At 67.6% G+C, this 57,303-nt stretch carries 44 protein-coding genes and 3 pseudogenes (1 of these 47 only partly in view); 28 read left to right on the forward strand and 19 right to left on the reverse strand.

Translation table 11 applies throughout. From position 1 onward, the window contains the following. Both AC1Q6V_RS20105 and AC1Q6V_RS20110 read left to right on the forward strand, forming a co-directional pair. Positions 1–3,207, forward strand: the 3' portion of a protein-coding gene (locus AC1Q6V_RS20105; protein ID WP_492350769.1) for an FtsK/SpoIIIE family DNA translocase. The gene continues 75 nt to the left of window position 1, outside the view; the window shows 3,207 of its 3,282 coding nt (coding positions 76–3,282); its start codon lies off the left edge, out of view; the stop codon is at positions 3,205–3,207. 39 nt (positions 3,208–3,246) lie between these two features. Then, positions 3,247–3,582, forward strand: a complete 336-nt coding sequence (locus AC1Q6V_RS20110) for a cupin domain-containing protein (RefSeq protein WP_010811545.1) — start codon at positions 3,247–3,249, stop codon at positions 3,580–3,582. Between the two features lie 34 nt (positions 3,583–3,616). On the opposite strand, the gene AC1Q6V_RS20115 is transcribed toward AC1Q6V_RS20110, so the two are convergent. The 4 genes from AC1Q6V_RS20115 to AC1Q6V_RS20130 are packed head-to-tail and all read right to left on the reverse strand — an operon-like array spanning position 3,617 to position 7,256. Continuing rightward, the gene (locus AC1Q6V_RS20115; protein WP_010811546.1) at positions 3,617–4,213 is read right to left on the reverse strand and encodes a peroxidase-related enzyme; all 597 of its coding nucleotides are present in this window, start codon (positions 4,211–4,213) and stop codon (positions 3,617–3,619) included. Continuing rightward, positions 4,210–4,746 carry a CMD domain protein gene (locus AC1Q6V_RS20120; protein WP_010811547.1) on the reverse strand — a complete coding sequence of 179 codons (537 nt, stop codon included), beginning with the start codon at positions 4,744–4,746 and terminating at the stop codon, positions 4,210–4,212. The genes AC1Q6V_RS20115 and AC1Q6V_RS20120 overlap by 4 nt, the downstream gene beginning before the upstream one ends. A 31-nt stretch (positions 4,747–4,777) precedes the next feature. Next, positions 4,778–6,253: an FAD-dependent oxidoreductase gene (locus tag AC1Q6V_RS20125; protein ID WP_058697297.1), complete on the reverse strand. Its 1,476-nt coding sequence runs from the start codon at positions 6,251–6,253 to the stop codon at positions 4,778–4,780. Next, a complete protein-coding gene (locus AC1Q6V_RS20130) occupies positions 6,246–7,256 on the reverse strand; it encodes a LysR family transcriptional regulator (protein WP_011615164.1) in 1,011 nt (336 codons plus the stop codon). The genes AC1Q6V_RS20125 and AC1Q6V_RS20130 overlap by 8 nt, the downstream gene beginning before the upstream one ends. Positions 7,257–7,503: 247 nt before the next feature. On the opposite strand from AC1Q6V_RS20130, the pseudogene AC1Q6V_RS20135 reads away from it, so the two are divergent. Then, positions 7,504–8,872 (forward strand): annotated as a pseudogene (locus AC1Q6V_RS20135) (glycine betaine ABC transporter substrate-binding protein). On the opposite strand, the gene AC1Q6V_RS20140 reads toward AC1Q6V_RS20135, so the two are convergent. Next, entirely contained in the window at positions 8,869–10,287 is a 1,419-nt protein-coding gene (locus tag AC1Q6V_RS20140; RefSeq protein WP_010811551.1) for an aminotransferase-like domain-containing protein, read from the reverse strand. The pseudogene AC1Q6V_RS20135 and the gene AC1Q6V_RS20140 sit on opposite strands and share 4 nt — an antisense overlap. A gap of 147 nt (positions 10,288–10,434) precedes the next feature. Here AC1Q6V_RS20140 and AC1Q6V_RS20145 point away from each other — a divergent pair, with 147 nt between their 5' ends. From AC1Q6V_RS20145 to AC1Q6V_RS20155, 3 genes are read left to right on the forward strand one after another with little or no spacing between them, the layout of a single operon-like run. Continuing rightward, positions 10,435–10,620 carry a DUF2970 domain-containing protein gene (locus AC1Q6V_RS20145; protein WP_010811552.1) on the forward strand — a complete coding sequence of 62 codons (186 nt, stop codon included), beginning with the start codon at positions 10,435–10,437 and terminating at the stop codon, positions 10,618–10,620. Between the two features lie 15 nt (positions 10,621–10,635). Beyond that, positions 10,636–11,970 carry a cytochrome c gene (locus AC1Q6V_RS20150; protein ID WP_010811553.1) on the forward strand — a complete coding sequence of 445 codons (1,335 nt, stop codon included), beginning with the start codon at positions 10,636–10,638 and terminating at the stop codon, positions 11,968–11,970. A gap of 7 nt (positions 11,971–11,977) precedes the next feature. Then, complete coding sequence (locus tag AC1Q6V_RS20155; protein WP_454749620.1) at positions 11,978–13,822, forward strand: NAD(P)/FAD-dependent oxidoreductase; 1,845 nt, start codon at positions 11,978–11,980, stop codon at positions 13,820–13,822. Positions 13,823–13,829: 7 nt separating this feature from the next. On the opposite strand, the gene yihG is transcribed toward AC1Q6V_RS20155, so the two are convergent. After that, positions 13,830–14,732, reverse strand: coding sequence for a 1-acylglycerol-3-phosphate O-acyltransferase, YihG family (gene yihG / locus AC1Q6V_RS20160; protein ID WP_010811555.1), 903 nt, complete (start codon positions 14,730–14,732; stop codon positions 13,830–13,832). Positions 14,733–15,199: 467 nt separating this feature from the next. Continuing rightward, a complete protein-coding gene (locus AC1Q6V_RS20165) occupies positions 15,200–15,529 on the reverse strand; it encodes a hypothetical protein (RefSeq protein ID WP_454749621.1) in 330 nt (109 codons plus the stop codon). A gap of 80 nt (positions 15,530–15,609) precedes the next feature. Between AC1Q6V_RS20165 and AC1Q6V_RS20170 the strand changes: the two genes are divergently transcribed. Beyond that, entirely contained in the window at positions 15,610–16,443 is an 834-nt protein-coding gene (locus AC1Q6V_RS20170) for an autotransporter family protein (protein ID WP_454749622.1), read from the forward strand. A gap of 24 nt (positions 16,444–16,467) precedes the next feature. Here AC1Q6V_RS20170 and AC1Q6V_RS20175 read toward each other — a convergent pair whose 3' ends face one another. Continuing rightward, positions 16,468–17,424: a SphA family protein gene (locus AC1Q6V_RS20175; protein WP_041687301.1), complete on the reverse strand. Its 957-nt coding sequence runs from the start codon at positions 17,422–17,424 to the stop codon at positions 16,468–16,470. A 238-nt stretch (positions 17,425–17,662) separates the two neighbouring features. On the opposite strand from AC1Q6V_RS20175, the gene AC1Q6V_RS20180 reads away from it, so the two are divergent. After that, on the forward strand, positions 17,663–18,523 hold the full coding sequence (locus tag AC1Q6V_RS20180) for a hypothetical protein (RefSeq protein WP_454749623.1): 861 nt from the start codon (positions 17,663–17,665) through the stop codon (positions 18,521–18,523). 17 nt (positions 18,524–18,540) lie between these two features. On the opposite strand, the gene AC1Q6V_RS20185 is transcribed toward AC1Q6V_RS20180, so the two are convergent. Next, the gene (locus AC1Q6V_RS20185; protein WP_454749627.1) at positions 18,541–18,702 is read right to left on the reverse strand and encodes a hypothetical protein; all 162 of its coding nucleotides are present in this window, start codon (positions 18,700–18,702) and stop codon (positions 18,541–18,543) included. Here AC1Q6V_RS20185 and AC1Q6V_RS20190 point away from each other — a divergent pair. The 16 genes and pseudogenes from AC1Q6V_RS20190 to AC1Q6V_RS20265 all read left to right on the forward strand — a co-directional run. Further along, a pseudogene (locus AC1Q6V_RS20190) lies at positions 18,644–19,718 on the forward strand (BamA/TamA family outer membrane protein). The gene AC1Q6V_RS20185 and the pseudogene AC1Q6V_RS20190 overlap by 59 nt on opposite strands. Positions 19,719–19,787: 69 nt before the next feature. Next, positions 19,788–20,183, forward strand: coding sequence for a hypothetical protein (locus tag AC1Q6V_RS20195; protein ID WP_011615174.1), 396 nt, complete (start codon positions 19,788–19,790; stop codon positions 20,181–20,183). A 147-nt stretch (positions 20,184–20,330) separates the two neighbouring features. Continuing rightward, positions 20,331–21,575 carry a formylglycine-generating enzyme family protein gene (locus AC1Q6V_RS20200; protein WP_058697262.1) on the forward strand — a complete coding sequence of 415 codons (1,245 nt, stop codon included), beginning with the start codon at positions 20,331–20,333 and terminating at the stop codon, positions 21,573–21,575. 64 nt (positions 21,576–21,639) lie between these two features. After that, positions 21,640–22,716: an HAD family hydrolase gene (locus AC1Q6V_RS20205; protein ID WP_011615176.1), complete on the forward strand. Its 1,077-nt coding sequence runs from the start codon at positions 21,640–21,642 to the stop codon at positions 22,714–22,716. A gap of 70 nt (positions 22,717–22,786) precedes the next feature. After that, on the forward strand, positions 22,787–24,544 hold the full coding sequence (locus tag AC1Q6V_RS20210) for an arylsulfatase (RefSeq protein WP_454749624.1): 1,758 nt from the start codon (positions 22,787–22,789) through the stop codon (positions 24,542–24,544). 93 nt (positions 24,545–24,637) lie between these two features. Further along, the gene (locus AC1Q6V_RS20215; protein ID WP_011615178.1) at positions 24,638–27,283 is read left to right on the forward strand and encodes a fused MFS/spermidine synthase; all 2,646 of its coding nucleotides are present in this window, start codon (positions 24,638–24,640) and stop codon (positions 27,281–27,283) included. Next, on the forward strand, positions 27,280–28,254 hold the full coding sequence (locus AC1Q6V_RS20220; protein WP_010811566.1) for an AAA family ATPase: 975 nt from the start codon (positions 27,280–27,282) through the stop codon (positions 28,252–28,254). Before AC1Q6V_RS20215 ends, AC1Q6V_RS20220 begins: the two co-directional genes overlap by 4 nt. A 20-nt stretch (positions 28,255–28,274) precedes the next feature. Next, positions 28,275–29,297: a DUF58 domain-containing protein gene (locus tag AC1Q6V_RS20225; RefSeq protein ID WP_010811567.1), complete on the forward strand. Its 1,023-nt coding sequence runs from the start codon at positions 28,275–28,277 to the stop codon at positions 29,295–29,297. Next, positions 29,294–29,833, forward strand: a complete 540-nt coding sequence (locus AC1Q6V_RS20230; RefSeq protein WP_010811568.1) for a DUF4381 domain-containing protein — start codon at positions 29,294–29,296, stop codon at positions 29,831–29,833. The genes AC1Q6V_RS20225 and AC1Q6V_RS20230 overlap by 4 nt, the downstream gene beginning before the upstream one ends. Then, positions 29,820–30,857, forward strand: a complete 1,038-nt coding sequence (locus AC1Q6V_RS20235) for a vWA domain-containing protein (protein WP_439671639.1) — start codon at positions 29,820–29,822, stop codon at positions 30,855–30,857. Before AC1Q6V_RS20230 ends, AC1Q6V_RS20235 begins: the two co-directional genes overlap by 14 nt. After that, the gene (locus tag AC1Q6V_RS20240) at positions 30,857–32,500 is read left to right on the forward strand and encodes a vWA domain-containing protein (protein ID WP_454749625.1); all 1,644 of its coding nucleotides are present in this window, start codon (positions 30,857–30,859) and stop codon (positions 32,498–32,500) included. The genes AC1Q6V_RS20235 and AC1Q6V_RS20240 overlap by 1 nt, the downstream gene beginning before the upstream one ends. Continuing rightward, positions 32,497–33,885 carry a BatD family protein gene (locus AC1Q6V_RS20245; RefSeq protein ID WP_454749626.1) on the forward strand — a complete coding sequence of 463 codons (1,389 nt, stop codon included), beginning with the start codon at positions 32,497–32,499 and terminating at the stop codon, positions 33,883–33,885. The genes AC1Q6V_RS20240 and AC1Q6V_RS20245 overlap by 4 nt, the downstream gene beginning before the upstream one ends. A 30-nt stretch (positions 33,886–33,915) precedes the next feature. Next, a complete protein-coding gene (aspT, locus tag AC1Q6V_RS20250) occupies positions 33,916–35,613 on the forward strand; it encodes an aspartate-alanine antiporter (protein WP_439671642.1) in 1,698 nt (565 codons plus the stop codon). A 265-nt stretch (positions 35,614–35,878) separates the two neighbouring features. Next, positions 35,879–36,601, forward strand: a complete 723-nt coding sequence (locus AC1Q6V_RS20255; protein WP_011615186.1) for a hypothetical protein — start codon at positions 35,879–35,881, stop codon at positions 36,599–36,601. A 49-nt stretch (positions 36,602–36,650) separates the two neighbouring features. Next, positions 36,651–37,646: a DUF6708 domain-containing protein gene (locus tag AC1Q6V_RS20260; RefSeq protein ID WP_454750345.1), complete on the forward strand. Its 996-nt coding sequence runs from the start codon at positions 36,651–36,653 to the stop codon at positions 37,644–37,646. 381 nt (positions 37,647–38,027) lie between these two features. Beyond that, positions 38,028–38,129, forward strand: a pseudogene (locus AC1Q6V_RS20265) (PAAR domain-containing protein); the annotation flags it as partial. Positions 38,130–38,144: 15 nt separating this feature from the next. On the opposite strand, the gene AC1Q6V_RS20270 reads toward AC1Q6V_RS20265, so the two are convergent. Both AC1Q6V_RS20270 and AC1Q6V_RS20275 read right to left on the reverse strand, forming a co-directional pair. Then, positions 38,145–38,603, reverse strand: a complete 459-nt coding sequence (locus AC1Q6V_RS20270) for an Lrp/AsnC family transcriptional regulator (protein ID WP_010811575.1) — start codon at positions 38,601–38,603, stop codon at positions 38,145–38,147. 66 nt (positions 38,604–38,669) lie between these two features. Then, entirely contained in the window at positions 38,670–39,245 is a 576-nt protein-coding gene (locus AC1Q6V_RS20275) for a cysteine dioxygenase family protein (RefSeq protein ID WP_010811576.1), read from the reverse strand. A 300-nt stretch (positions 39,246–39,545) separates the two neighbouring features. Here AC1Q6V_RS20275 and AC1Q6V_RS20280 point away from each other — a divergent pair, with 300 nt between their 5' ends. Then, positions 39,546–42,275, forward strand: a complete 2,730-nt coding sequence (locus AC1Q6V_RS20280; RefSeq protein WP_454750344.1) for a UPF0182 family membrane protein — start codon at positions 39,546–39,548, stop codon at positions 42,273–42,275. A 35-nt stretch (positions 42,276–42,310) separates the two neighbouring features. Here the strand turns inward: AC1Q6V_RS20280 and acs are convergent, their stop codons facing one another. Beyond that, positions 42,311–44,368 carry an acetate--CoA ligase gene (gene acs, locus AC1Q6V_RS20285; protein ID WP_454750343.1) on the reverse strand — a complete coding sequence of 686 codons (2,058 nt, stop codon included), beginning with the start codon at positions 44,366–44,368 and terminating at the stop codon, positions 42,311–42,313. A gap of 204 nt (positions 44,369–44,572) precedes the next feature. Between acs and AC1Q6V_RS20290 the strand changes: the two genes are divergently transcribed. From AC1Q6V_RS20290 to AC1Q6V_RS20300, 3 genes are all read left to right on the forward strand, one after another. Further along, positions 44,573–45,001 carry an ACT domain-containing protein gene (locus tag AC1Q6V_RS20290; RefSeq protein ID WP_010811579.1) on the forward strand — a complete coding sequence of 143 codons (429 nt, stop codon included), beginning with the start codon at positions 44,573–44,575 and terminating at the stop codon, positions 44,999–45,001. Positions 45,002–45,211: 210 nt separating this feature from the next. Next, positions 45,212–45,664: a PA2169 family four-helix-bundle protein gene (locus AC1Q6V_RS20295; RefSeq protein ID WP_011615190.1), complete on the forward strand. Its 453-nt coding sequence runs from the start codon at positions 45,212–45,214 to the stop codon at positions 45,662–45,664. A 30-nt stretch (positions 45,665–45,694) separates the two neighbouring features. After that, entirely contained in the window at positions 45,695–45,997 is a 303-nt protein-coding gene (locus AC1Q6V_RS20300) for a hypothetical protein (RefSeq protein ID WP_058697255.1), read from the forward strand. Here AC1Q6V_RS20300 and AC1Q6V_RS20305 read toward each other — a convergent pair. The 7 genes from AC1Q6V_RS20305 to rpoD form a co-directional block, all read right to left on the reverse strand. Continuing rightward, positions 45,994–46,599: a J domain-containing protein gene (locus AC1Q6V_RS20305; RefSeq protein WP_454750342.1), complete on the reverse strand. Its 606-nt coding sequence runs from the start codon at positions 46,597–46,599 to the stop codon at positions 45,994–45,996. The genes AC1Q6V_RS20300 and AC1Q6V_RS20305 overlap by 4 nt on opposite strands. 92 nt (positions 46,600–46,691) lie before the next feature. Continuing rightward, the gene (locus AC1Q6V_RS20310; protein ID WP_454750341.1) at positions 46,692–49,142 is read right to left on the reverse strand and encodes a spermidine synthase; all 2,451 of its coding nucleotides are present in this window, start codon (positions 49,140–49,142) and stop codon (positions 46,692–46,694) included. A 32-nt stretch (positions 49,143–49,174) separates the two neighbouring features. Next, positions 49,175–49,954 (reverse strand): protein-L-isoaspartate(D-aspartate) O-methyltransferase, encoded by a 780-nt coding sequence (locus AC1Q6V_RS20315; protein WP_011615192.1) that lies wholly within the window; start codon positions 49,952–49,954, stop codon positions 49,175–49,177. Positions 49,955–50,026: 72 nt separating this feature from the next. After that, a complete protein-coding gene (locus AC1Q6V_RS20320; RefSeq protein ID WP_454750340.1) occupies positions 50,027–52,852 on the reverse strand; it encodes an Hsp70 family protein in 2,826 nt (941 codons plus the stop codon). Further along, the gene (locus tag AC1Q6V_RS20325) at positions 52,827–54,674 is read right to left on the reverse strand and encodes an Hsp70 family protein (protein ID WP_454750339.1); all 1,848 of its coding nucleotides are present in this window, start codon (positions 54,672–54,674) and stop codon (positions 52,827–52,829) included. The genes AC1Q6V_RS20320 and AC1Q6V_RS20325 overlap by 26 nt, the downstream gene beginning before the upstream one ends. Next, a complete protein-coding gene (locus tag AC1Q6V_RS20330) occupies positions 54,674–55,258 on the reverse strand; it encodes a DUF2760 domain-containing protein (protein ID WP_439668849.1) in 585 nt (194 codons plus the stop codon). The genes AC1Q6V_RS20325 and AC1Q6V_RS20330 overlap by 1 nt, the downstream gene beginning before the upstream one ends. Before the next feature lie 56 nt (positions 55,259–55,314). Next, positions 55,315–57,285, reverse strand: a complete 1,971-nt coding sequence (gene rpoD, locus AC1Q6V_RS20335; RefSeq protein WP_011615196.1) for an RNA polymerase sigma factor RpoD — start codon at positions 57,283–57,285, stop codon at positions 55,315–55,317. Positions 57,286–57,303 lie beyond the last annotated feature (18 nt).

Genomic DNA, 57,303 nt, shown 5'->3' on the forward strand with positions numbered 1-57,303 from the left:
GCCGGCGAGCGCCGGCTGGCAGGGCCCGGCTCATTGCGCGTCTGGCTCGGCACGCTCGCCGTGCTGTGCGCGAGCGCCTGCCTCGAAGCGCTGACCAGCGGCACCGATCCGGAATCGAGCGCTGGCGGTTCGGCCGGCCGCGCGCTGGCCGGCATGATGGGCAACCTGTTCGGCTGGACCGGTGCCTTGCTGTTGATGCTGGGCGTGCTGGCGCTGGCCGCGCCGATGGTGTTCGGTGAAACCTGGCGCAGCCTGTTCTCGCGCAAGCCGCGCCGCGCCGCCGCGCCTGACGCGGCGCCGGAAGAGCCGCCGGTTTCCTTTGCTGCCACCCAGCCGATGCGCGACGCAGAGCGCCGCGATGCGCCGGCGGCAGGCACCCCCGGCTGGACCGCGCCCGCCACGCGCCATCGCAGCTTTGAGGCAGTCTCGGCGCGCCGCCAGCCCGCCTGGCAACCGCCGCGCCGCACGCGTGAATCCCCGCCGCAGCCGGGCGAGATCTGGCTGCACCACGCCGAGTCGCCGGGCGCGGTCAAGCCGGCGCGCGCCGCGCCGCCCGCACCCGTGGCGGCGGCACCGGCGCCGCGTCCGGCCCAGCCGGCGGCGCGCAGGCCGGCCCCGACGGCAGCCCCTTCACCGGCTCCGGCGCCGCGGCCGGCGCAGTCCCTGCGCGGCACGGTCGTCAGCAGCCCGTTCCGCCAGCCGCAGCCGCTGGTGCGTTCGGCGATTACGACGCTGCCCGAGGCTTCCGGCAAGAGCATCGCCGCGGCCGCTGCTTCAGTCACCGTAGCTGCCGCCGTATCCGCGCCGGCCGAAGCCGAAGCCGAAGCCGCCGCCGCTGCGCCGGCGCCCACTGGCGCCACGCAAGCCGTGGCCGCTCCCGCGCAGCCGGTTACCAGCCCGGAACCTGAGGTAGTGGCAGTGCCCGAAGCGCCTGCCATGGAACCAGTGTCCGCAGACACCGATATCGTTGGCGATATTGCGCCGGAAGCCGTGCCGGCCGAAGCCGACGAAGCCACGCTTGCCGCGATCCGGCAGGAAGCCCTTGACCTGCTGGCCGAGTTGCAGGCGCTGGCCGGCAAGCCGGTAGTGCCGCAAGCGGCTGCGCCGCAACCGCAACAACTGGACGCGGCTGTGCCGGATTCGGCGCCGGACATTGCCGGCGACGCAGAACCGCAAGCACTGGCTACCGTCACCCTGCCAGCCGAAGCCGAAGCCGAAGCCGAAGCCGAAGCCGAAGCCGAAGCCGAAGCCGAAGCCGAAGCCGAAGCCGAAGCCGAAGCGAGGAGCGGAGATCACGCCGTTGTCATTGGGGAACCCGAAGCGCTGGCAGCAGCCGGGCCCGCACTGGATATCACCGGCGCCGAGGCAGTAGCCCAGGCCGTGGCAAGCTCCGCGATGGAAGAGGGCAGCGCTCTCGATGCCAGCACCCCGGCACCCGCGGAGGACAGCGAACCGGACGGATTGATGGACGGCAACGGCCTGATCGCCGAGGAGGCGGAACCCGATGCGGCCGAGCCTGCCGAGGCAGCAGCACTGCCTGAAGCGACCGAGGCCCCGGAAGTCCCTGAGCCCGCTGAGGCGCCTGCACTGAACCAGGCGCCGGTCCCGGCCGCCAAGCCGCGCATCGTGCTGCCCGCCGTGGTCGGCCGCACCGTGCCGCTGGCTACCGCCCAGCCTGCGCCCGTGCCGGTGCCGGTCGCGCCGCCGCCGCCGCGCCCCATCGTTGACTACCGCCTGCCACCGGCCGACCTGCTGGAGACCGGGGTGGACAGCGCCGAACAGGTATCGGAAGAACGCCTGCGCGAAACCGGCGAGCTGATCGCCCAGCGGCTGGCCGAGTTCAAGGTGCCAGTCGCCGTGGTCGGCGCCGGCGCCGGCCCGGTGATCACCCGCTTCGAGGTCGAGCCCGCCATGGGCGTGCGCGGCGCCCAGGTGGTCGGGCTGATGAAGGACCTGGCGCGCGCGCTGGGCGTGACCTCGATCCGCGTGGTCGAGACCATTCCCGGCAAGACCTGCATGGGGCTGGAGCTGCCCAATGCGCGCCGGCAGATGATCCGGCTGTCGGAGATCGTCAACGCGGCCTCGTTCCAGGCGCACCATTCGCGGCTGGTGCTGGCCATGGGCAAGGACATCACCGGCAATCCGGTGGTGACCGACCTGGCCCGCGCACCGCACCTGCTGGTGGCCGGCACCACCGGCTCGGGCAAGTCGGTGGCGGTCAACGCCATGATCCTGTCGATGCTGTACAAGGCCACGCCCGAAGACGTGCGCCTGATCATGATCGACCCCAAGATGCTGGAACTGTCGGTCTATGAGGGCATCCCCCACCTGCTGGCGCCGGTGGTCACCGACATGAAGCAGGCCGCGCACGCGCTCAACTGGTGCGTCGGCGAGATGGAAAAGCGCTACAAGCTGATGTCGGCTCTGGGCGTGCGCAACCTGGCCGGCTACAACCAGAAGATCCGCGCCGCGGAGGCCGCCGAGCGCAAAGTGCCGAACCCGTTCTCGCTGACGCCGGACGCGCCCGAGCCGCTGTCGCGCCTGCCGATGATCGTGGTGGTGATCGACGAACTGGCCGACCTGATGATGGTCGCCGGCAAGAAGATCGAGGAACTGATCGCGCGCCTGGCGCAGAAGGCGCGCGCCGCCGGCATCCACCTGATCCTGGCCACGCAGCGCCCCTCGGTGGACGTGATCACCGGCCTGATCAAGGCCAATATCCCGACGCGCGTGGCGTTCCAGGTCTCGTCCAAGATCGATTCGCGCACCATCCTTGACCAGATGGGCGCCGAGAGCCTGCTCGGCCAGGGCGACATGCTGTTCCTGCCGCCTGGCACCGGCTATCCGCAGCGCGTGCATGGCGCTTTTGTTGCCGACGACGAAGTGCACCGCGTGGTGGAACACTGGAAGCAGTTCGGCGAGCCGGACTACGATGAAACCATCCTTGCCGGCGACCCGGCCGAGGCCGGCAGCACCGACCTGTTCGGCGACAGCGGCGGCGACGGCGAGGCCGACCCGCTCTACGACGAAGCCGCCAGCTTTGTGCTGACCAGCCGCCGCGCCTCGATCTCCGCCGTGCAGCGCCAGCTGCGCATCGGCTACAACCGCGCGGCACGCCTGATCGAGCAGATGGAGGTGGCCGGATTGGTGTCGCCGATGGGCCGCAACGGCGCGCGCGACGTACTGGCGCCGGGGCCGGGTAACTGACCGGGGTCGGCAACCACGACTTCCCTTCCAGGAGGCAGCATGCAGCCTGAACACGGAAACCTGCTGGCGGACGTCCCGGCCGGCGCGGCGCAGGAACTTTTCCAGCCGCTGCTGGAACGGCCCGGGCTGCGGATCGAGCGCATCGTCTCCAACGGGCAGGCCAGTCCTGAGGGCTTCTGGTACGACAGCGCAGAGGCGGAATGGGTGCTGCTGGTCAGCGGCAGCGCCGCCATCGAGATCGAAGGCCAGTCCGGCTTGTATCCCATGAAGCCGGGGGATTGGCTGCATCTTCCGGCCCACTGCCGCCACCGGGTGGCGTGGACCGATGCCAGCCAGCCCAGTGTCTGGCTGGCGGTGCATCACAGCGCGGGCTGAGCGCCCGCGCGCATTGCGGCTGGCGCCTGACGGCTTACTCCCCGGATTGCTCCGGAAACACCGGCTCGCCCAGGTTCAGCATCAGCCGGTTCGCCCAGGCAAAGATGGCGATCGAGTGGATCAGGTCCAGGATTTCCGCATCCGTGACGCCCGCTTCCCGCAACGGCTTGAGCTGCTCGGCAGTGACTTCGGCGGGCCGCTCGGTCAGTTCGATCGAGAACTTCGCGATTGCCTGTTCGCGCGCAGTCGTGCCGGCGGTATGGGGATCGTCGAACACCTGGCGGATCACGTCGTTGCGCTTGGCCAGTTGTTCGAAGCGCTGCGCATGCACCGATGCGCAGTAGACGCAGCCATTGATGCGCGATACCACCGTGGTGGAGAGCTCGCGTTCGGCACGCGGCATGCCGCCGGGGGCGTACATGATGGCGTTGAAGGCGGTGGAGCGCTGGCGCAGGATTTCGGGCTGGTGCACCAGGAAGCGGTAGTAATCCTGGACCTTGGCCTTGGGGTGGCTCTCTTCGAGTACGGCGACCTGCTCGGGCGTGGCCTGGTCGAGTTCGACCACGTCCAGCCAGGCCTTCCAGTCGAGGACTTCATTGGTGAAGCCGTGGGATTTGATGATCTCGCTCATGCCTGGGCTCCTGCGGCGTTGTCGTTCAGTGCTTTCAGCGCATCCAAGCCGGCCACCAGCCGGACCTGGTACGACAGGAAGGCGATCAGTTGCGCCAGCGTGACCACTGCCGGGGTGCTCAGGCCGGCGGCGGGCAGGGCCTGCAGCGCGGCCTTGTCGCCCTCAACGGGCTTTTCGATCAGCTTGCGGGTGAACTCCAGCATGGCGTGCAGGCGCGTGTCGGCAATATCCTCCGGCTGGCCTTCGGCCGCGGCGCGGACCTGGCTGACATCTGCGCCGGCCTGCTCAAGGCGCGCGCGATAGTGTGCCGCCAGCGCCGTCGACGGCGTCAGGCGTGCCGCGTACAACGCAACCAGCAGGCGCTCTGCCAGCGACAGGCCAGGCAGGGCGGGGTCGAACAGGGCGTCGTAGCTGCCTTGCGTGGCGGCCACGACCTTGTTGCGCTGGTGGCGCAGCGCGTGTGTCGCGCTACCCGGCGCGAGGCCGGTGAGCTGGTCGATCAGGTCGACCGTGGAAGTCGGGGGCTGGGTCATCGGACTCTCCAGGTTCAGGTCGGGGTGGGATTCAGGCCTTGGCTGCGCGCAGCGCCGGCGGCGGGGCCGGCACCCATTCGTCGCCGAAGACTTCGGGTTCGGCATAGGCCTGCAGCGCGGCGTAGTGCAGCTCAACGTCTTCCCGGTACAGCAGCGCGGCAATGCCCTGGCCGAGCCGGCGTGCGCCGTCGCTGATCGCCGGGATGTCGCCGGACACGGTGCCGTGCGACAGCGCCGCCGGATAGCAGAAGCAGTGGATGCGCGTGACGCCGGGGCAGGCGCCGGGCGTTTTCTCCTGGAATTCGAAGGCTGCGCCGAGATCGGGAGAGTCGGACAGCTCGCGGTCTTCCTGGCCCGCGGGCGGCGCATGGCGGTCGCGCCAGAAGCGGATATGCGGGGCGAAGGCGGCGAACTCCGGCCGTGTTTCCAGCGCGATGCGGAAGCCCGTCGAGAAGATCAGGAAGTCCAGCTCGAACGTGCCCTGCGGTGTCTGCACGTGCAGGACATCGCCTTGCGCCTCGATCGCTTCCAGCGCTGCGCCCAGGTTGAAGTAGGCATTGGCATGGCGCGACACGCGCAGCGTGCTGCCGCGCGGCGGCGGCACCTGCTGGGTGTTGATGTAATGGCGCAGCCGCCATTTCCAGGCATCGGGCAGCCCGTAGTGGCCGAAGGTCAGGCCAGGGTTGCCGGCGCCCTTGCTCTTGTTGACGCGCGGAATGTCCGGGCGGCGGATCAGCATTTCGACGCTGGCGGCGCCCGCCTCCAGCGCGGTCGCGGCGCTGTCCATGCCCGAGGCGCCTGCGCCGACCACGCCCACGCGCTTGCCGCGCAGCTTGGCGTAGTCCATCTCGTCCGACGAGTGCGCCCACAGGTGGCGCGGCAGCGTGTCCGCGACCGGCGGCACGTAGGCACCGCCCAGGCCGTCACGGCCGGTGGCCAGCACCACGCGGCGCGCCAGCACGGTGTGCGGGCCGTCCGGGGTCTGCATCGACAGCGCCACCAGGCCGTCCGCGCGCGGCACGATGGCGTCGACCTGGTGCTGGTTGCGGATATCCAGCGCCAGCACCTGGCGGTACCAGCGCAGGTAGTCCATCCATTGCAGGCGCGGGATCTTGTCCAGCGTTTGCCAGGCGGCCTCGCCGAACTGCGCCTCGAACCAGGCGCGGAAGGTCAGGGCCGGCAGGCCCAGCGCGGGGCCGGTCAGCTGCTTGGGCGAGCGCAGCGTCTCCATGCGCGCGGTGGTGGCCCACGGGCCTTCGAAGCCCGCCGGGGCGCGGTCAAAGGCGCGCACGCGGATGCCCAGGTGCGTCAGCGTGGCGCAGGCTGCGAGTCCCGCCATGCCGCCGCCGATGACGGCGACGTCGAGCACGTCCTGGCCATCGTGGCTGCGCGGCATGGTCCAGGCCTTGGCGGGCAGGTCCAGCCAGGACAGGTCCTGGCGCAGGCGCGCTTCAAGCGCGGCCAGGCCGGCGGCGGGGGTAAGGGCGGGGGCGGATAGGTCAGTCATGGCTTGGAAGTCCGGCATCTTGCGTGAGCGTGTCAGCGTCGTCGCTGGCATCGCCATAGAGCGATTGCAGCAGCGCGCCGTGTTCGGCGGGATCGCGCCGCACAAGGTCGGGCAACAGCGCGGCGGCGGCGTCGGCCACGGCCTGCACCAGCCCCAGCACCGCCGTGCTGGCCGGGCGGGCCTGTGGCGTGATCACGCCGAAGTAGAAAGGGATATCGGCATCGATGGGCCGCACGGCGATATCGGCCAGCGGCAGGCCGCGGGCGGTCACCGGCTCCAGCACGGCGATGCCCAGCCCGGCGCGCACCAGGGTCAGCGCGCTGATCGAGGTGTTGGTGTCGATCACGCCCGCTTCGGGCACGCCGGCGCCAGCCAGGGCCCGGTCGACGCGGCGGCGCAGCCGGTACGGGTTCTGCATGGTCACGATGCGGCGCCCGCGGCAGTCCTGCAGCGCGATCGCAGGCTGTGCGGCCAGTGCGTCGTCGGCACGCACGGCTGCGACGCACGCGGACTGGCCGATCCAGTGCACGGTCACGCCGCGATGTTCCAGCGGCAGGCTGTTCAGACCGATGTCGGCGGCGCCGGTCAGCACCGCGTGCACCACCTGTTCGGGCGACACACTCTGCACCGCGACGCGTTCCGGCGCGCACAGCCCGCGCTCAAAGGCCAGCGCCAGCGCCGGCGGCAGCAGGCCGGCCGCCAGCGCCGGGGTCGCGGCAATGCGCAGGGGCCGGCCATCGCCGCGCGCCAGCGCCGCGGCGCGGGTGCGGATCTGCTGCATGCCGGCCAGCGTCTGCTCGACTTCGTCATAGAGCAGGAAGCCTTGCTCGGTCGGGCTGACGCGCGGGCCGCTGCGGGTGAACAGGGCAAAGCCCAGCTCGGCCTCCAGCTCCTGGATCAGCCGCGTGATGGCCGGCTGCGAGCGGCCGAGCAGGCGCCCGGCGGCGGTGACGCTGCCGGTCGTGACGACTGCGGCGAAGGCTTCCAGTTGCCGGATTTCCATGGCGGGCTGGGTCTCGGGATTAATGTATGTGTAATCCGGATTCTGATGCCTTCATCATGCAAATAGCAAATACTATTTCGGGATAAGGACATGCGGCAGCTATGATGTAGCGATGCCGGGCGCACACCGGCCCCATATCGGGACAGACGTTTTGGCTTGGATCCGCGGCAGTCGGGAGATCGGGAGAACAGGGCGCGCGTTGTGGCGGGCAGTGGCCTGGGTGCTGGCTGCCGCACTCGCGGGCGCGATGCCGGCGCGCGCGGCAGATCCGCTGCGTATCGGCTCCAAGCGCTTCACCGAGTCGTACATCCTTGGCGAACTGCTGACCCAGGCCGCGGGGCCGCCCGGCGCCGCGCAGCACCAGCCAGGGCTGGGCAATACCGCGATCGTCTTCGAGGCGCTGAAGGCCGGCGGCATCGACCTCTATCCCGACTACACCGGCACGCTCGCCGCCGAAATCCTCAAACTGCCCCCGGGGGCCGGCCTCGATGCCATCCAGCGGGCACTGGCGCCGATGGGGCTGGGCGCGGCAATTCCGCTTGGTTTCGAGAACACCTACGCGCTGGCCGTGTCCGATGCCCGCGCCGGCGCGCTGCGCCGGCTGAGCGACCTCGCCGCGCAGCCGCAGTTCAGGCTCGGCCTGTCCCACGAGTTCCTGGGGCGCGCCGACGGCTGGCCGGGGCTGGCCAGCCGCTATGGACTGCCGCAACGCCCGGTCGGGCTGGACCATGGCGTCGCCTACGAGGCCTTGGCCGCGGGGCAGGTCGATGCCATCGACATCTATTCCACCGACGCCAAGATCCGCAAGTACAAGCTGCGCGTGCTGGAAGACGACCGGCACTACTTCCCGCGCTACGACGCAGTAGTGGTCTACCGCCTTGACGTACCGCAGCGCTTCCCGCAGGCCTGGCAGGCATTGGAGCGGCTGGCCGGGCGCGTTAGCGCCGACGACATGATCGCCATGAATGCGGCGGCGGAGATCGATGGCCAGTCATTCGATGCAATCGCGCGCGCGTTCCTCGCCGGCACTGCGGGGCAAAAGGCAACGCATGACGGTGCCGAACCGCGCGGCAACGCTGGTCGGCGTGCCGCTGGGGATGCTGGCGGCGCGGCGGCGGCGCACCGGACAGGCTGTGCTGGGCGTGGTCAACGTGCTGCAGACGGTGCCGTCGCTGGCATTGCTGGCGATGCTGATCCCGCTGCTGGGCCGCATCGGCGTCTGGCCGGCCATGGTGGCGCTGTTTCTCTATGCCTTGCTGCCGATCGTGCGCAATACCGCGACCGGGCTGGAGCAGGTGCCGCAGGGCATGCGCGATGCGGGGCGGGCGCTCGGGCTGCGCGGCGGACAGGTGCTGCGCTATGTAGAACTGCCGCTGGCCTTGCCGGTGCTGCTGGCCGGGGTCAAGACCGCGGCCATCATCAGCGTCGGCACGGCCACAATCGCGGCCTTTGTCGGCGCCGGTGGTTTCGGCGAGCGCATTGCCACCGGGCTGGCGCTCAACGACACAGCGCTGCTGCTGGCCGGCGCAATCCCGGCGGCCGTGCTGGCACTGGTGGTACAGGCAGCGTTCGAGACCCTGGAGTGGGCGCTGCGCCGCCATCGCGATGCGCGCTAGCTGCCTTGCTGCTGCGCGATGAGCCGGCCGAGGGTGGCTACCGCGGCCTCGGCCTCATCGCTCCACAGGTGCCCGTAGTTGAGCCGGATGCAGTTGCGGTAACCCTGCCGCGCCGAGAAGATCGGACCCGGCGCCAGCCCGATGCCTGCCTCCAGTGCGGCATGGTGCAATGCCAATGCATCGAAGCCGGGCGCAAACTCGACCCACAGGAAATACCCGCCCTCCGGCCGGGACACGCGCACATCTTCCGGAAAGTGCTGGCCGATGGCATCGATCATGCGCCCCTGCTGCATCTCCAGCACATGGCGCAGCTTGCGCAGGTGCTTGTCGTAGCCGCCGTGCTGCAGGTATTCGGCCAGCGCCACCTGCGTGGGCACACCGGCAGACAGCGTGGTCATCAGCTTGAGCCGCTGGATGGCTTCGCCAAAGCGGCCCGGCGCCACCCAGCCGATGCGGAAGCCCGGCGCCAGCGTCTTCGAGAACGAACTGCAGTGCATCACCAGCCCCTGCGTATCGAAGGCCTTGGCCGGCAGCGGGCAGCGGTTGCCGAAGTAGAGCTCGCCATAGACATCGTCCTCGATCAGCGGCACCTGGTGGCGCGCCAGCAAGGCCACCAGCGCCTTCTTCTTGTCTTCCGACATGCTGGCGCCGAGCGGATTCTGGAACTGCGTCATGAACCAGCACGCCTTGACCGGGTGCCGTGACAGTGCGGTGTCGAGCGCGCCCAGGTCGATGCCTTCGGCGGGGTCGACCGGGATCTCAACGGCCTTGAGCCGCAGCCGCTCCAGTGCCTGCAGCGAGGCATAGAAGCCGGGCGATTCGATTGCCACCACGTCGCCCGGCTGCGTCACCGCCATCAGGCACAGGTTGAGCGCCTCGAGCGCGCCGTTGGTGACGATCAGGTCCTCGGCCGGCTGCGGCGCGCCCGCGCCCAGGTAGCGCAGCGCGATCTGGCGGCGCAGCGCGGTATTGCCCGGCGGCAGGTCGTTGACCGAGTACCACGGGTCGAGCGCGCGGCCGGCGCGCGCCAGCGACTTGCCCAGCCGCTCCCACGGGAACAGCTCGGGCGAGGGAAAGGCCGAGCCGAACTGCACCAGCTCGCGGTCACGCGCGCCTTCCAGCACGGCGAAGACCAGCTTGGAGATGTCGACCTGCGTCGACACCTGGCGCGACGGCCGCGCCTGCGGCTGGGGCAGCTCGCGCCGCGCAGGTCCCGCCACGTAGTAGCCGGAGCGCTCGCGCGCCCGCACCAGCCCGCGCTCTTCCAGCCGGTAATAGGCCTGGAAGGCGGTCGACGGGCTGACGCCATACTGGGCCACGGTCTTGCGGATCGACGGCAGGCGCGTGCCCGGCGGCAGGCTGCCGTTGCGGATATCGGCAGCCAGGGTCTCGGCAAGGGCTTCGTAGCGTTTCATGGCGGGCGGGGGCGGGGCGGGTGAGCGCATTATCTCCCGGACAGGCAAACTGATACGTAAAATTTCCTGTTATCTGATGCTGTTATGGATGGCACGGACGACCCATAATCGGCACTCGTACACAAAGGCGTTGTGCAAGGAGATGCCATGAACCCGTTGAGGCTGTTGCGGACCGTGCTGTGGGGCTTCTTTGGCCTGCGCCAGGGGCAGGAGCACCAGCGCGACCTGGACACCTTGCGCCCGGTACCGCTGATCCTGACTGGCGTGGCCGTGGCCGCCGGGCTGGTGGTGTGCCTGGTGCTTGCGGCAAACTGGGCGGTATCGGCTGCCTGACCTGAAACTGCTCCCATGCATTTCCTGCCCCAAGGACCTGGTATCGCCACAGCCCGTGCGCTGCGCAAGCTGGCCTGCCTGACGCTGGCGGTGCTGCTGCCCGTGGGCATGGCGCTGGCCGCCACCGACACGCAACAGATCGAACGCGGCCGCTACCTGGCGCGCATCGCCAACTGCGCCGCGTGCCATACCAGCGAAGGCGGCAAGCCGTTTGCCGGCGGGCTGCCGATCCGCACGGCGGTCGGCACGGTTCATTCGACCAATATCACGCCCGATGCCGGCAGCGGCATCGGCGCCTATACGCTGGCCGAGTTCGACCGCGCCTTGCGGCACGGCGTGGCGCGCGATGGCAAGCGGCTCTATCCGGCGATGCCGTATCCCTCGTACGCGCGCATGCGTGCCGAGGACGTGGCGGCGCTGTACGCCTACCTGCGTGCCGAGGTGGCGCCGGTCACGCAGCGCAACCCCGCGCCGCAGATGCGTTGGCCGTTCAGCATGCGCAGCCTGCTGGCCGCGTGGAACGTCCTGTTCGTCGATGACGACCCGGTCCGCACCGACCCCGCGCGCGGCGCAGCCTGGAACCGCGGTGCCTACCTGGTGCAGGCGGTGGCGCACTGTGGCGCCTGCCATACGCCGCGCGGCAACCTGTTCGCCGAGAAGGGGCTGGACGAGCGCAGCCGCCATTTCCTGTCCGGGGCGAGCGTGGAGGGCTGGTCCGCCACCAACCTGACCAGTGACCAGGTCACCGGCCTGGGCGCGTGGTCGCGCGCGGATATCGCCGAGTTCCTGCGCACCGGGCGCAACGGGCACGCGACCTCGTTCGGGCCGATGTCCACGGTGATCTCCACCGCCACCCAGTACATGAGCGCGCCCGACCTCGATGCCGTGGCCGCCTACCTGAAATCCCTGCCCGGCGCGCGCGGCGAGGACAAGCCGTTCCGGCATGATGCCGCCACCGCGCAGCAACTGCGGCAGGGCCGCTTCGATGTGCCCGGTGCGCGCCAGTACGCGGTGTTCTGCATGCCTTGCCACGGCGCCGACGGCAAGGGCTTTGCCCGCGTGTTCCCGCCGCTGGCCGGCAACCCCACCGTGGCCGATCCCGACCCGGCCTCGCTGGTGAACCTGCTGCTCGACGGCGCCGTGACCGCGCGCGTGGGCACCGCGCCGGCGGATTACCACATGCCCGGCTATGGCTGGACGCTGGACGACCAGGAACTGGCCAATGTGCTGACCTTTATCCGCGGCAGCTGGGGCAACCGCGCGGCGCCGGTGCCGGAAGCCGCCGTGGCGGCCCGGCGCAAAGAGCTGGCCGCGCAGCACCCGGCCGCGGCAGGCGACGCATCCCGATGAGCACCCGATGACGATTACGCGCAGAGACTTCCTCAACGGAACCGCCCTGACCATTGCCGCCGGCCTTGCGCCGGTGCAGTTGCTGCACGCGCAGCAGGGCGGGGCAGGCGTGGCGTATCCGCCCGCGCTGACCGGTCTGCGCGGCAACCATGCCGGCACCTACACGCTGGCGCACAGCCTGGCGCGCGAGGGCGCGAAATACCCGGTCGTGCTGGCGCGCGAGGCTTTCGACCTGGTGGTGGTCGGCGGCGGCCTGAGCGGCCTGGCGGCGGCGTGGTTCTACCGGCGCCGTTTCGGCGCCAACCGGCGCATCCTGATCCTGGACAACCACGACGACTTCGGCGGTCATGCCAAGCGCAACGAGTTCACGGTGCGCGGCAAGCGGCTGGTGACCTATGGCGGCAGTGCAGAAATGCCGGCAGGCGCTGCCAGCGACGCCGCGGTGCGCGAACTGCTGGCGGGGATCGGGCTCGATGCCACGCGCCCGCCTGGCACTGTGCCTGCGGATCCCTATGCCGCGCTCGGCATGGGCCGCGCCGTGTTCTTCGATGCCGAGCATTTCGGGCGCGACCAGTGGGTGGCTGGCGATCCGTTCGGCGAGCTGATCGATGTTCGCAGCGGGCAGCAGGCCGGTGCCCCGGACGCGGCTGCCCTGTCGCGCTTCCTGGACAACACGCCTTTGCCTGTGGCGGACCGCGCCGCGCTGGCGCGGCTGGCCGCCGGCACCACCGATTACCTGCCGGCGCTGTCCGGCACCGAGCGCGCGGCAGCGCTGCGCTCCATGCGTTACGCCAGCTTCCTGCGTGACAAGGCCGGCATCGGCCTGGCCGGGCAGCGCTTCCTGCGCAGCCGCAGCAACGATGCCTATGCGCTCGATGCCGATGGGATTTCGGTTGCCGACGCCATCGCCATCGGCCTGCCTGCAGGCGCCAACATGCCCGCGCCGGCGGGCAATGCGCGGCTTGGCAAGTCGCCGGCATCGCGCCTGTGGTTTCCGGATGGCAATGCCTCGCTGGCACGGCTGCTGGTGCAGAGCCTGATCCCGGGCGTGGCGTCGATCGCCCGGCCGGCCGATGTGGTGTCGGCCGCGTTCGACTACAGCCGGCTGGACCGCGACGGGCAGCCGGTGCGCCTGCGCCTGAACAGCACCGCGATCGCGGTCGAGCCCGACGGCAATATCACGCGCGTGACCTACGGGTTCAGCGGCAACCTGCATCGCGTCGAGGCGCGCCACGTGGTGCTGGCCGGCTACAACATGATGATCCCGTACCTGCTGCCGTCGCTGCCGGCCAAGCAGAAAGAGGTGCTGCACAACGAGGCCAAGGCGCCGCTGGTCTACACCAAGGTGGCGCTCGACCACTGGCAGGCGTTCGCCGCGCTGCGCACGCGCCGCATCCACGCGCCGGCCATGGCCTATACCGACCTGTGGCTGGAACCGCCGGCGGGCAGGCAGCCCTCCGATCCGGCCGTGCTGCACATGCTCTATGTGCCGACCGTGCCTGACAGCGGCATGCAGGCGCGCGACCGCTTCCGCGCGGGCCGCGCCTTGCTGCTGGGCACGCCGTTCGACACGCTGGAGCGCGACATCCGCGCGCAGCTTGACCGCATGCTCGGGCACAAGGGCTTTGCTTCGAAGGACGTGATCCGCGGCATCACCGTCAACCGCTGGGCGCATGGCTACAGCTATATGCCCGACAGCCTGGCCGCTGAGAACGTGGCGCCCGACGCGGTGTGGCCCGGGCTGGCCGGCGTCGGCAATATCAGCATCGCCAACAGCGACAATGCCGGCAGCCCTTCGCTGACCGCGGCGGTGGGACAGGGGAAGCGGGCAGTCGAGCGGCTGCCCGGGTAGCAGGGCTTCAGCCTTCGCGCGGCGGCGTCAGCGCATCGATCTCGGCGTCCTTGGCTTCCCACTGGCGTGCCAGCCAGTTGTGGAATTCCGTGCGGAAGGCCTTGTCGCTGCCGTAGTCGGCCTCGCAGAAGGCCGGCGGCACCGGCAACTGCCGCATGCGCACCAGCACCGGGCCGGCGCGTCCGCAGGCCAGGTCCCAGAAGCCTGGCGCGCCTTCCGGGTACACGATGGTGACGTCGAGCAGGGAGCGGAACTTGTTGCCCATCGCATTCAGTGCCACCGCCAGCCCGCCGGCCTTGGGCTTGAGCAGATGGCGGTACGGTGAGTCCTGGGCCGCGCGCTTGGCCTCGGTGAAGCGGGTACCTTCGGCAAACACCATCACGCTGGTCGGCACCAGCGAAAACTTCGCGCAGGCGCGCTTGGCCGTTTCCTGGTCCTGGCGCCGCAACGCCGGATTGCGCCGCAGCTGCGCCTTGCCGTGTCGCTTCATGAACGGAAAGTCCAGCGCCCACCACGCCAGCCCGATAACCGGCACATAGATCAGCTGCTGCTTCAGGAAAAACTTCAGCAGCGGGATACGCCGGTTCAGCGAGCGCTGCAGCACGAAGATATCGGCCCACGACTGGTGGTTGCAGTTGACCAGGTACCAGTCGGCATAGCGCAGTCCCTCATTGCCCTGGACGTCCCACGGCTCACGCTGGATCCACGCGAACCAGCCGGTGTTGCCGGAGATCCAGGCGGTGGCGATGCCGTTGAGCATCGGATCGATGCGCCGCCTGGCGGGGGCAAACGGCAGCACCAGCTTGAGCAGCGCGAGCGGAAACAGCAGCGCGCACCAGAACAGCGTGCTGGCAATCAGAAGCGTCCAGCTCAGGATACCAGTCAGCCACGCGAAACGGCCCCGCGGCACAAGAGCCGGGCGGCGTGCAGCCACGGAGGGGGGCGGGGGCTTGGGTTGGCCCGCGTCAGCGGCGACGGGCGGAGAAGAGGGCAGTGTGGTCATGGGCGCCAGTGTGCAGGCTTGTAATGGATCGGGGCTTGAGCCTGATCAACGCGGACGTTGGCGCGTGGATCCCTCAAGTTGACGCTGCTACCCCGTTCGGGTGACGCAGCAGGCTTAATACAGCCTACCAAATGTTTCACTGGTGCGCAGATTGCCGGTTCCCGAGAATGCAACAAAAATCCTACAAAGGAGATCACTGTGCGAGTTCCGGGACCAGGCATGCAGCACGGTGCCATCATCAAGCGGCGACGCAACCACGCCCTGCGGCCGATTGCCGCGCTGATCGCTTACTGGCTTGCGCCGGCCGGAACCATGGCCCTGGCAACGCTCGAAGTCCGCGCACAGACCGCCTGCGGCACGATTGCCAGCGGCACTTATACGGCACTGTCCTGTACGCCTGCATCGGGCAACGCCGAGATGGAGACCGTGTCAGGCACCACCTTCAATACGAGTACAGGCGCGAGCCTGCGCGCGCTCGCGAGGGGGGCGAATGCCTCGGTGACCCTGACCGGGACCACCATCACGAATACCACCGCCACGGCTGCCAGTGGCGTCGCGTCACAAGTCATCACCAACCCGGGCGATGCCAGCGTGACGTTCAATGGCGGCACCAGCGCCATCACGATGCAAGGGGCCGGCATGGACGGCGTTGCCGTCACCAACAGCACGGCCGGCGGGTCGGCTATCACCGTCAATGCGGGCACGACGCTGAACCTCAACAACCTGGTTGGCGGCAACGAGCGCGACGGGTTCGATATCAATGCCACCGGGGGCGGCAACGCCAGTGCAGGACAAGCCGCGCAGCGGCTGGCTGCGCGCAGTGGGCAAGTGGGAGGGCAGCCGCAGCAAGGACGGCAACTTCCGCACCCGCACCGACAGCTTCCTGCTGCACGGCGGCGCCGAGCTGGCCAGGTGGCGTGTCGCCAGCGAGACCGACCGCCTGCATGTCGGCGTAATGGGCAGCTATGGCAACGCCAGCACCGACGCGGATGCCGCCGGCAACCCCGCGCGGGCCAGGGGCAAAGTGGAAGGGTGGGCTGCGGGTGTCTACGGCACCTGGTACCAGAACGACGAGAACAAGCTGGGCGCCTATGTCGATGCCTGGTTCCAGTATGGCTGGTTCACCAAGCGCGTTGAAGGCGACCAGTTGCCGACGGTGCGATACCACGCGCAGGGACTAGGGCTGTCGGGGGAAGTCGGCTATGCCATCCCACTGCCGCGCGACTGGGTGATTGAGCCGCAGGCGCAGCTCATCTATGTCAACTACAGCGAGGACGACATTGCCGAGCCCAACGGCACGCGCGTCAGCGGGGCGGATTCCAGCGGGATCATCGCGCGGCTGGGCGTACGCACGCATCGGACCTTCGTGCGCGAGGACGGCCGCAAGCTGCAGCCGTATGCGACGGTGAACTGGTGGTATTCCGATACCGACACCAATATCTCGTTCAACCAGTTGCCGATCGGCGGGCTGTATCCGCATAACCGCTTCGAACTGAAGCTGGGGCTGAACGCCGATCTCGGCAAGCGCTGGACCGGCTGGACCAATGTGTCGGGTTCCTGGGGCCAGCAATCCTTTTACCAGTGCGCGCTGAGGGCAGGGGTGAAGTACACGTGGTGAGCGGGCTCACCGCGCGCGCGGCCATCAGAACACGACAGTCGCTGTCCCCATGAACGTGTTCGTGCTCTTCAGGCGGTTCTTGCCGGCAACGGTCGGCACCCAGCGCAAGCCCAGCGACAGCAGGCTCTTCGCGCCGATCTTGGTGTCGTAGGTGACGATCGGGCCCACCGCCCAGTCATGGCCGCGGAAGCCGTTCAGGCGGTCGGCCAGCGGGCCGCTGTCGTCGCCGAGCTGCTGCGTCGTGCCCGCGATCAACCCGAGGCCCGCGCCGTTGGCAAAGCGCTTGAGCAGCATGGTGTCGAGCGTGAACAGCGGTGCGTTCTGGTAGTCGGTGGCGTTGTTGCGGGTGTAGAACTGGACCCCGGCGACGGCATCGAACTCGAGCCCGTGTTCGGGGAACAGCTTGGTGTAGGCCACTTGCGGAATAAACGTCCAGTTGTTCAGGCTGGGGTTGGCCAGTGCGTTGGGATCGTACTTGCCGGTCGGCGCCCACACATTCAGGCTCAGAGCCACATGCTCGGTCTTTGAGAAATGGTAGCCCGCGATGATCGGCGCGAAGGTGATGTCGAACAGGTTCGATGCGGTGTCCTGGGTGCTGGCGCCCCGGCCGCCGGCGCTGATGTTGGCCGTGACCTTGGTCCAGACATAGGGCAGCGTGAAGCTGGAGGCAAAGTTCCAGGGGCCGGTATCGGTGTCCCATACCTTCATCACCGTTGCCAGGGTGAACGCGACCTTGCCGTCCACGCCCAGCGCCGTCTTGCCTGCGATGGGCACGTTTCGGCTGCCGCCGATCGAGCCATCCAGGTAGATCTCGCCGACGTTCACGATGAGCGCGGGTTCCGGCGACACGATCCCTACATTGGGGAGCACGCTGGTGCCGGTCACGGGTCGCCCCAGGGCGCCTTCAGTCGCGTTCGCACCTGCACAGGCAAAGAGGAAGGAAGCAGCAATGGCCAGCCGGTTTGCGATGGTCGTTGACATATTCAAGGAACAAGGAATGCAAGGCCGGCCAGGCGCTTGCCGGAATGCCGGCCTCTGGCGCATGCCTGCCCGCGCCAGCTATAGTGAAATTACACAGTAAGGCAATGCCCCACCCTCATATTTTCGTGACATTGCATACTACCAGCAAAGACCCCTGTCACTGCCAGCGCGCAAGCCGACGAAAATCTTCATCACGGCATCGCAAATATTTACTTCACAGGCCTTGAGGCGGTCTGCGATGATGGAAGCGCCATATTCAATCGGCGGGCGTTACCAATTTCATTCAGGGCAACGATTCCAAATGAATTCAGTCATGCAGGGATTAAGGCTTGCTGCGGGCAGCGTGGCAGCAACATTGCCGGCGCTTGCCTGTGCGGCAGGGCCCTCGACGGATGACATGAATGCGTCAAATAATCCGCTGAGCCCGACCATTACCCTGAATCTGCAGGACCAGTACGTGGGACGCTATTACGGACTCGGCGACGAGGACGGAAACAGCGTCCTGCTGCGCGGCACCATTCCGCACAAGCTGTTCGGGTTGCCGCAGATCGTCCGGTTCACGATGCCCGTCGTCACCACGCCGAATGTCGCGCCGGATGGCAGCAAGACCGGACTGGGCGACCTGAACCTGTTCAACCTGGTGTTGCTCAAGGGCCTGGGCATGGAATGGGGCATTGGCCCCCAACTCACCATTCCCACGGCATCGCGCGACCAGACCGGCACCGGGAAGTGGCAGGCCGGCCTGGCCGGCGTGGGTATTTCCCCGCAGAAATGGGGCATGATCGGCGGGCTCGTGACCTGGCAGCATTCATTTGCCGGGGAAAGCGACCGGCCCACCCAGGACAACCTGACCGCGCAGCCGTTCGTGATCTATAACCTGCCGCAAGGCAGGTACCTGCGCAGCACCGCAACCTGGAATTTCGACCTCAAGCGTGGGAATTACTACATCCCCCTCGGTATCGGCGCGGGCAAGATCTGGAAAATCGGCAAGGAAATCTACAACCTGTTTGCCGAGCCGCAATGGACGGTGGGGCACGAGGGAGTCGGGGTGCCCAAATTCCAGGTGTTCATGGGCTTGAATATCCAGTTCCCGCTGTAGCCATAAGCAGGGACCTTTCATAACTTGCCGATGACCCGCTCCCAGGCAAGCCAGCGCATTGCATCGCTGCTAAGCGCACTGGCCTTGCTCTGGTGCGACGCCGCCTTCGGCCAGGCTGAAGTGCCGGCTGAAAAGAAACCGCTGTCGTTCTTCGATCCTGAGGACGGCAAGCTGGACATGAGCGACTTCCTGCTCAATCACAAGGGCGCGCTGCCGGTGCCGGTCGTTATCACGGAACCAGCCGTTGGCTACGGCGGCGGGCTGGGGCTGATGTTCTTCTCGGAATCCATGGCGGATGCGGCGGCCAGCGCCAAGGCCAGTGGAAAGGGGCCCGCACCGCCGAACATTACAGCCATCGGCGGTGCGTATACGGAAAACGGCACCTGGTGGCGCAGGCGTGGCGCACTTCCACACGTGGGACGGCGACCGCTACCGTTATCTTGGGGGCATCGCCAAGGTCAATGCAAACCTGGACTACTTCGGCTTGCTGAACCAGCCCCGTGCCTACGAACTCAGAGGCGTGGCATTGGTGCAGCAACTGCTCGTGCGGGTTGCCGATACGCGTTGGTACGTGGGGCCGCGCTACGTGTATTTCGATTCGACCGCGACCTTCAAGGTTGGCGATGCGGGTGAACTCGGCAGCTTCGACAAGACCCAGCGCATCGGCAAGGCCGGGTTGGTGGTCGACTACGACTCGCGCGACAACATCTTCTATCCCAGCCGCGGCAGCTATGCCGAGCTGGAGGCGCAGTTCGCGCGCGGCGGCTTCGGCAGCACGCAGTCATTCAATATGTATAACGCGCGCGGCTTCACCTGGCTGCCGCTGGCGCGCACCGTGATCCTGGGGCTGCGCGCCGATACGCGCTTTTCCACCGGCGACGTGCCGTTCTACGCGCAGCCGTTCGTGGACCTGCGCGGGGTACAGAAGGGGCGCTGCCAGGACCGCAATGCGCTGGCGGCAGAAATGGAGCTGCGCTGGGACGTGACGCCGCGCTGGTCGCTGCTGGGCTTCACCGGCCTGGGCAAGGCATATGGGCGCTGGCATGATTTTTCCGATGCATCGACCATCTACAGCGTAGGCGCGGGCTTTCGCTACATGATTGCGCGCAAGCTGGGGGTGTCGATCGGTCTCGATGTGGCCCACAGCAAGGGCCAGAACGCCTTCTATATCCAGGTGGGGAGCGCATGGCACTGAGTAGCGAGGTCCGCTCGATGTGCCGGTAGGCTGTCCTGGCGCCCACGCGCCCAACCTGCTCGCTACGCTATGGCAATCAAGAAGATCAAGGACAGGCGGGGCATGATGGCCAGGCTGTCCGCCTCCGATGAGACGTCCAGCCGGAACTACCTGCGCGAAGCGGTGCTGCTGTGCGAAACGCATCTGGCCGGGCTGCCGGATGTCTCCAAGCCTTACTTCGGCGGGCACTTCGTCTGGCAAAACCGCGTTCACTACTATGTGGCAGGCCAGGAGAACGGCGGCCGCAGCCGCTTGATCGAGGTGTTCGTGATCGACGCTGGCGAAAACCTGGAGCCGCTGCACGCCTTTCAGTATCCGCCACCGCTGGCAGCGCTGTTTCCGGCGGACTACGGCATCCTCAATGAGGGTGAGGAAGATCCGGCGGCCCTGACGAAGATGGTGCCAAGGGCAGATAGCGAGCGATGAGCAGGGCGCCAGTGGCAGTGCGCGCAAGAAAAACTTAATTCACTTGGCCCCCGAACGAGAAAAAGCTGACTTCTGATAACCGTAGCCATCTGAGATCATGATTTGCGCTGAATCAGCATGATTCTTGTATACAAAGAGGCGGAGTGAATGAGCGGACGACGTAAAGGCAGCAATCCCGGCGCGGGCGCGGGGCGTTCCGGCTCGGTTGCGCTTGCCGCGGGACGGCGCAGCGGGCAGAGGGCACTGATCCTGGTGCTGCTGGGTCTCGGGGTCGCAGCAGGCCTCGGCGCCAGCTACTGGTACATGAAGGGGCGGACGCCAACGGCGCCCGCCATCGTCATCGGCGATGGCAAGCGCGGACCCGCTGGCATGGTGCGCGTGCCCGGCGGTGAGTTCCTGATGGGCAGCGACAGCAAGATGGCGCAGCCCAACGAAAAGCCGGCCCACAAGGTGCGCGTGCACGCCTTCTGGATGGACCAGCACCACGTCACCAACGCGGAATTCCGCAAGTTCGTCGAAGCCACGGGCTACGTCTCGACCGCGGAACGGGCACCTGACTGGGAAACCCTGCGGGTCCAGCTGCCGCCCGGCACGCCGCGCCCGCCCGACAGCGCCATGGTGGCCGGCGGCATGGTCTTCGTGGGCACGCCGCGGCCGGTGCCGCTGCAGGACTACTCGCGCTGGTGGCGTTATGTGCCCGGTGCCGACTGGCGCCATCCGACCGGCCCTGGCAGCTCGATCGAAGGCAAGGACAACCACCCGGTGGTCCAGGTCTCGTATGAAGACGCGCAGGCCTACGCCAAGTGGGCCGGCAAGCGCCTGCCCACCGAGGCGGAATGGGAGTTTGCCGCGCGCGGCGGGCTGGAGCAGGCCAACTATGCCTGGGGCGAGCAGTTCGCCCCCGACGGCAAGCAGATGGCCAATGTCTGGCAGGGCCAGCAGAACCAGCCGTTCCCGGTGGTCAGCCCCAAGGCGGGCGGGGCGCTCGGCACCAGCCCGGTTGGCACTTTCCCGCCCAACGGCTATGGCCTGGCCGACATGACCGGCAATGCCTGGCAGTGGGTGTCCGACTGGTATCGGGCCGACCAGTTCCGGCGCGAGGCCGGCAAGGCCCAGCCGATCGAAAACCCGGTCGGCCCGATGGCCTCGTGGGATCCGGCCGAGCCCGGCGTCCCGGTGAATGCGCCCAAGCGCGTCACGCGCGGCGGCTCCTTCCTCTGCAACGAGGATTTCTGCCTCAGTTACCGCCCCAGCGCGCGGCGCGGGACCGACCCGTACAACAGCATGTCGCACCTCGGTTTCCGGCTGGTGATGGACGAGGGCCGCTGGGCGGAACGGCAACGGCAGGCGCCGGTGGCCTTGGCCGGCCAGTCCGGGCAGGCGGCTCGATAGCGCTGCGCCCGTGCGAACCAAAGCACAACGACGAGCACGACAGCACGCGACAGGAGTGAACCATATGGACATCGCTGCCACCCGCGGATTCCTAGCCAGCCCCTCGCGCAGGGCCATTGCCGCGCTGGTGCTGGCCGGCCTTGCGCTTGCGGGCTGTTCGACGCCCGCCACGGCGCCCGAGTCTCAGGCCGCCGTCACCCAGGCGGCGCAGCCGGCCGCGCAGGCTTTGGCGTCGTGGCGCGACGGTGCGGCACGGCAGGCACTGCTGAAGTTTGTTGCCGACGTGACGCGCAAGGGCTCGCCGACATTCGTGCCGCCCGAGGAGCGCGTCGCAGTGTTCGACAACGACGGCACGCTGTGGAGCGAGCAGCCGCTGTACTTCCAGTTCTTCTTCCTGCTCGACCAGATCCGCGCCGCCGCGCCGCAACACCCGGAGTGGCGCAACAACCCCGCCTTCAAGGCGCTGATGGCCAACGACATGGAGGGCCTGATGCGCAACGAGAAGCAGCTGGCCGGCCTGGTCGTCACGGCCAACAGCGGCATGACCACGGACGAGTATGACCGCACCATCCGCGACTGGCTGGCGAAATCGCGGCATCCCAGGTTCAACCGGCCCTATACCGAGCTGGTCTATCAACCGCAGCTGGAACTGCTGTCCTACCTGCGCGCCAACGGCTTCAAGACCTACATCGTCTCCGGCGGCACCATCGAGTTCATGCGCCCCTGGAGCCAGGCTGTCTATGGCATTCCGCCCGAGCAGGTGATCGGCTCCTCGCAGGCCGTGCGCTACCTGGTGCGCGACGGCAAGCCGGTGCTGGTGCGCGACCCCAAGCTGGAATTCGTGGATGACGGGCCGGGCAAGCCGGTCGGCATCTACCGCCATATCGGCCGCCGGCCGATCCTCGCCGTGGGCAACTCCGACGGCGACCTGCAGATGCTGGAGTACACCACCGGCGGCGACGGTCCGCGCATGGGCGTGCTGGTGCATCACGACGATGCCGAGCGCGAGTTCGCCTATGACCGCCAGTCAAAGGTGGGCAAGCTCGACAAGGCACTGGACGCTGCCCGCGCCAAGGGCTGGACGGTGGTCAGCATGAAGCAGGACTGGCAGCAGGTTTACCCCACGGCTGGTGCGAAGTAGGCAGAAGAGGGAGCCGGCATGCCAGGCGTGCCGGACGCAGGTTGAAGCTGTTTGACTATCGGGAGCAGCAATGCAACGAATGACAGAGTCCACCCCGGCAAGGCGCGGCGCGCGCTTTGCCATGGCCGCAATGGCGATCGCCATCGCGGCGATCGCCGGCTGCAAGAAGGCAGACGAGCCCAAACAGCAGGCGCCTGCCGCGCAGCAGCCGGCGACCCCGGCCCCGGCTGCGGCGGCGCCGGACACGTCCGCGACGCCGGCACAGCCGCCGGCGCAGTCCAACCTGCCGGTTGCACCTGAAGCCGCTTCCGCGCCAGTGGCTGTCAATACGTCGGGCAAGAAGCCCAACATCCTGGTGATCTTCGGCGACGACATCGGCCAGACCAACATCAGCGCCTACAGCATGGGCGTGGTGGGCCATCGCACGCCGAACATCGACCGCATCGCCCGTGAGGGGATGATCTTCACCGACTACTACGCCGAGAACAGCTGCACGGCGGGCCGCTCGTCGTTCATCACGGGCCAGTCGCCGCTGCGCACCGGCCTGTCGAAGGTAGGCGCGCCGGGGGCGACCGTGGGCTTGCAAGCCCGCGATGTGACCATTGCCGAGGCCCTCAAGCCGCTCGGCTACGCCACCGGCCAGTTCGGCAAGAACCACCTGGGCGACCGCGACGAGTACCTGCCGACCAAGCACGGTTTCGACGAATTCTACGGCAACCTCTATCACCTGAATGCCGAAGAAGAACCGCAGCGCCCGTACTGGCCGAAGGACAAGAACGATCCATTCGTGAAGAACTTCTCGCCGCGTGGCGTGCTGCACTCCACGGCCGACGGCAAGATCGAGGATACCGGTGCACTGACTACCAAGCGCATGGAGACCATCGACGACGAGACCACCGACGCGGCGCAGAAGTTCATTACCAAGCAGGTCCAGGCCGACAAGCCGTTCTTTGTCTGGATGAACACAACCCGCATGCACGCGTTCACCCATGTGCGTCAGTCCATGCAGGGCCAGAGCGGCATGCCCGGCAACGATTACGCCGACGGCATGATCGAGCACGACGGCGACGTCGGCAAGCTGCTCAAGACGCTCGATGACCTGAAGATCGCGGACAACACCATCGTCATCTACACCACCGACAACGGCCCCAACCAGTGGTCCTGGCCTGATGCGGCAAGCACGCCGTTCCGCAGCGAGAAAAACACCAACTGGGAAGGCGCGTTCCGCGTACCGGCGATGATCCGCTGGCCGGGCAAGATCAAGGCGGGCACCGTCAGCAACGAGATGTTCTCCGGGCTTGACTGGTTCCCGACGCTGCTGGCTGCCGTTGGCGACGGCGATATCAAGGAGCGGCTGCTAAAGGGTACGTCGCTTGGCAGCAAGAACGCCAAGGTACACCTCGACGGCTACAACCAGTTGGCGTACCTGACGGGGCAGACCAACAAGGGCGCGCGCAAGGAGTTCTATTACTTCAACGACGACGGCGTGCTCGTGGCGATGCGCTATGACGACTGGAAGGTCGTCTTCTGCGAGCAGACTACACCGGGCGGGTTCCAGGTCTGGCAGGATCCGTTCAAGTGCCTGCGGGTGCCGAAGATCTTCAACCTGCGCATGGATCCGTATGAACGCGCAGACATCGTTTCTGACCAGTACAACGACTGGCTGGGCAAGAACGCGTACCTGACCGAGATCGGGACGATGAAGGCTGCGGCGTTCCTCCAGACCTTCGTCAACTACCCGCCGAGCCAGCGCCCGGCCAGCTTCAGCATCGACCAGGTGCGCGAGCAGGTCGACAAGAGGATTGAAGAATCGATGAAGAAGAAGTAATGCAGTCAGTCATCAGCGCCGTCCGCCTGTGACGGCAGTTGAAACCGGCGAAGGCCCGCGTACGCGCGGGCCTTCGCGCCAACGGTCCAGTTCATGATCGAATCTCATGCCGCCCCGGGCGGCAATGGTGGCAAGGACGGGCGCCGGGCGCGCTCCGTGAAGACCGAATATTCCGCATCCGCCTTGGCGCTGCGGGGCAACACGGCCGACCAGACGTGGCTTTGGGCGGCCGTGTTGCTGTTCATATCCGGCACGGCCGGACTGGTTTACCAGATCGTCTGGATCCGCCAGCTGTCGCTGGTGGTGGGCGTCGACGTGCACGCGGTCACCACCGCGGTCAGCGCCTTTTTTGGCGGGCTGGCCCTGGGCGGCTGGCTGTTCGGCCGCGTGGCCGACCGCCACGGCAATCCGCTGCGCCTGTATGCGTGGCTCGAAATCGGCGTCCTGGTGCTGGGCATCGGCGCCACCGTGGCGCTGGCGCATGCGGCAGCGCCGTTCGCCTGGCTGGAGCAGCGCACCGGATGGCTGGCGTGGGCCTTGCCCTTTGTGCTGGTGATCCTGCCTGCAGCCGCCATGGGCGGCACCTTGCCGGTGCTGATGCGCGTGCTGACGCCAGGCGCCGGCCGTGTGGGCGTGCATGGCGGGCGGCTGTATGCCGCCAATACGGCCGGCGCCATCGCCGGCACGCTGCTGGCTGGATTCGTGCTGGTGCCGCTGCTGGGCATCCTGGGCAGTGCGGTCACGGCAGGCATGCTCAATGGCGCCGCGGCGCTGGTGGCCTGGCTGCTGGCTGCGCGCACGCAAGCTGCGGCCGAGCCGGTTGCCGCCGCTGCCGGGCAAGGCGCCGCTGCCGGCGGCGATGCCGCCAACGGCCGGCTGGCGCTGGTGCTGTATGCCGCTGCCGGCGGCATTGCCCTCGGCTACGAAGTGGTCTGGTCGCAGGCCATCGTGCAGTTCCTCAGCACGCGTACCTTCGCTTTTACCGTGGTGTTGGCAACGTACCTTGCCGGCCTGGCTATCGGCAGCGCGCTGGCTGCGCGCCATGCCGACCGGGTGCGCGACCCCTGGGGCGCCTTCGGTCTGCTGGTGACGGGGGCGGGGCTGGTGGCGTTGCTTGAATTCGTGCTGCTGGGCGAATGGCTGCTGCGGGCGCAGGGCAGCCTGTCCGCCTGGGTGCAGGGGCTGACGTCCAGCCCGCTGGTGGCGGCCTGTGCCAGCTTTGCGCTGGCGGCGCTGTCGGTCGTGTTCGTGCCCACGCTGTTGCTGGGCGCGGCGTTCCCCTTCGTGCTCCGCGTGAGCGTCGATAGCCGGCACGTCGGCGCCGGCGTCGGCAGCGTGGTGGCGCTCAATACTCTGGGCGGCATCGCCGGCACGGCGCTGGCCGGCTTTGTGCTGGTGCCATACCTGGGGCTGGTGCATACGCTGTCTCTGCTGGCAGTGAGCGCTGGCGTGGTCGGCGTGGTGGCGGTGGCGCTGGGTAGTGGTGTGCGCCGCGTAGCGCGCTGGGCGGTGCCGATGGTCAGTGTGCTGGCCGTGATCGCCGCCGCGCTGGCGCCTGCGGACCGGCTCGCCACGCTGCTGGCGCGCGCCCGCGGCGGCGACCTGGTGTTCTACGAGGAGGGCCGCGGCGCGACCGTGGCCGTGGTGGAGCAGACCTCGTCCAGCAACCGCTTCCGACGCCTGTATATCCAGGGCGTCTCCAATTCGGGCGATGCCATGACCTCGCAGCGCTATATGCGGCTGCAGGCGCTGCTGCCGTTGATCGTGCACAACGGCACGCCCAAATCCACCCTGGTCATCGGCCTTGGCACCGGTATCACGGCCGGCGCCACGCTGGCCTGGCCTGGCCTTGAACACCGCGTGGTGGCGGAACTGCTGCCGCCGGTGGCGCGCGCCGTGCCCAACTTCGAGGGCAATTTCGGCGTGGCCACCGACAAGCGCATGGACATCCGCCTGCGCGACGGCCGGCGTGAACTGCTGCAAAGCACGCAGCAGTACGACCTGATCACCCTGGAGCCGCCGCCTCCGTCGGCGGCCGGCGTGGTCAACCTGTATTCGACCGATTTCTACCGCCTCGCGGCAGCGCGGCTGCAACCCGGCGGGCTGGTGGCGCAGTGGCTGCCGCTGCCGACGCAGAACGACGAAGACACCCGCATGCTGGTGCGCAGCTTCCTGGACGTGTTCCCGCACGCCATGCTGTGGACCACCGAGCTGCACGAGATGATGCTGGTGGGTTCGCTGTCGCCGCTGGCGCTGGATGCCGCGCGCATCCGCACGCGCTTTGAACAGCCGGAAGTTGCTGCCGCGCTGCAGGCCGTGGGCGTGCGCTCGCCGGCGGCGCTGATGGCGACCTGGGTCACCGACCGCGCCGGCCTGGACTGGTATGCGGCCGATGCGCCGGCCGTCACCGATGACCGCCCGCGCATCGAATACGCCGGCTGGGTCCGCCGCGACGCCTTCCCGGAAACCTTGTCCAGGCTGCTGTCGCTGCAAAGCGAACCCCCGCTGGCGGGCGCCGATGACGCATTCTGGCGCGACTTGCGCCGCGAGCGCGAAGTGCTGCACACCTTCTACCGCGCCGGCCTCGATGCCTACCGCGGTGACCGCGAAGCCTGGGCCAGCCATATCACGCAGGCCATGCGCGCCGATCCCGACAATCCCTACTACGCCTGGTTCGTCGGCGGCCAGTCAGCTCGCCCCGCCCGCCGCGCACCTGCTGAACCAAGGAACACGCCATGAGCGCACGCGACGACGTCCTGGCCCTGCAGCAGCGCATGGGCGAATCGATTGTGGGGCAGCAGCGCATGATCGAACGCTTGCTGCTTGGCCTGTTGGCCGATGGCCACCTGCTGGTGGAAGGGTTGCCGGGGCTGGCCAAGACGCGGGCCATCAAGATGCTGGCGCGCAACCTGGATGCGCGGCTGTCGCGGATCCAGTTCACGCCGGACCTGCTGCCCGCCGACATCACGGGTTCAGAGGTGTACTTCACCGAAGGCGGCAAGGGCGAGTTCCGATTCCAGGCCGGCCCGGTGTTCGCCAACCTGGTGCTGGCGGACGAGGTCAACCGCTCGCCGGCCAAGGTGCAGGCGGCTCTGCTGGAAGCCATGGAGGAGCGCCAGGTCACCGTCGGCGGCACCACCCACAAGCTGGAGCCGCTGTTCCTGGTGATGGCCACGCAGAACCCGATCGAGCAGGAGGGCACCTATCCGCTGCCCGAGGCCCAGATGGATCGCTTCCTGATGCATGTCAGCGTGGGCTATCCCGAGGCGGACGCCGAGGCCGACATCGTCAAGCTGGCCCGCGAGGAAGAGGCCGGCGGCGGGGCGGGGGGCGGGGCGCAGGCAGTGCGGCTGGCTCCCGAAGCGATCTTCGCCGCGCGGGCGGAGATCCATGGCATCCATGTCAGCGATGCGGTGGAGCGCTACATCGTGACGCTGGTGCAAGCCACGCGCGCCCCCAAGCCCGTGGACGACGACCTCGACAAGTGGATCCAGATCGGCGTGAGCCCGCGCGGCTCGATCGGGCTGGACAAGGTGGCGCGCGCGCACGCCTGGCTGCATGGGCGCGATTTCGTCACGCCCGAGGATGTGCAGGCGGTGGTGCACGACGTGTTCCGCCACCGGCTGATCCTGTCGTACGAGGCGCATGCGGCCGGCATCGGTGCCGATGCCGCAATCGACCGCCTGGTGCAGCGGGTGGCGGTGGCTTGACGGCGCGCGAGGGCTAGCCGATGCGTCTGCCGTTCCGCGCCATGGCCCGCGCCGCGCCATCTGCGGTGCAGGCGCCGGCTGCCGCGACCGTTGCCGGCGTCAGCGTGGACGCGGCGGCGCTGGCCGCGCTGGAAGTGGCCGCGCGCGACTTCCACTTCCTGCCGCGCCAGCCGGTGCACAGCGTGCTGGCCGGCCGCCACGCCTCCAAGGTGCGCGGACGCGGACTGACCTTCGAGGAACTGCGCCTGTATCTGCCCGGCGACGATATCCGCAGCATGGACTGGCGCGTGACCGCGCGCACCGGCAAGCCGCACGTGCGCGTCTACACCGAGGAAAAGGACCGTCCCGTGCTGCTGGTGGTGGACCAGCGCATCAATATGTTCTTCGGCAGCCGGCGCGCGATGAAGTCGGTCAGCGCGGCCGAGGCGGCAGCGCTGGCCGCCTGGCGCGTGCTGGCCGAAGGCGACCGCGTCGGCGGCGTGGTGTTCGGCGATGCGAAGGCCGAGGAGTTCACCCCGCGCCGCAGCCGCGAAGCCGTGCAGCAGCTGCTGGGCGCCATCGCGCGCTTCAACCAGGCCTTGCGCGCCGATGCGCCGGCGCGGCGCGCCGCGGGGCAGCTGAACGCGGCGCTGGAGCGCGCCGCGCGCATGGCGCGCCATGACTGCCTGGTTATCGTCATCAGCGATTTCGACGGCCATGACGATCGCACCCGCGACCTGATGCTGGAAATGGCGGCGCGCAACGACGTGCTGACCATCTTGGTCCACGATCCCTTCCTGAGCGAGTTGCCGGAGTCCGGCCAACTGGTGGTCAGCGACGGCGAACTGCAGGTGGAGCTGGGCTTCGGCCACGCGGCCACGCGGCGCAGCATTGCGGAGTTTGTCGATACGCACGCCAAGGCGCTGCTGGACTGGCACCACGCCATCGGCGTGCCGCTGCTGCCGCTGTCGGCGGCAGAGGAAACGGCGCTGCAGCTGCGCCGGCTGCTGGGCCGCCCGCTGCAGCAGACGCCGGTGCGGCAACGCGCAGGAGCGGCGCGATGAGCCTCACGCACAGCACCGCAGCGGGCGTCGAAGACAGCACGGGCGTGGCTACGCTGGCCACCCTTGCCGACGTAGCCGTGCCGCCGCCCCCTTCCTGGGCGCCGCAGACCATCGGCTGGCCGATCGCCGGCGCCTTGCTGCTGCTGGCCCTGGCCTGGGCAGGCTGGCGCGCGTGGCGGCGCTACCGCGCCAACCGCTACCGGCGCGAGGCGCTGGCCGAACTGGCAGGACTGCCGCTGGGCGCTGACCCCGCGCACCGCGTCGCCGCGCTGCGGCAGATGGCGGCGCTGCTCAAGCGCACGGCGCTGGCCGCGTGGCCGCGCGCCCAGGTTGCCAGCCTGGCCGGCGCCGGCTGGGCCGAATTCCTGCAGGCACACGCCGGGCGCGCACAAGACGCCGCGCCGCTGCTGGCTGCGCTGGTGCAGGACGCCGAATACCGCGACGACGCGGTGCTGGCGCAATGGCCCGAGACGCAGGTGCAGGCGGTGGCCGGCGCGTGCCGGCGCTGGATCGCGGAGCACCATGTACCAGTTTGAATACCCCTGGCTCTTCGTGCTGCTGCCGCTGCCGTTGCTGCTGTGGTGGTGGCTGCCGCCGTACCGCGAGGAAAGCCCGTCGGTGCGCCTGCCGTTCTTTGGCGAGGTGGCCAGCGCCGCCGGCCTGACCCCGGCCACCGGGGCCGTGGTGTCGCGCCGCAACCGGCTGCAATGGGTGCTGGCGCCGCTGGCGTGGGCGCTGGTGGTGACGGCGCTGGCGCGGCCGCAGTTCCTGGAGGCACCGTTCCAGAAGGTGCAGCCGGCGCGCGACCTGCTGATCGCGCTGGACTTGTCGCAGTCGATGGACACACGCGACTTCCGCGACCCGTCCGGCGCGCTGATCCCGCGCGTGCAGGCGGTGCGGCAGGTGGTGAGCGGTTTTGTCGCCAGGCGCCCGGGCGACCGCATCGGCCTGATCGTGTTTGGCGACGCGCCGTACCCGCTGGCACCGTTCACGCTGGATCACCAGTTGGTGCAGACGCTGATCACCGGCCTGCTGCCGGGCATGGCCGGGCCGAGCACGGCGCTGGGCGATGCCATCGGGCTCGGCATCAAGATGTTCGAGCACAGCGAAGCGCCCGAGAAAGTGCTGATCGTGCTGACCGACGGCAACGACACCGCCAGCCGGATGCCGCCCGAGCGCGCGGGGGGGATCGCCAAGGAGCGCAAGGTGGTGGTACATACCATCGGCATCGGCGATCCCAATGCTTCGGGCGAGGAGAAGGTCGATCTCGGCGTACTGCAGCGGCTGGCCGCGCAGACCGGGGGGCGCTACTTCTTCGGCGCCGACCAGGCCGGGCTGGAGACCATCTACGCGACGCTGGACCGGATCACGCCGCACAACCAGAAGACCTTGTCATGGCGGCCGCGGCGCGAGCTGTTCATGTGGCCGCTGGGGGCGGCGCTGGCGCTGGTGCTGGCGTACCAGCTGCTGATGTTCGGCTACTCGGCGTGGTTGTCGCGCCGGCGTGGCACGGCCAAAGGAGCTGACGAGATCGCGAATGCCGCCGGGGAGGGGCGCTGATGCAGGCCCTCGACACGCTTGCGCACTTCCATTTCCTGCGCCCGTGGTGGCTGCTGGTGCTGGTGCCGGCCGCGCTGCTGGTGTGGGCGGTGCAGCGCCGCGGCGATGTGCGGCGGCGCTGGCGCCAGACCATCGCGCCGCACCTGCTCGACGCGCTGGTGATCGGCGAACGCCGCCGCGTGGCGCTGCGCCCGGTGCACCTGACCGCGCTGCTGCTGGCACTCGGCGCCATCGCGCTGGCAGGGCCGAGCTGGCGGCAGGAGCGCCCGCCGTTCCTGGATGACAAGGTACCGCTGGCGATCGCCGTGGACCTGTCGCCCACCATGGACGCGGTGGACGTCACGCCCACGCGGCTGGAGCGCGCCAAGCTCAAGATCAAGGCGCTGCTGGCGCGCCGCGACGGCGGCCGCACGGCGATCTATGCCTATGCCGGCTCCACCCACCTGGTGCTGCCGCTGACGGACGACACCAACCTGCTGCAGACCTTTGTCGATGCGCTGCAGACCCGCATCATGCCGGTGCCGGGGCGCGACATGGCACAGGCGCTGCGCATCATTGACGCCGACCTGGCGCGTGAGCCGGTGCCCGGCACCATCCTGTTCCTGACCGACGGCGTGGACCCCGCCGCCGCCAGGGCCTTCCGCGCGCAGGCGGACAGCGGCCGCAGCCAGCCGGTGGTGCTGGCCATCGGCACGGAACAGGGCGGGCCGCTGCGCAATGCAGCGGGCGGCTATGTCGAACAGGACGGCGCACGTGTGTTCGCGCGGCTGGATGTGGCGGCGTTCAAGCGCTTCGGCGACGACAGCGGCACACCGCTCGCCACCTTCACGCCCGGCAGCGACGACGACGTGGCGTGGGTGCAGCGCCATGTGCAGTCGCACCTCGAACAGATGCAGGCTGGCGACCGCACGCGCTGGAAGGATGAAGGCTGGTGGCTGGTGCTGCCGGTCACGCTGCTGGCCATGCTGTGGTTCCGCAAGGGCTGGACCGTGCGCTGGACCGCCGGCCTGCTGCTGGCGCTGGCGTTCGCTGCGCCGCAACCGGGCTTGCGCGCACAGCAGGCCGATGCCGCGCGCCCGTGGCGCTTTGCCGACCTGTGGCTGACGCATGACCAGCAAGGCCGCCGCGCCTTCGAACAGGGCGACTTCGCGCGCGCCGCGACCCTGTTCGACGATGCGATGTGGCGCGGCGTCGCCCAGTATCGCGCCGGCCAGTACGCGCAGGCGGTGCAGAGCTTCGCGCTGGTCGATTCACCGCAGGCCGACTACAACCAGGGCAATGCGCTGGCGCGGCAGGGTCAGTACCAGCAAGCCGCCGCGCGCTACCGCCAGGCGCTCAGGCGCCAGCCGCAATGGCCGGCGGCCACGGCCAACCTGGCGCTGATGGAAAAGCTGCTGGCGCAGCAGAAGCCAAAAGACAAGCCAGACCCCGACGACCAGGAAGAGCCCCCCGACGTGCCGCCGGATGAAATCAAGTACGACGCCGCGAGGCCGCCGGAGCAGGGCGGCCAGTCCATGCATATCGGCCTGACGCAGGACGCCGAGATGTGGATGCGCGCGATCCAGACCACGCCGACCGACCTGTTGCAGCGCAAGTTCGCGCTGCAGCGCGGGCAGGCCGCACCGCAGCAGGGGCAGCGATGAGCGGCCGCGCCGTGTGTCAGCGCGGGTGGCTGCGGCAGCTTGCGCCGCTGGTCATCTTGCTGATGGCGGCGTTGCTGCTGCCCTTGCTCGCGCGTGCCGCCGAGCCCATCGTGCGCGTGGAAGTGGGCGCGAAGCAGCCGGTGCTGGTCGGCCAGCAGATCAGCATCGACGTCACTATCCTGGCGCCCAACTTCTTCATGTCGGCGCCGGCCTTCCCGGTGCTCCAGGTGCCGGGCGCCGTCGTCACCATGCCTGACCAGCGCGCGTTGAACTCGACCGAAACCATCGATGGGGTTGGCTACGCCGGCATCCGCAAGACCTATGCCTTTACCGCCGAGCAGGACGGCGACTTCGAGCTGCCAACCGCGACCGTGCGCTTCACTTATGCGGGCGACGACGGCGCGCCGCGCGAGGGCAGCGTGACCTTCCCGCCCACGCGGATCCGCGCGGGAGCCGGCGGCGCGGTGAAGGCCGGCGCCGGAACCGGACGGCCCTTGCTGCCGGTGGCCCGGCTCACCGTGACACAGGCGCTGGACCACGCCTCCGACGAAGGCACCGTGCGGCTGCGCGCGGGCGATGCCCTGGTGCGCACCGTCACCACCTTTGCGCCGCAGACCCAGGCCATGATGATCCATCCGCCGCACGCCGCGGCGCCGCGCGGGGTGCGTGTCTTCAGCGCCGATGCGCGGCTGTCCGATCACGCCCAGGACGCGCCCGGGCCGGGCGGCACGCGCGTGGATGCCATCACCTACGTGTTCGAGCGGACCGGTACCTACACGCTGCCGGCGGTGACAGTGGATTGGGTCGATCCGGCCACACGCAAGCCGGCAAAGTCCGAAGCGCCCGCGATCAGGGTGGTAGTGGCTGCCGCGCGCGCGGGCAGCGCGCTGGCCCCGGGCGGTCCGTCTGCCGGCGCGCTGCCGGGCGAGGGCGGCTTGCCCTGGCGGACATTGCTGTGGGGGGCAGTGGGGCTGGTGGCTGTGCTGGCAGCCGGGCTGTCGTGGTGGCGTATGCGGCCGGCGCTGGCCCGGCTGCGCCAGCGGCTGGCCGAGCGCAAGCGCGCCCGCGCCGAAGGTGCCGACGCGCAGCTGGAAGCAACGCTGCAAGCCTGCCAGGCAGGCAGTGCCGCTGCCGCCAGCCAGGCGCTGGGCGCATGGACGCGCGCCGCCCACGGCACCACCCCCGCAGTGTGGGCAGAGTCGGTCGGCGATGCCGCCCTTGCCGATGCCGTGACCGACCTGCAACGCCATCTCTACGGCGCGATGCCGGCCCAGGCTGCCTGGAATGGCACCCCGTTGGCCCAGGGCCTGCGCCGCCATACTGCCAGGGCGCCGGTGCGACGGCACCGGCAAGCCATGCCCGCACTGCCTCCGCTAAATCCCTGACAATCAAGTCCCCCAAACGACGCCCCCTCTATGAAATGCTCCGTTGATCTGTTTGCAGGCAACCCGTTGATGGTGCTCTTCATCACCGTGGGCCTGGGTTACTTCATCGGCAAGGCACGCGTGGGCCCGATCCAGCTAGGGGGAGTCTGCGGCACGCTGGTCGTCGCGCTGTTCATGGGGCAGACCGGTTGCCAGATGCACGGCGAGCTCAAGGACATGGCCTTCGCGTTGTTTATCTTCGCCATGGGCTATTCCGGCGGGCCGCAGTTCTTTGCCAACCTGAACCGGTCGAGCCTGCGCTATATGGTCCTGCCGGTGGTGGAAGCCATCGTCGTGCTCGCCATCGCCGTCGGTGCGGCGGCCTACCTGGGCTTCGATCCCGGCACCGCCGCCGGCCTGGCCGCGGGTGCGGCGACGGAATCGGCCGTGGTCGGCACCGCCGCCGAGGCGCTGAAGCACCTGGGCCTGGACGCCGCCACCGCGAGCCGCTACGAGGCCAATATCGCCACGGCATATACGCTGACCTACCTGGTCGGCCTGATCAGCATCGTGTTCTTCACCAGCCAGATCGCGCCGGCCTTGCTGGGCATCGATCTGCGCAAGGCCGCCAGGGAAGTCGCCGCGAAGATGGATGCCGCGTCCGAGGACGACGTCGCGACGCAACCCGCGCTGCCGCGCCTGATCGGGCGCGCTTATTCCGTGCACCAGGCCGCCGGAATGACGGTGAGCGAGCTGCAGCAACAGGTGGGTGGCCGGGCGTCTATCGTCAAGGTGCTGCGCGACGGCACCAGTATCGAGCTTGGCGATGACGACAAGGTCCAGGCCAGCGATATCCTGGCCATGGTCGGGATCCGCAGCAACCTGCTGAAGGCGGCAGCCCTGATCGGGCCCGAAGTCCTGCTGCCCGAGGCCCACACGGATGCCATCCAGCTGGTCGAAAAGCAGGTCATCGTGAACAAGCCCAGGGTCAACGGCAAGACCATCGGCGAACTGGCCCGCCTGGCCGGCGCACGCCGTCTGCGTGAAGTCTGGATCCTGCAGGTGCGGCGCTCGGGGATGTCGCTGCCGATCACGCGTTCCACGCCGCTGCAGCATGGCGATGTGGTCACCATCGTCGGCCTGGAGCCGTCGCTGTCCGAAGCCATTGCCGGAATCGGCGTGGAAGCGAAGGCAACCGAGGTCACCGACCTGGTCTTCCTGTGCGTGGGCATCCTGGCGGGCCTGCTGGTGGGAACCCTGAGCCTGAGCCCTGGCGGCATGCATATTTCGCTTGGCAGCGGGGGCGGGGCGCTGCTCAGCGGCCTGGTGTTCGGATGGATCAATTCAAGAAGGCCGTCGCTCGGCACCTTCCCGAGGTCGGCCGTGCAGATCCTGAAGGACCTGGGCCTGGCGCTCTTTGTCGCATGCGTCGGCTTGTCCGCCGGGCCGGATGCGATCTCGCTGATCCGCGAGCACGGCGCGGTGCTGCCGCTGATCGGGCTGGCCGTGTCGCTGGGGCCGGCGTGCCTGTCCTTATGGATCGGTCACAAGCTCCTGAAGATCGAAGGCCCGCTGCTGGTTGGTGCGATTGCCGGGCAGCACGTGAGCACCCCGGCGATCAGCGCCATCCTGGCCGCCAGCCACAGCTCGGTGCCGTTGCTGGGGTACACCATTACCTATGCCATTGCCAACGTGCTGCTGCCGGTGCTGGGGCCGATCATTATTTCGCTGGCGTTCAGGTTCACTTAGGGAAATGCGGCCTGCTTCTCTCACATTACGAATGCCGAGGTCTGGATTACCTGCGCCAGCTCACTGATCAGCATTTTCCTAGTGTCCGCGAGGGCGCTCCGCCGGTGCCGGATCTGGCCCAAACACACTGCCGCTATATCGTTTCGCTCAGGCGCCGCCGGTCTCCGCCGGGCGATCGCCAAGTCAGCGGACGGAAGCGCTGGCACAAGCGTTTCTGTGCGCGCCGTGGCGTCGCTCGCGAGCCACGCAATGTGAGCAAGTGTCAATGCGCGGGATTGCCGATATGCCCGCCATTAACCTGGGCGAGATTGCTCCGATTGGCCCCATAAGCGGTTCGATGCTTGCGGATCGGATGGAGCAGATTTCGCCCGGCAAGGCACTGATGCTGGCATGCAACGACCCGCTGGCGATTATCGAGGACCTGAGCATCCTGACCAATCCCAAGATGCACCCGAAGGCGAACAACGCGGTCATCTGGGATCAGTCTACGGACTTTTTGCTGGATCGTCTTGAATCGAACATCCGGGCCAGCGCCGAGGCGCAGCACACAAAAGAGGCGGAGGCCGCGGCGGCCGAGGCTGAGCGCATGAAGACCACGCCGGATGGATTTCCGGCTTACGAACTCATGTCGGTTCTGTTTAATGGAAAAGCGACGGCCGAGCGATGGAAGCGCGAAGATGCGGAGCGTGAAGCGACTCGCCTTGCGAGGAAAAAGGCAGCCGGCGATGCGGCTTGGGCGCCCTATGAAGCCGTGCTGGACAAGAGTAAGCGACACCAGCACCGCCGCGCTAATCTCTGCAGAACTAATTCTCGTTGGCACTCCGGTTTGGCCTCTCCTGGTCGTACTCTTCGCGGTGAACGTGAGGATCGCGATCCTGGACGACCCGGCCACGCTCAAATGGGCCACGCGCTGCCATTTCAGCAAGCAAGCGAATGGCGAACGCTACACCACCATGGAGAAGGAATGGGCAGAGTTTCTTCAACTTGACATTAAGGAGGTTAGCGAGGATGCCAAGAAATGAAGCTCCCGACCAAGGATGAACGCATTCCACTTTACTTTCGCGAGAAGGGAAGACCGCCATGGAACATGGCAGTTGCAGCACCGCTTGTACATCGATAGGCCGTCCAGCGAAGTCGCCGATGAAATCGGCAACGTCTACAGCATAGATTCGACCTGTTTGGAAATCATCGATGAGTCGCAAAAAAGAATCCAGATGATCGGTCAGGGTTGGGTCTTGGGCCTAGCTTTTGCGACGCTCAGTTTCCTCGGCTCCGCGATGATCATTTCCGGGTTCAAGAATGACTCACCAGAAGTGGTAGGACGCCCGGGGTACTGGCCTGCTATGTTGATTGGTCTCATCATGATGGCTTCGGCAACCGGCTTCTTTGGCTTCATCGCCGGTGAGTCGATGCGACGAAACCTCTTCACGTTGAAGCGGCGTCCGATCCGGCTGAACCGAAGAACCCACCGCATCTATGCCATGCGCACGAAAAGGGGGGACGGTGTATGGGAGGTGCCATGGAACAACGAAGAGTTCTTCTGCGTGGGCGTCAGCAAGAAAGGTGGCTTGTCGCGTAGCTATGAGATGTATGACATACGCCATTACAAGTTGGACGCGGACGGTAATGTGGTTCGTGCCTTCGTTCTCGGGCAGCAGATGTTCACGCTGGAACAGGCCCAGCAGCAGTGGGAATACTACCGACGTTATATGCAAGACGGTCCCGCCAACCTGCCTGAACCGAAGTTTTTTTGGGCTCCACGAGAGGGCTTTTGGGAGGGCTTCAAGATCTGCAGGGGCGACCTCAGGTCTGCTGGTGATCTGATCTTCCTGCCGATGATCTTGCTGGATGCGGCATTCCGATGGCTCACGCTGGTAACTTGCAGCGATCCCGTGTGGCCTCCCGAGATTGAGGCGGCGTGCAGGCCCACACCCAACGACCCTTATGCGCGTCCCCATGCCGACGAGTTCATCGGTGTGCCGAACGGCCCGGATGCCAGGCCTGGCAATGAAGACGGCAACCACCATGTCTAAGTCATGGGACGTGGAGGAAGTTGCGAATGAAGCGAAGGAAACATCAGCATCCAGTCAAAGGAACTGACAATGCGAGCCAACGAAACAAGCCCGTGGCAACGCCCTCGGATACGTCGGCACTAAGTGTCTTGCTCAGGGAGTTACCCTCACCAACCCCTGGGGGACGGATGATACTGGGATTCATGCCTGGGCGAGTGGGCTTCCCATCGACCGCCTGGAAGCCGCTGAGCTTGACTACCTCCACGAGCATGCGGGCCTCTTCGCATGGCGCGAAACACGTCATTACTTTGCCAGCAACTGGGACCAGGCGCGTTGGACCGAGCAGTGACACAAGCCTTTCACCACTGCCTGCGATGTACAACGTAGCCGGTCGTTGACGCGAGTTCCGGCATGGATGTCGATGGGCAACCCGCAGCACTGCATGGGGACCGCACCCGGTGCGGTGCCACGCTAATCGGCGGTGGCAGCGCGAACGTGGCTTAGCTGGCCGGTGCCGGCCTACGCATAATCGAGCGGCAGCGCCGTGGTGTACTTGATCTGCTCCATCGCAAAGCTGGAACTGACGTCGGCCAGCTCGGCGCCCTGGATCAGCTTCTTGTAGACGCGGTCGTAGGCGGCAATATCCGGCACCACCACGCGCAGCAGGTAGTCCGTATCGCCGGCCATGCGGTAGAACTCGGTCACTTCCGGGATCGATGCCACCAGCCCGTGGAACTGCGCCAGCCATTTCACGTTGTGCTGGCTGGTGCGGACCGAGACAAAGACCGTGACCCCGGCATTGAGCTTGTCGGCGTCGAGCAGTGCCACGCGTTTGCGGATCAGGCCGGCGTCTTCCAGCCGCTGGATCCGGCGCCAGCATGGCGTCGAGGTCAGGCCGACGCGTTCGCCGATCTCTGCCACCGGCACGGTGGCGTCTTCCTGCAGGATGGCGAGAATCTGTTTGTCGTAGCGGTCCATGGCGCGTAGCGGTTCAGGTGAGGGTGGGCCGGCGCCCGCATGCGGCGCGGCTACGCGCGGCAAAACCTAGGCGTCGGCGGTCGGCACCAGCAGGTTCACGCCGGTGGCAATGTGGTCGCGGTGCACGCCATAGAGGTGCAGGGACACGGCGATCTCGTCGCTGGCATTGCCCAGCGCATGGATATGCTGCAGCCCGGCCGGCACGCTGAAGGTATCGCCGGCCGTGCGCGCGACGGTGTTGGCATGGCGCGCCTGCCGGCTGGCTGGATCCCACCGGTAGTGCTGCTCGCTCAGCGTGCCGCGCAGCACGCGGTAGGCACACCAGGTGCGATGGCCGTGCACGGGGCTGGCCTGGCCCGGGCGCCAGACCAGCACCATCGCCGAGAAGCGCTCCAGCGGGTCGGCATGGACCAGGTGGCGGGCATAGCAATCCGGCTTGCCGAGCAGGGCGCCTGGCGGCAGTGTTGCAAGCAGCGTGTCGGTGTCCGGCAGGTGCGTGGCGATGTGGCCGGCCACCATGCGCGCGCTGTGGGCGAAGGTGGCCTCGAGGTCGAGCGCCAACTGGTCGAGCGGCGCGGCTGGCGGGGGCAGATGCGGGAGAGTTGCCGGAGGGGCGGCAGTCAGGGGAGATCCGGTCGGCATGGCAGGCACCTTGGTCTTGTTCTGGGTACGTGTCCATGATATTTGCGGGCCGGAGCACAGGCATGCGAATTGTCGTTCAATGTCGCCGGAGATTGTAATTCTATTCCTGGATTGGTTGAATTTTGAGAATCATATGCTCACATCAGGCCGGGCAGGGTGAATGGGTGCTCGCCAACGACGCCACGGCCGGGCCAGGGTGGCGTACCCCGTGCGCTGTGCAGCGAACGCATATATGCTGATATGGGCAGGCAGCCCGAGTAGCCGGGTCACGGACGACGGTGCGGCAAAGGAGCATGATCGATGCGCTCGCCAGCGAGGGACGCCACGCGCCTGGGACGCCTTGCGACCTGGGTTGTTGCCGTCATCGTCGCGCTGATCGCCGTCAGTCGCGTCACCGGCCTCGTTGTTGACTGGATGTGGTTTGCCTCGGTTGGCTACGCCGGGGTTTTCCGCACGATCTTCCTCACCCAGGCGCTGCTGTTCCTTGCCGTATTCGCCGTTTCGGCAGGCGCGCTCTGGCTATCGGGCTGGCTGGCGCACCGCAGCGCGAGCCAGGCGCAGGCCTGGAGGCCGGAGGTCCTGGGCCAGCCGGTTGGCGAGATTGCGGCGCGCGTCCCCTGGCGCGCCGCCATTGCCGGCGTCGCCGTCCTGGTGGGGCTGCTCATGGCCGTCGGTGAACTGTCAAGCTGGGCCATTGCGCTGCGCTATTTCCATCAGGTGCCTTTCGGCAAGACCGATCCGATCTTCGCCAAGGACATCGGTTTCTACTTCTTCACGCTGCCGGCGTATCTTGCACTGAGGAACTGGCTGCTCCTGCTGTTGGGCTGCAGCGCAGTGCTTGCCGGCGTGGTCTATGGCTTGCGCGGCGACATCGCGCTGGTCCGGTCGCCGCGCGGGCTTTCACCGGCGGCGGCTACCCATGGATCGGCATTGCTCGGCTTGTTCTTTGCGCTGCAGGCGTGGTCCTACTGGCTCGACCGCTTCATGCTGCTCTACGGCGACAACGGGGTCGTGGTCGGCGCGAGCTATACCGATGTCCATGTCGGGCTGCCGGTCCTGTGGCTGCAAGTCGGCCTGGCTGCCGCGGCTGCCGCCGCTTCGTGGGCCAATATGCGCTGGCGGGACTACCGGGTGCCTGCGGCCGCGGCGCTGCTGGTGGTCGGTAGCGCAATCGTGCTCGGCACGATCTGGCCGGCACTGTTCCAGCGTTTCTATGTCAAGCCGAACGAGCTGCAACTCGAGACACCGTATCTCCAACACAATATTGCGCTGACGCGCGAGGCCTATGGCTTGACGCAGATCGAGGTAAAGCCGTTTCCGGTCGAACAGAACCTGAATCTCGCCGCGCTCCAGGCCAATCGGCCGACCATCGACAACATCCGCCTGTGGGACCTGCAGCCGCTGCGCGATACCTATGCGCAGCTGCAGGAGATCAGGACCTATTACAAATTCCTCGCGACGGACATCGACCGCTACCAGCTCGGCGCAGGCTACCAGCAGGTCATGCTGTCGGCGCGGGAGCTTGAGCCGGCACTGATTCCGGCCAATGCCCAGACCTGGGTGAACCTGCATCTGTTGTTCACCCATGGCAATGGCGTGGTGATGTCGCCGGTCACCGAGAAATCCGCCGAAGGCCTGCCCTCGCTCTATCTGCATGACATTCCCCCGCTCTCCGACGGCGGCCCGGTCATCCAGGAGCCGCGCCTCTATTTCGGTGAAGGCGGCAAAGGCTATGTCATCGTCAAAGGCAGCGTGCCCGAGTTCGACTACCCCAAGGGCAAGGACAACGTCTATACGGCCTATCGCGGGCGCGACGGCATCGGAATCGGCGGCATTGCGCGCCGGACCCTGTTCGCCTGGCATCTCGGCGATCCCAATATCCTGCTGAGCGGCTACATCACGCAGGAAAGCCGCATCCTGCTCCATCGCAATATCCGGAACCGCGTGCGCACGATTGCGCCGTTCCTCAGCCTCGACCATGACCCCTATGTGGTCGTGAGCGATGGTCGCCTCTACTGGATCCAGGACGCCTACACTACCAGCCGCTGGTTCCCTTATTCGCAGCCCGGCACCGGTGGCGGCGCCAACTACATCCGCAACGCCGTCAAGGTCGTGATCGATGCGTACAACGGCACGGTCGACTTCTACACCAGCGACCCGGCCGATCCGATCGTGCAGGTGTACCAGCGCATCTTCCCGGGCATGTTCAGGCCGCTGGGCGCCATGTCGCAGGACCTGCAGCGGCATATCCGCTACCCTGAGGACCTGTTCCTGATCCAGGCGCGGATCTACCGCGCCTACCACATGGAAGCGGCAGAAGTCTTCTATAACCGCGAGGATCTGTGGGAGTTTCCTCGCCAGCTGACCGGCATGAGCACAGGGAACACGCCCGCCGCGCGGATGATGCCCTACTACATGATCCTGCGGCTGCCGGACGAACCGCGCGCCGAGTTCGTCTTGATGCTGCCGATGGTGCCGAGCCAGCGCGAGAACATGATCGCCTGGCTGGCTGCGCGCTCCGATCCCCCCAACTACGGCAAGCTCGTCGCCTACACCTTCCCCAAGGAAAAGCTGGTCTACGGGCCGTTCCAGATCGAGGCGCGCATCCAGCAGAATACCGAGATCTCGCAGCAGATTTCGCTGTGGAACCAGATGGGCTCGCGCGTCATCCGCGGCCATCTGCAGGTCGTGCCGATCGAGAACTCCATCCTCTATGTCTCGCCGCTCTACCTGCGTGCGGAGTCCGGCCAGTTGCCCGAACTCAAGCGGGTGATCGCCGCCTATGGCGATCGCGTGGTCATGGAGGACACCCTGGGCGCAGCGCTTGCGGCCCTGTTCAAGGAATCCGCGCCGGCGGCGATTCCGGCGCAGGGCGCAGCGAACGCCCGCGCGCGCGAAGCACTCGCGCACTATGACCGCGCCGTCGAGCGTTTGAAGGCGGGGGACTGGAGCGGCTTTGGCGCGGAGCTCGATGCCTTGCGGCCGCTGCTCGAGGCGCTCGGGGCAGAGGGTGCCGATGAGCGGAAGTGAGCGGCGTGCCGGGAGCCGCCGGCAGGAGTGCCGTCCTATGTCGCCAGCTCCCTGATCTTCTCGACGACCTCCGGATTGGCAAGCGTGGATACGTCGCCAGGCTCCTGGTGGTTGGAGATCGCCGCCAGCACGCGGCGCATGATCTTGCCCGAGCGTGTCTTGGGCATGTCGGGGACGATCACGACCCGATGCGGACGCGCAATCGCGCCAATCTGGGATACCACCGCTGCCGAGACCTTGTTCGCGATCTTGATGGAGGGCGACAGTCCCGGCTTGAGCGATACATAGAGATCAGGCACCTTGCCCTTGACCTCGTCGGCCACCGGCACCACCGCCGCCTCGGCGACGTCCGGCACCAGCAGTGCTGCGGATTCGATCTCCTTGGTGCCGAGGCGATGGCCGGAAACATTGATCACGTCGTCGATGCGGCCAAGGATGCGAAAGTAGCCGTCCGCCGCCTGCGTTGCGCCATCGCCCGCCATATACGGCCAGTCGTGCCAGTCCTTGCTGTCGGGATTCTTGCAATAGCGCGCATAGTACTGGCGCACGTAGCGGTCCGGATCCTTCCAGACGGTCTGGAATATGCCCGGCCAGGGATTGCGGATGCAGATGTTGCCCGCCTTGCCCGAGCCGGCCGGGACCTCATTGCCTTCCTCGTCAAAGATCACCGGATGAATGCCCGGGATTCCCGGGCCAGTGCTGCCGGGCTTCATCGGGTGGATGCCCGGCAGCGTGCTGCAGAGGAAGCCGCCATTCTCGGTTTGCCACCAGGTGTCCACGATCACCGCCTCGCCCTTGCCGACTTCACGGTGGTACCACTTCCAGACTTCGGGCTCGATCGGCTCGCCCACCGTGGTCATGTGCTTGAAATGGCAGTCGTACTTCGCCGGCTCGTCGGGCCCGTTGCGCCGCAGCGCGCGGATTGCGGTGGGCGAGGTGTGGAAGATATTGACGCCAAGGCTTTCCGCAATACGCCAGGGCCGGCCGGCGTCGGGCCAGGTCGGCACGCCTTCATAGACGACAGACGAAGCGGCGAGCGCGAGCGGGCCATAGACGATGTAGGAATGCCCGGTGATCCAGCCAATATCGGCCATGCACCAGTAGACGTCCTCGGGGTGGATATCCTGGATGTACTTAGAGGTCCACGCCACATAGGACAGATAGCCGCCAGTGGAATGCTGGCAGCCCTTGGGCCGGCCCGTGGTGCCGCTCGTGTACATCAGGAACAGCGGCGCCTCCGCCGGCATCGGCTCGGGCTCGACACGCCTGCCGCGGAACCCGGCGAGCACGTCATTGAGAATGACATCGCGGCCCTTCACCAGTAGGGCGGCACTGGAATACTTGCCCGGGTAGCGCTGCCAGATCAGGACCTTCTCGACCTGCTGACCGGCGCTGGCGGCTTCTGCCACGGCGATGTCGGCCTTTTCCTTGTGATCGAGCAATTCACCGCCGCGGTGATAGGCGTCCATGGTGATCAGCAGCCGGCTCTCGGAGTCCGCGATGCGCTCGGCGCAGGCCTTGCCGCTGAAGCCGCTGAATACCTGCGAATGAATCACGCCGATGCGGGCGCAGGCGAGCATGGTGATGGGCAGTTCGGCCACCATCGGCATATGCAGCGTGACGCGGTCGCCGGCCTTCAGGCCGCAGAACTCGCGCAGCAGGGCGGCCAGCTCATTGACGCGAACGAAGAGCTCCTGGTAGGTGAGGTGATGCACCGCCTCATCCTCCGGCTCGGGCACGAAATGAATCGCGGTCTTGTTCCTGTATGCAGCGAGGTGGCGATCCACGCAATTGTGGCAGGCGTTGATCCTGCCGCCGACGAACCAGCGCCAGAAAGGCGGGTTGCTGGTATCCAGGGTCGTTTCCCAGTATTTGTACCAGTCCAGCAGGTCTGCGAACTCCTTGAAGCACTCGGGGAAACGTTCGAGGGAGAAGCGCTCGAAAATATGGGGATCGGTCAGATTGGCCTGCGCAATGAACTGGCCGGCCGGCGGGACGTAGTCTTCCTCGGGCCAATGGACCGCGATTTCGGCCTCGGACACATCGGCCAATTCCTGCTGGGCAGCATGGCGTGGCGATTTGCCTTCAGACATGACGATCCCCCTTCACTTTCATGGCATCCATCCAGGGATGGTCGGTGCCACTATCCTGCGATAGCTGCCTGAAACGACTAGTCCATATTAAGTCCGGGCACGGGGAGTTTCCAGGAATTCGCCCTGCCGCTGTCCGCCGAGCCCGGAGCTTGCCTGGCGGCCGCCATGAGCTAGATTCGTAGGAGGGCATTGGAGGAATGAGCAATGACCAACGATCTTCTCGTGGAACGCGTGGACGTGTGGGCGGCAACCATACCGGACCGTCCCGGCGGCCTCGCCGAGGTACTGGAGACCTTGCGCGATGCCGGTGCGGACCTGCAATTCGCGATTGCGCGCCGCACGCCGGAGGACCCCGGCAAGGGTGTCGTGTTCGTGACACCGCTGCAGAATGACAGGGAAATCCGTGCCGCTGCCCAGGTCGGCTTCAACGTCACGCACAGCCTGCATTCGGTGCGAATCATGGGCGGGGACCGGCCCGGCATCGTGGCGGAACTGACCCGAAAGCTGGCGGAAGGCGGAATCAACCTGCGCGGATTCTCTGCCTCCGTCATCGGGATACAGTTTGTCGCGTACGTGTCGGTGGACTCGCTCGACGATGCGAACAAGGCAATGGCAATCCTGGGCAAGGGCTGAAGCGAGGTTCAGCCATCTCCTATCATGGAATCACGCCTTGCCTCTGAACGGGCAGGCAGATGGGGCCCGGCGCGAACCGGCTGATTCATGTTGATGGCGTCTCCGACGTTCCCCTCGCGGCCGGTTGCGCCGTGGCGGTCCGTCCGTTGGCGAGACCTGGCGACTTGCGCCGAAGTTGCGCATCGCTGGCATGCAAATTGGGAGAATTCCATGGGCAACAACCAGCAACAAGCTGTCTTGGCGCTGAACCAGCTGATCGAGGCTGGCAAGGACAGCGAACTGGCCTGCATGAGCGGAGCCAGCGAAGTGCGCGATGCAGCGCTGCGCGACATTCTGACCAGCACCGCGGAATCGTACCGGGCGTCGGTGAAGGAACTGCAGTCGATGGTCAGCGCCATGGGCGGCGCGCCAGCTGACCGGGGCAGCATGAATGGCATGCTGTACCGCCGCTGGATGGCATTCCGCCACATGCTGTCGCCGAACAACGACGACGCCGTGCTGGGCATGTGCGAGCACGAGGAAGATGCCGCCAGGCGCGAGTATCAGTCCGTCATGATGAAGCCGCTGCCGCCAGAGGCCAGCGCGGCGCTGCAGCGCCAGTATGAGGCGTTGACGCAGCATCATGGCCGGATTCATGCCATGCGCGGGATGCAGATTCACTGAGGGCCCGGCTTCGCGCGATGGGAGTAAGCAATGGCAACCTACGAGTTCAAGGACAAGGATCTACAGTTCCTTGCCCAGGGCGCCGACTCCTGTTTCCCGTCCCCTGACGCTACTTTCGTTGAGTGCGCGGACAGCCATCCGGCGTTCCTGGTGACATGGCCGGAGAGTGGACCGACGACGATGCATCTCAAGGTGCAGATTCGGGCAAGCCAGTACGCCAGTTACCTGACGGATCCGTTCAGGGGACGCGAAGTCCTGCGCAAGGCGGTTGAAGATCGCCTTGCGCTGATCCATACAGTGAAAAGCGGGCTCCTGGTCGCCCCCGACATCTAGGAGCGGATGCCGAACAAGCCGTGCCAGAACGAATCGAAGGCGCCGGCATGACGCCTGGGCCGCGTTTCCTCGTCGGGGTTTGACGCTGCCGCCCCGTCGGGCGCCTGGGCGGCCTCGGTGTCCGGCGCGTGCGCGTCCCGCGCACTTGCCCGCCGCGACTCCTGCAGCGCCCATATGCTGTCCGCGATGCGTGACGCCAGTTCCGCCTCGCAGTCGCGGCCGAGCAGCACGCCGAAGATGACGTCGCGGTTGTGGCCGTCGTCGGCAAAGCGCATCGCGATACCGAGCATTTTCTCGTAGTGTTCCTGCGCGATGCGCTGGCTCTCGCGTTGCGCCTCGCGCTCCTGCTCTTCCTGGGCCTCGCTCTCGGCCTGCCAGCGCCGCATCTCCCGCTCGAATACCTCGTCGTAGATCTGGCGCTGCCCGGCATCGGAGAGAATGGTGTAGGCGTCGCGGATTTCCTGGAATGCCGCATGCGCCTCAGTCTCGCGGCCAAGGTTGCGGTCGGGGTGCCACTTCATCGCGGCGCGGCGGTAGGCGCGCTTGATCTCGTCCAGGGTGGCGTCCGGTGCCACGCCGAGGGTTGTGTAGAGGGTGGTCATGGGCCGATTGGGCGTCTTTCTGCCGGGCGGGCATTCATCCTAGCACGGGGTGACCCGCAGCCATGGCATGCGAGATCGATCCCGGCCCCGGTTCATGGGCACGCAAGCGCCGCGGCAGCGTACAGGAGCAGCGCCAGCAGCACCACCGCGGTGAATCCGACATGGATCGCGACCAGCGTGGCAAGGACCGCCGCCACCACCGAGGCGCAGGCGTTGATGCCCCATGCCCAGGGCACCAGCGTTTCGTCGCGCACCGCGACCCGGGCCAGGCCGAGCGGGAACGGCATTCCCATCAGAAACGCCAGCGGCGCGATCAGCAGCACTGAGACACCTATCCTGGCCGGGTCCGGCAACCCGATCAGCAGCCTGAACACCGTCGGCAGCGCCGCCAGGTAGACCAGCGCGGCCACGCAGATGCCGTTGACGGCCAGCGCCGCCTGCCGCCGGCCGCGGTCATCGCCAGCGCGCGCGGGCATGCGCTGGGCGTATCGGCTACCCAGTCCCGCAAAGCAGAGAAAGGCGCACAGCACCACCGCGACCGCGTAGAGCGGGTGGCTCAGGAACAGGATGAATTTCTGGATAAAGGCGATCTCCACGAACATGAAGCCGAGGCCGACCGCCAGGAAGTAGAAGCCGGCTCGCCATTCGGGCAAGCGCCGCACGGCTGCGCCATTGCCGCCAGGCCCCGCGGCGGGCTGCGGCCGGGGGCGCCGCCGCAGAATCCAGAGCGGGACCACGATCAGCAGCCATGCCAGGGCGGTGGCCTGCAGCAACGTCGCCACCAGCACCGGATAGCCCCATTCCAGCAAGGGCAGGCCACCCTGCGCCTTGAGCGACAGCAGTTCAGGCAGCGTGCGCCATTTGAAGAAATGGAAGAAATACGGCCTGTCGTCGGTGGCGGGCCGCACATCGAACTTGTAGCGGGACAGGAACCGGTCGTGTTCGGGGCCGAGCAGGGCCTGCGCGGCGTCGAAGAAGTAGGGCTGGTCCAGCACGTTGTAGCGATTCGCCTGGCCGGGCTGGATGCCGGGATAGTATTCGACGTCGAACGAACGGGCGCGGCAGAAGTCGGCGAGGGCGGCAAGGTCCGCGGCACTGAATTCCCCGTTCTTGACCACCAGCGTGGCCGTCTTCCAGCCACGGATCAGCGCCAGCCGCCGGGACGGATCGGGCACGCCCGCGCCTTCCATGGCGGCCACGGCGGTGGCGAGCAGTTTTGGTATGTCGCGCGGCGGCAGCGTGACCCAGCGCGTGATCGCAAGCAGGCCGCCGGGCCGAAGATGGCGCAGGTAGCCCTGGAAGGCCTCAACGGTATAGAGATAGCTCTCGGAGAGCGCGTACAGTCCGGCCGATGAGGTGCTGAATGAATCCAGCAGGGCCACCTGGATCAGGTCGTAGCGTGCCGTGCTGGCCGCCAGGAAGCCGCGCGCCTCGCCGGCAAAGACACGCACGCCGGCGGCACTGTACGGCTTGCCGGAAAACGCAGCGAAGCGGCCCTGCACCAGGTCGATCACCTGCGGATTCAGTTCCACGGCATCGACCGCGCTGGCCTGGTGATAGACCGCCTGCAACACGTCCGCCCCCGCACCGCTGCCCAGCACCAGCACCTTCGGATTGCGCAGCAAGTGGTAGGGCAGGGCAGAGGTCAGGTCGCCCAGGTAGGCAAGCGGTTCGCGCCGGCCGTCATGGCGATTGAGCGCACTGAGCCCGTCGCCATCGGTAAATACGGCCAGTTGTGCTGGCGGCTCCTGGCTGGCATTCAGGCTCAGCCCGGGTGCGTGCCGCAACGGGATCGAAGGGCTCTCGACCACCGTGACCAGGCCGAGGGGACTCGAGCGCTGCGCCACCACGCGCGCGTTGCCGATGCGCAGGGCCTGGCTCAGCTCCTTGTACTCGGACGGCCGCAGCGCAATCCAGTCACCTGGCACACCGGCCGGAACGATTGCCGCCAACAGCAGCAGCGCCGGCAGCCAGGGCCGGTGCCAGCGGCATTCCACGCATGCCAGCGCCGCCGCCGCCATGCCTGCCATGCCGACCAGCCGCAGCGCATCGACCGGATGCAGCGCGAACAGCGCCACGATGATGCCCAGGCAGCCCAGCCCGGCGCCAAGGATATCGAAGCTGTAGATGCGCGGAACCTGCCCGGTGAAGCGGGAAAAGCTCAGGCAGATACTGGTCGCGGCGCAAAAGAACGGCACGAACAGCAGCAGGTAGATCAGCAACAGGCGCAGCGGCTGCGATGGCTCCCACAGGATCTCCAGGGGGTTGAACGCCACGTGCTGGGCCAGGGCGAAGCAACCCATCGCGCTGACGCCGAACAGCAGGGCCCCGCCCGCGAACACTGGCACGAAATGGCGGACCAGCGTTCGCTGCGCCAGCGCCACCAGCGCACCCGCCGCGCCATAGCCCAGCAGTGCCACGCTGATCATCATGTAGGCGAAGTGATGCCACTGGATGATGGAAAGCAGCCGCATCAGCAGGATCTCGTAGCCCAGCGCGGCGGCAGAGAGCAAGGCCAGGGCGAACAGCGGGGGGCGTGGCATGGCGTCAGCTGGCCGGGCTGATGTGCCGCGCTTCAGTGCTTGCCAACCAGCGGCACGAACCTGACCGGCAGGATCTGCCTGGTGGAAACGGTGCCGTCCTCGGACTTTTCGACCAGCAGCAGGTACTGCGTCAGGAACTGGGCGCCCACCGGGATCACCATGCGCCCGCCTGGCTTCAGTTGCCGGATCAGCGGCGGCGGCACGTGGCTGGCCGCCGCGGTGACGACAATGGCGTCATAGGGCGCGTGTTCGTCCCAGCCGTAGTAGCCGTCGCCCACCTTGCACGCCACCTGCCGGTAGGCCAGCCGCTTCAGGCGGTCGCAGGCGTGCCGTCCCAGCGGCTCGATGATCTCGATGGTATAGACCGCGCGCGCCAGCCCGGTCAGCACCGCGGCCTGGTAGCCGGATCCGGTGCCGATTTCCAACACGGTGTCGCCAGGCTTGACCATCATCAGGTCGGTCATCAGGGCGACGATATACGGCTGCGAAATGGTCTGGCCATGGCCTATCGGCAGCGGCCGGTTCTCATAGGCGTGCGGCTTCTGCGCGTCCGGCACAAACTCGTGGCGAGGCACTTGCCCCATCACGGCCATGACGCGCGGGTCGATGGCATGCCTGCCGCTCTGGGCGGCGGCCGCTGCCGCGACCGCGGCGATCTCCCTGACCATGTCGGCGCGCTGCGGGGCAAGGGCGTCGTCGGCGGCGGTGATCGAGCAGGGCAAGGCCAGCGCGATGGCGGCGACCAGGATTGGGAGGAGTGGGCGGGGCGCTGATGGCTTCACGAGTGGGGCAGGCAAGGAGCCTACCGTCATCGTAGATCATCGGCCTGGCTGGCGCAGGTAAGTGGCAAATGAGGCGCCTGCCAGTCGCTTCGCGCTGGTCTGCTACCCCGCGATCAACTTGAGCCCGGCGGGCAGCGCCTCCCCAAACACCCGCCCCTCGTCCGCGGTATTGAGTTCCACCACTTCGCGCACCATGGCAATCCAGCTTGGCGGCGCGTTGGCGGCTTCCAGCCGGCGCACCACGGTTGCCCGGATCTCGTCGGGCAGGTCGCGGCTGCGATCGCCGGTCATGCGCGCGATCTGCACGGCGGCGAACGCTGCCGGCTCGACCTTTTTCCAGTCGAGGGCCAGGATCGCGTCCACCCATTGGGCGGCGGTCCCGGCCGGCACCACGCTGTGCGCGCTGCCGTAGAACGGCCGGCGCGCGCCGATGCGGCCCACGGCCCACCAGCCCTGGCTGTTTTCGGATGGCTTGCGCAGCCGGGCCAGCAGCCATTCGGCCAGTTCGATCTTGGCGTCGGCGGGAATGCGCTCGAGCGAGCCGGCAAGGCGCACCATATCGGCATAGCCGCCCCTGGCGGGCCCGGCGGGCTTCTTGTAGCGGGTGCTGCCGGGTGGCTGCAGGTAGAAGGCCATGTCTTCCAGCAGGCGCAGTTGCGCGCTTTCGTCCAGCCCGCCTGCCGCGCGCCGCCACAGCGTCCACCACTCGGACCAGTTCTGGCTTTCGTTGACGTACTGGATGCCCTGGTCGTACTGCGACCAGAGTTGCCCGACGCGCCATTCGTCGAGCGGATAGCCGAATCCCGGGCGCACGCAATAGCCGGCCAGGTTCAGCCACAGGCGTTCATGGTCGGCAGTGCGCCGCCTGCGCCGGGCGCGTTCCCAGAAGGCGCCGAACAGCTCGCGCAGCACGGCGCTGTCCCATTGCTCGCGCGCACCCAGCAGCTGTTCCAGCTGCGCACGCAGGCGCTTGACCTCCTTGGGGCCGACGTCCTGCGAGCGCGCGCCAAAGGTGCGGTCAATCGCCTCCAGGGCCTGGGGCAGGGACGGGTGTGCCGTATCGGGCGCTGGTGCCGCCTGGGTGTCATTGCCACGCAACTGGAACTCAAGGCGCCATCGCTGCGAGGCATCCGCGATGTCGATGCAGTGGACCTCGAGCGTGCCGACCTCGGTCAGCGAGGCGGTGATCTGCACCGGCGTTTCCCGCGGGCCGCTGGCGCCGCGCGGCGGCACGACGGTGGCGATCGGCGGCAGGCGGATGAAGTCGCCCGCCGACAGGTCGGTCAGCTGACCGGGCTGATAGGCCGTGTCGGCGACGGAGGATGCCAGGTGGAATTGCACCGGATGGCCGAGCCGCAAGGCGAAAGTGCGGTCGCTGAGGTGAATCTCGTGGCCCTCCTCAGTGCCGCGCGGCAGCAGGCAGATCCCTTGCTGCCCCGACGCGCCATCATCGAGGACCAGAAAGTAGCTGCGCGGCGAGCCGCCGCCGATGCGCGGGGCCTGCCCGGCACGGGCCCGGGCATACGCGACCGCGCCCCGGGCCACGGCAACGTCGGGATTGTCGTTGTGCAGGACCTGCAGCGGCGCGCCGCGCCACGTGCCCAGCGTGTCGGCGATGCGGCCGGCCAGCGCCTGCGCCCTGAATACGCCGCCGTTGAGGAGCAGGGTATCGGGCATCGGCAAGGCATCGGCCGGCGCCTGTGGTGCGTCCAGTGCCGCCCGCGACTGCGCCGCATGCTGGCTCAGGAACGCCGCAACGTGCCGGGTCACGGCGGGGTCGGACGCATACGGCAGGCCGAACTCGACAATCGCGCCCCGTGCGCGCCCCGGCCTTTCACTGGCTGGCACCTTGGGGAAGAAGCCGTCGACGATCAGCTGTTCGACCTCCTGCCGCGTCACTTCCACCGAGCGTGCGCCGCCGACCAGCCTGGCACCAGCGCCCAGCAGCGTCACCGCGACCGAGTCCGGCGCCTGCTCGCCGAGCAGCTGTTCCTTGGCGGCGCGGCAGCGCGCGACCAGCTGCGACAGGCCGGCCGCCGACAGCCGCGGCTGCGCGGCCCCGCCGGCGCCCAGGCGCGCCTCGACCAGATGCGCCAGGCCAAGATCCATGTTGTCGCCGCCGAGCATCAGGTGGTTGCCCACGCCGATGCGGGTCAGCTGCGGCTGCCCGTCCTGCATGTCCACCCGGATCAGGGTGAGGTCGGTGGTGCCGCCGCCCACGTCGCAGATCAGCACCAGGCGGGTTTGCGCCAGGTCGGTGTCCAGGCTCTGGCGATGATGGAACAGCCAGTCGTAGAGCGCGGCTTGCGGCTCCTCGAGCAGGCGCAGCGCGGGCAGACCGGCCAGGCGCGCCGCCTCAAGCGTCAGCGCGCGCGCGCCTTCGTCGAACGAGGCGGGCACGGTGAGGACCACGTCCTGGTCCTCGAGCCGCGCATCGGGAAAACGGTGGTTCCACGCCGCGCACACATAGCCCAGGTAGCTGGCGCTGGCGACGACGGGCGAGATCTTGTCGAGATCGTCATCCCCGCCCCAAGGCAGGATGGCCGCGGTGCGGTCGACCGAAGCATGCGACAGCCAGCTCTTTGCGCTGGCTACGAGCCTGCCGGGCACTTGCGCGCCGAGCGTGGCCGCCAGGCGGCCGAACACGGTCCGGCGCGCGGCGGCGCTGGCGGCGGATTGCCAGGGCAGCTGCAGGTCGTCGCCGCTGAGCTCGCCCGGTGCCGCGTGGTAGCGCACCGAGGGCAGCAGGGGACGGGCCGCGACCTCGCCCGGGCTGACCAGCTGGTCGATATCGAAGACGCGGATATCGTCGGACCCGGCCTTCGCGTAGGCGACGACGGTGTTGCTGGTGCCGAGGTCGATGCCGACGACGTATTGCTTCGTCGCCGGCCCGGCCGCTTGCTCAGGCATCGGCGCTGCCGCGCACATCGAACTCGACCTTCCAGCGCTCAGCGCTGCCGCCGGGCACGGCTTCGAGTTCCAGGGTGCCGGCCTCGGTCACCCGCGCATGCAGCCTGACCGGTACCACTTCGCCCGCGGTGCGGCCTTCGGCCGGCAGGGTCGCCTGGATTTCTTCCAGCTCCTGCAGTTCCTCCGGCCCCCAGTAGTCCAGCAGGGTGCCGACCTGGTCCTGGCGGCGCACCGACGAGCCGAAGAAGCGGAAGTGCACGGGTTCGCCCACCACCAGGCCGAATTCCTGCGGCGGCAGCGCGGCCTCGGTGCCTTCCTCCATGCCGAACGGCGCCACGCACAGGGCCTGGATCGGCGGTTCGAAGCCAGGCACGGCGGGCATCGACGATTCCACGGCGATATAGTAGGCGCGCGCGGTGCCGCCACGAATCCGCACCCCCTTGCCGCGCCGCACGTAGCCGTAATAGGCGGCGCCGCGTGCCACGGCCAGGTCCAGCTCGGCGCCGTCAAGCAGGCGGGCAGGGGCCGCGCCTTCCGCGGCGAGCCAGCCGTTCAGCGTCTGCAGGATGCGGTCCGCCAGCAGGCCGGACTTGAACACGCCGCCGTTGAACAGGACGGCGGTCGGGTGCAGCAAGGTCGCGCCTTCCGGCTGTGCGCCTTGCAAGCCTTCGATTTCGGCCAGCGCCGCCACCTGCCGGCCCAGGAACGCGGCCAGGTGCCGCGTGATGGCCGCATCCTGCGCATAGGGCAAGCCAAGCTGCGTCAGGCCGGCGCGTGCGCGGCTCACCGGGCGGGCCGAGGCCTCGACTTGCGGGAAGAAGCCTTCCAGGATGGTCTGGGTCAGCTCGGCGCGGGTCAGGTCCGTGCGGATCGAGCCGCCGATCAGCCTGGAGCCGCGGCTGGGCACGACCAGGGGCACGGTATCGGTATCCGGGTCGGTCAGCAGCGTTTCCTTGGCCGCGCGGCAGGCATAGGTCAGCGCGCGCAGTTGCCACGGATCGGCCTGCGTGCCCTGGGCCGCCAGCTTGCGCGCCACCACGTGGGCCAGCGCCAGATCCATGTTGTCGCCGCCGAGCAGGATATGGTCGCCGACCGCAATACGGTGCAGCTCAAGGTTGCCTTCGCGCTCGATCACGGCGATCAGCGAAAGGTCGGTGGTGCCGCCACCCACATCGACGACGAGGATGATGTCGCCGACCTTGACCTGCTTGCGCCATTGGCCGCCGCTTTTCTGGATCCAGCTATAGAGCGCGGCCTGGGGTTCCTCGAGCAGGGTCATGCGGGCATAGCCGGCCGCGGCGGCCGCCTCGGCCGTCAGCTCCCGTGCGGCCGGGTCGAACGATGCGGGAATCGTCACGGTGACGTCCTGCTCGCCAAACGGCGCTTCGGGGTGGGCCTGGTCCCAGGCTTCACGCAGGTGCGTGAGATAGCGCACGGAAGCCTCCAGCGGCGACACGCGCGTCACCTCGGGCGGTGCGTCGTTGGGCAGGACCGGCGCGCGGCGGTCGATGCCGGGATGGCACAGCCAGCTCTTCGCGCTCGACACCAGGCGGATCGGCGTGGCCGCGCCGCGGCTGCGCGCCAGCTCGCCCACGGCGAAGTCGCGCGCGGCGTTCCACGGCAGCGCCAGGTCGCCCGGGGCGAGTTCGCTGGCGTGTGGCAGGTACAGGAAGGAGGGCAGCAGGTCCAGGTCTTCGACGGCCCCCGGCGCGGTCAGCTGCGTGATGGGCAGGACGCGCTGGCTGGTCTTCTCGCCATCGCTGGCGGCCAGGTCGACGTAGGAGACCGCGCTATGGGTGGTGCCCAGGTCGATGCCGATGGCATAGCGTGCTTCGCTCATCAAAGCTCCACCTCGGCGGGGGCAATCACGGTGGCGTCATGGCGTTCGGCCACGCGCGGCAGGCGGACTTCCTCGACCTTCCAGCCGCGGTGGCTGATGCTGCCATGGAACGGCGCGCTGCCTACCACGTTGCCGGTCAGGCGGATGGCGGTGGCATCGAAGCCGTCGGCCAGCGTGACACGGCTGCCCTCGGCTTCCTCGCGCACCGGCCGGATGGTGAAATGCTCGCGCAGCACCCCGCGGCAGCCATCGTGCACCAGGCGCGCGGCGGCACCGATCTCCGTGTCGGAATAGCGCGCGATATCTTCCTCGACGAAGTCGATGAAGCGTGCATCGCGCTGGAGCAGTCCGAGCAACTGCAGCGCCGCCACCGGGCTGGCTTCCTTCAGCACGGGTGCGGCAGCCTCCACCACCGGGGCGGGAGCAGGTGCTGATACAGGCGCGGGCGCCGGCGCCGCGGCGAATCCCTCGCCGTCACGCAGGCGCTTGACACCGGCCGCGAGTTCGCGGTTGCCAAGGATGGCGAAGAAGGTGCCCATGGCAAGCGAGACCCTGCCGAAGAAAGATAGGTTCGAGTCAGTCATCCGAAAGCTCCTGTCTGCTCTGTGTCAGTCGGCCAAGCGGCTGTTGCCGGCAAGTATCAGGCGTCGCGCAGATAGGTGATCAGCTGGTCTGCCCGGCTGGGATGCCTCAGCTTCTTCATTGCCTTGCTTTCAATCTGGCGGATCCGCTCGCGCGTGACATCGAACTGCTTGCCGACTTCTTCCAGCGTGTAGTCGGTGGACATATCGATGCCAAAGCGCATCCGCAGCACCTTGGCTTCACGCGGCGTGAGCTCGTCGAGCATTTCGCGCACGACGGCGCGCAGGCCCGCCTGCAATGCGGCGTCGGCGGGCGTGGCCGTGTCCGAGTCGGCAATCATGTCGCCCAGGCTGGTATCGCCATCCTCGCCGACCGGGGTTTCCATCGAGACCGGCTCTTTCGCGATTTTCATGATCGAGCGAACCTTGTCTTCGGTCATGTCCAGGCGCTCGGCCAGCACCGCCGGATCGGGTTCCTTGCCGGTCTGCTGCATGATCTCGCGCGACAGGCGATTGAGCTTGTTGATCTGCTCGATCATGTGCACCGGGACGCGGATGGTGCGGGCCTGGTCGGCAATCGCCCGCGTCACGGCCTGGCGCACCCACCACGTCGCGTAGGTGGAGAATTTCCAGCCGCGGCGATATTCGAACTTGTCGACCGCCTTCATCAGGCCGATGTTGCCTTCCTGGATCAGATCCAGGAACAGCATCCCGCGGTTGGTGTACTTCTTGGCAATCGAGATCACCAGCCGCAGGTTGGCCTGCGTCATCTCGTGCTTGGCCTGGCGCATCTGCCGCTCGGCAGCCAGCATCTTGCGGTTGACGCCCTTCAGGTCGGGCAGCGACAGCGCCGCCCGGGCCTGGATGTCGATCAGCTTTTGCTGGTGCGCCTCGAGGTCCGGCAGGGCCCGCGCGACCGCCGCGCTGTACGGACGGGACTGGGCGACCAGCTCCTGCCCCCAGGCCAGGTTGGTTTCATTGCCGGGGAAGCGGGCGATGACCTCCTCGCGCTCCATCCCGCAGCGCTCGACCAGCAGCTGGACCACCTGGCGCTCGACCGTGCGCACCTCGTCGACCATGGCCTGGACGTTGGCGCACAGGCGCTCGATGGTCTTCGCGGTAAAGCGGATCGTGCGCAGTTCTTCGCGCACCGCATCCCTTGCGGCCAGGAAGGCTGCCGAGCCCGCGCCATTTGCGGCGCTTTCCTGGCACATCAGCTCGAATTGCGCGGTGACGCGCGCGAACCGCTTCAGGCATTCCTCACGCAGTTGGGCCAGGGCTTTTTCGTTGCTTTGCTGGGTCGAGCCTTCGTCGTCGGAGTCTTCGGAATCGTCATCGGCCTCGTCGGCACTATCGACGCTGTCGTCGGTCTCGTCAGCTGCCGCCGCCACGGCTGCTTCGGCAATACTCTCGTCGCTCAGGCCATCGACCAGGTCGTCGATGCTGATTTCATTGCTGGCGACCTTGCCCGACAGCTCGAGAATCGCGGCGATGGTGAACGGGCAGGCCGAGATGGCATGCACCATATTGTTCAGGCCTTCCTCGATGCGCTTGGCGATCTCGACTTCCTGCTTGCGCGTGAGCAGCGTTGCCGAGCTCATTTCGCGCATGTACATGCGCACCGGGTCGGTGGTCCGGCCGAACTCGGAGTCCACAGTCGCAAGCGCTACCTCGGCCTCTTCATCGGCCTGGTCGTCCGAGGCCACCACCGGGCCATCGCTCAGGAGCAGCGTCTCGGCATCCGGCGTCTGCTCATAGATCTTCACGCCCATCTCGGCGAACGTGCTGACGATGCTTTCCATCGCCGCCGTGTCAGTGAAGTTCTCCGGCAGGTGGTCGCTGATATCCGCGTGGGTCAGGTAGCCGCGCTGCCTGCCCAGCTGGATCAGCGCACGCAATTGCTGGCTACGCGCGGCGGCTTCCGTCGATGGATCAGGCTGCGCCGTCGACCCTGCGCTGGTCTGGCCAGGGTCCTTGATTGCGCCTGTTTCTCGTGTTTTAGCTGCCGTTCGTTGTACGCCGCTTGTCATTTACTACTGTTTCCTTCG

Source organism: Cupriavidus sp. GW823-FHT07B10 (genome assembly GCF_058794355.1).

Bases quoted from the DNA above. Each gene is read 5' to 3' on its own strand.
- AC1Q6V_RS20110 (WP_010811545.1), top strand. From the start codon at position 3,247: ATGCAGCCTGAACACGGAAACCTGCTGGCGGACGTCCCGGCCGGCGCG.
- AC1Q6V_RS20115 (WP_010811546.1), bottom strand. From the start codon at position 4,213: ATGAGCGAGATCATCAAATCCCACGGCTTCACCAATGAAGTCCTCGAC.
- AC1Q6V_RS20120 (WP_010811547.1), bottom strand. From the start codon at position 4,746: ATGACCCAGCCCCCGACTTCCACGGTCGACCTGATCGACCAGCTCACC.
- AC1Q6V_RS20125 (WP_058697297.1), bottom strand. From the start codon at position 6,253: ATGACTGACCTATCCGCCCCCGCCCTTACCCCCGCCGCCGGCCTGGCC.
- AC1Q6V_RS20130 (WP_011615164.1), bottom strand. From the start codon at position 7,256: ATGGAAATCCGGCAACTGGAAGCCTTCGCCGCAGTCGTCACGACCGGC.
- AC1Q6V_RS20140 (WP_010811551.1), bottom strand. From the start codon at position 10,287: ATGAAACGCTACGAAGCCCTTGCCGAGACCCTGGCTGCCGATATCCGC.
- AC1Q6V_RS20145 (WP_010811552.1), top strand. From the start codon at position 10,435: ATGAACCCGTTGAGGCTGTTGCGGACCGTGCTGTGGGGCTTCTTTGGC.
- AC1Q6V_RS20150 (WP_010811553.1), top strand. From the start codon at position 10,636: ATGCATTTCCTGCCCCAAGGACCTGGTATCGCCACAGCCCGTGCGCTG.
- AC1Q6V_RS20155 (WP_454749620.1), top strand. From the start codon at position 11,978: ATGACGATTACGCGCAGAGACTTCCTCAACGGAACCGCCCTGACCATT.
- AC1Q6V_RS20175 (WP_041687301.1), bottom strand. From the start codon at position 17,424: ATGTCAACGACCATCGCAAACCGGCTGGCCATTGCTGCTTCCTTCCTC.
- AC1Q6V_RS20180 (WP_454749623.1), top strand. From the start codon at position 17,663: ATGATGGAAGCGCCATATTCAATCGGCGGGCGTTACCAATTTCATTCA.
- AC1Q6V_RS20185 (WP_454749627.1), bottom strand. From the start codon at position 18,702: ATGTCCAGCTTGCCGTCCTCAGGATCGAAGAACGACAGCGGTTTCTTT.
- AC1Q6V_RS20195 (WP_011615174.1), top strand. From the start codon at position 19,788: ATGGCAATCAAGAAGATCAAGGACAGGCGGGGCATGATGGCCAGGCTG.
- AC1Q6V_RS20200 (WP_058697262.1), top strand. From the start codon at position 20,331: ATGAGCGGACGACGTAAAGGCAGCAATCCCGGCGCGGGCGCGGGGCGT.
- AC1Q6V_RS20205 (WP_011615176.1), top strand. From the start codon at position 21,640: ATGGACATCGCTGCCACCCGCGGATTCCTAGCCAGCCCCTCGCGCAGG.
- AC1Q6V_RS20210 (WP_454749624.1), top strand. From the start codon at position 22,787: ATGCAACGAATGACAGAGTCCACCCCGGCAAGGCGCGGCGCGCGCTTT.
- AC1Q6V_RS20215 (WP_011615178.1), top strand. From the start codon at position 24,638: ATGATCGAATCTCATGCCGCCCCGGGCGGCAATGGTGGCAAGGACGGG.
- AC1Q6V_RS20220 (WP_010811566.1), top strand. From the start codon at position 27,280: ATGAGCGCACGCGACGACGTCCTGGCCCTGCAGCAGCGCATGGGCGAA.
- AC1Q6V_RS20225 (WP_010811567.1), top strand. From the start codon at position 28,275: ATGCGTCTGCCGTTCCGCGCCATGGCCCGCGCCGCGCCATCTGCGGTG.
- AC1Q6V_RS20230 (WP_010811568.1), top strand. From the start codon at position 29,294: ATGAGCCTCACGCACAGCACCGCAGCGGGCGTCGAAGACAGCACGGGC.
- AC1Q6V_RS20235 (WP_439671639.1), top strand. From the start codon at position 29,820: ATGTACCAGTTTGAATACCCCTGGCTCTTCGTGCTGCTGCCGCTGCCG.
- AC1Q6V_RS20240 (WP_454749625.1), top strand. From the start codon at position 30,857: ATGCAGGCCCTCGACACGCTTGCGCACTTCCATTTCCTGCGCCCGTGG.
- AC1Q6V_RS20245 (WP_454749626.1), top strand. From the start codon at position 32,497: ATGAGCGGCCGCGCCGTGTGTCAGCGCGGGTGGCTGCGGCAGCTTGCG.
- aspT (WP_439671642.1), top strand. From the start codon at position 33,916: ATGAAATGCTCCGTTGATCTGTTTGCAGGCAACCCGTTGATGGTGCTC.
- AC1Q6V_RS20255 (WP_011615186.1), top strand. From the start codon at position 35,879: ATGCGCGGGATTGCCGATATGCCCGCCATTAACCTGGGCGAGATTGCT.
- AC1Q6V_RS20260 (WP_454750345.1), top strand. From the start codon at position 36,651: ATGAACGCATTCCACTTTACTTTCGCGAGAAGGGAAGACCGCCATGGA.
- AC1Q6V_RS20270 (WP_010811575.1), bottom strand. From the start codon at position 38,603: ATGGACCGCTACGACAAACAGATTCTCGCCATCCTGCAGGAAGACGCC.
- AC1Q6V_RS20275 (WP_010811576.1), bottom strand. From the start codon at position 39,245: ATGCCGACCGGATCTCCCCTGACTGCCGCCCCTCCGGCAACTCTCCCG.
- AC1Q6V_RS20280 (WP_454750344.1), top strand. From the start codon at position 39,546: ATGCGCTCGCCAGCGAGGGACGCCACGCGCCTGGGACGCCTTGCGACC.
- acs (WP_454750343.1), bottom strand. From the start codon at position 44,368: ATGTCTGAAGGCAAATCGCCACGCCATGCTGCCCAGCAGGAATTGGCC.
- AC1Q6V_RS20290 (WP_010811579.1), top strand. From the start codon at position 44,573: ATGACCAACGATCTTCTCGTGGAACGCGTGGACGTGTGGGCGGCAACC.
- AC1Q6V_RS20295 (WP_011615190.1), top strand. From the start codon at position 45,212: ATGGGCAACAACCAGCAACAAGCTGTCTTGGCGCTGAACCAGCTGATC.
- AC1Q6V_RS20300 (WP_058697255.1), top strand. From the start codon at position 45,695: ATGGCAACCTACGAGTTCAAGGACAAGGATCTACAGTTCCTTGCCCAG.
- AC1Q6V_RS20305 (WP_454750342.1), bottom strand. From the start codon at position 46,599: ATGACCACCCTCTACACAACCCTCGGCGTGGCACCGGACGCCACCCTG.
- AC1Q6V_RS20310 (WP_454750341.1), bottom strand. From the start codon at position 49,142: ATGCCACGCCCCCCGCTGTTCGCCCTGGCCTTGCTCTCTGCCGCCGCG.
- AC1Q6V_RS20315 (WP_011615192.1), bottom strand. From the start codon at position 49,954: ATGACGGTAGGCTCCTTGCCTGCCCCACTCGTGAAGCCATCAGCGCCC.
- AC1Q6V_RS20320 (WP_454750340.1), bottom strand. From the start codon at position 52,852: ATGTGCGCGGCAGCGCCGATGCCTGAGCAAGCGGCCGGGCCGGCGACG.
- AC1Q6V_RS20325 (WP_454750339.1), bottom strand. From the start codon at position 54,674: ATGAGCGAAGCACGCTATGCCATCGGCATCGACCTGGGCACCACCCAT.
- AC1Q6V_RS20330 (WP_439668849.1), bottom strand. From the start codon at position 55,258: ATGACTGACTCGAACCTATCTTTCTTCGGCAGGGTCTCGCTTGCCATG.
- rpoD (WP_011615196.1), bottom strand. From the start codon at position 57,285: ATGACAAGCGGCGTACAACGAACGGCAGCTAAAACACGAGAAACAGGC.